This is a genomic window from Kribbella lupini, assembly GCF_039529595.1.
Classification (GTDB): domain Bacteria; phylum Actinomycetota; class Actinomycetes; order Propionibacteriales; family Kribbellaceae; genus Kribbella; species Kribbella lupini.
Genome location: NZ_BAAANC010000003.1, coordinates 246,343 through 302,400, shown reverse-complemented (window position 1 = coordinate 302,400; position 56,058 = coordinate 246,343). Strand labels below are relative to the sequence as shown.

Below are 56,058 nucleotides of genomic sequence, written 5' to 3'. Positions count from 1 at the left end.
GCTCGACGCCGCCGTCCGGGCCGGCAAGGACGTGTCGCAGCGGGACCAGCGCCGCCACGTTCTCCCCGTCATCCTGGGCGGATCCGTCCCGGTCGACCACCATCCCGAGGACCGCGCCGAGCTGGTCGGCGAGAGCGTGCCGGACGGGACCCGGGTGGTCCGGGACCAGAAGTTCGAGAAGACCTGGGAGATCCGCAACAGCGGCGAACGCCCGTGGCGGGACCGCTGGCTGACCCGGCAGGGCGCCGCCGCGACGCCGGGCTGGATGCGTTCACCTCGCTCGGCGCGGCTGCCGGACGCCGTACCGGGGCAGATCGTGACGGTCCGGATGTTGCTTCAGGCGCCGTCCCAGGCCGGCGCCTCCACGGCGTACTTCAAGATCACCGACGAGGCCGGCCGGCTCTACTACCCAGGCCTGGAATCGCCTCCGATCTACTGCACGATCCACACCGTCTACGAGTTGTAGACGCGGGTTTGCCCTTGAGCCTCGCCCCACACCTGGTAACTGTCCGGTCAGGCGGTTTAGGTTGCCCTATTCCTGTCCGCCTGGAACAACGGGAGCCCGAGCGTGTTCACACCCCGGAAGATCGCGGTGGCACTGGCCACGGCGCTGGTCCTTCCGCTGCTGACGGCCACCACGGCCACAGCCGCGCCGAAGCCGACCGACCCGCCGACGCCGTCCATCCCGCAGAAGTACCTCGACCAGCCGATCCAGTGGTCGGTCTGCTCGTTCGACGCACAGATCAAGGCGCTCTACCCGCAGGCACCGACCACCAACTGCGCCAAGGTGAAGGTGCCGATGGACTGGGCCCACCCGGACGCGCACCCTGACGTCCAGGTCGCCATCGCGTACAGCAAGGCGACCGGTACGTCGAAGGGCCTGATGGCCTCCAACCCCGGCGGCCCGGGCGGCGCCGGCCTCACCCTGAGCGCCGCGCTGGCCACCGACAAGCCGCAGCTGTTCAGCGACTTCGACCTGGTCGGCTTCGACCCGCGCGGGTTCGGCCAGAGCACGCCGCTGCAGTGCATCACCACCGCCGAGGAGCTGAACGCCCTTCCGGTCACGCCGGACTACAAGGAGCGCACCAAGCTCACCCACACCGTCGAGATGGCCGAGGCGAAGCTGCAGGCCGACGCCTGCGCGGCGACCGAGTTCGGCCAGTTCGTCAGCAGCCAGCAGACCGTGTACGACATGGAGTTCATCCGGGCGCTGCTCAAGTCCCGCCAGCTGAACTTCATCGGCTACAGCTACGGGACCTGGCTCGGCGGCTGGTACGCCGACACCTACCCGAACAAGGTCGGCCGGTTCGTGCTCGACTCGAACATGGACTGGACCCACACCCAGTGGGACAACGTGAACTTCGACCCGTTCTCCGGCCAGCGCCGCCGCGACACGCAGCTGTTCCCGTGGATCGCCCGGCACGCCGACCAGATCTCCGGGCTCGGCAAGACACCGGCGCAGGTGCTCGCGAAGTACAACGGGATCCGCGCCTCGCTCGTCACGCTGGTCAAGGCCGGTGAGAGCGACGTCCGCGGCGACGGCCTGGACGGCAACATCTACAGCGCGATCTACGGCAACGTCCGGTTCATCCGGGCCACCATGGACATCCTGGTCCACGACGAGTTCGTGAAGGACCCGGACGCCGGCACGGTCACCGTGCAGCACGTCGACCGCGCGTGGGCCCGGCTCGCGCCGGAGCTGCAGGCGTTCGACACGCTCGCCGCGATCAGGGCCCGGTACGGCGTGAGCGCCGCGGCGCTGACCTCGGCCGGAGTGGCGGCCGCGCAGGCCGACTCGGTCAAGTCGGTGCTCGCCGACGCCCGGGAGACCGCCGCGAAGGCGACGTCGGGCGACCAGCCGGTCAACCTCGGGGCGATCGGGACCACCGTGCGCTGCAACGACACCGCGTGGAACACGGACCCGAAGTTCTACCTCAAGGAAGCCGACCGGATGGCCAAGAAGTACAGCTTCTTCGGCTACATGAACGGCGTCCCGATGTGCGCGTACTGGAAGTACGCCCCGCAGGACCGCAAGCTGGACCTGAAGGGGTCGCCGCGGATGCTGATCGTCCAGGGCGAGCTCGACCCGGCGACGGCGTACGAGGGTTCGCTGCGCACGCACAACGACACCAAGCAGGTCACCCGCTTCGTCGCGATCGACGACGAGGGGCAGCACGGCCAGTACATCGGCTCGGCGTCGGCCTGTGCCGAGGCGATCGGTGACCGGTTCGTGTTCGGTGGCGAGCTGCCGGGCAAGGACCAGGTCTGCGGCACCAGTCCGCTGCCGGCCGAGCTGTCGGTCTACCCGGTCGACGGCCCGGTCGACGGCAACGCGGTCCCGCTGCCGAAGTCGAAGGCCGGCTCGGTCAAGGTGAGCCCGCTGCTGCAGCAGACGCTCGACCTGGTGGCGGCCAGCACGCTGCGCTAGTCACCGCGTCGTACGAGGCCCCCGGTGGATTCCGCCGGGGGCCTTCGTCATCAGTGGGACGCGTCGTAGTTCGCGTCCATCTCCGCCTTGTACTTCACCCAGCGCTCGCTCAGACCCTCGACCTCTTCCTGGATGAACGCCAGGAAGCCGAGCGTCGAGCTGACCCGCCGGTGCGAGTCGCTGCCGGGCTCGAGCACGTTGATCAGCTGGCCGAGAACGTCCTCCCAGCGCGGCAGGAACCGGTCCTGCCGCATCATCGACTCGTACCAGAAGTTGTCCTGCACCACGTACACGTCGCGCCGGCTGCCCGGCTCGCGCTCGCGGGTGGCCAGACTCATCTGCAGCAGGTACCGGACCGCGCCGGAGACCGCCGCCGGACTCGCCTGCAGCTGCTCGCACAACTCGGCGGACGTCATCCGTCCGTTCTCGCTGGCCAGGATGGCGGCGAAGGCCCGGGCCGACATCCGCGGCCAGCCGGTGTCGGCCAGCAGGTTGCCGAAGCCCTCGGCGTACCGCTGGACCGCCTCGTCGTCTCGTTGTGCGCTCACCGCCCCATCATCTCCTCCCGGTGACCCGAATCCCTGACGTGTGAGAGACGCGTTAGAAAGATTCACAAAATACTGAATGAAGTGTAGCTTCTGAAACATGACCTCAGCCATCATGGTCTCCGGACTGCACAAGTCGTACGGCGCGACCCACGCCCTCGACGGTCTCGACCTCGACGTCGCGACCGGTGAGGTGCACGGTTTCCTCGGCCCCAACGGAGCGGGGAAGTCCACCACCATCCGGGTTCTTCTCGGCCTGCTCCGCGGCGACTCCGGCGACGTCTCGCTGCTCGGCGGCGACCCGTGGCACGACGCCGCGGCCCTGCACCGCCGGCTCGCCTACGTCCCGGGCGACGTGAACCTGTGGCCGAACCTGACCGGCGGCGAGGTGATCGACCTGCTCGGCCGGCTGCGCGGAGGACTGGACCCGAAGAAGCGCGACGACCTGCTGCGGCGCTTCGACCTCGACCCGACCAAGAAGGGCCGGACCTACTCCAAGGGCAACCGGCAGAAGGTCGCGCTGGTTGCGGCGCTCGCCTCCGACGTCGAGCTGCTGATCCTCGACGAGCCGACCTCCGGCCTGGACCCGCTGATGGAGGAGGTGTTCCGTCAGTGCATCGAGGAGGAACGCCACCGCGACCGGACCGTGCTGCTGTCCAGCCACATCCTGTCCGAGGTCGAGGCGCTCTGCGACCGGATCAGCATCATCCGCAAGGGCAAGGTGGTCGAGACCGGCACGCTGGCCGACCTCCGGCACCTCACCCGGACGTCGATCCAGGCCGAGCTGGCCGCCTCGCCGAACGGGATCGCTTCGTTGCCGGGGGTCCACAGTCTCGATGTCGAGGGCAAGCGGGTGCGCTGCGAGGTGGACACCGCCCAGCTCGACGGCCTGATGAAGCAGCTCGCCGCGAGCGGGATCAAGAGCCTGGTCGCGCAGCCGCCGACGCTGGAGGAGCTGTTCCTGCGGCACTACGAGGACGACTCCGCCGCGGCCGAGATGGCGGACGCGCGATGAACGACTTCGTCGGTACGTCGACGCTGGTGCGGCTCGCGTTACGCCGTGACCGGGTACTGATCCCCTTGTGGGTCGTGGTGTTCGTGCTGATGGCGGCCGGCTCGGCGCAGGCGTCGATCGATCTCTACCCGGACTTGACGTCGCGGATCGAGGCGGCGACGACCACGAACTCCTCGCCTGCTCTGGTGTCCTTGTACGGCCGGATCTTCGACCCCTCGTCGCTCGGGGAGCTGTCACTGTTCAAGCTGACCGCCTTCGGTGCGTTGCTGGTCGCGCTGCTGGCGGCGATGCTCGTCGTCCGTCACACCCGCGCCGAGGAGGAGTCCGGCCGGCTCGAGCTGCTCAGCGCCGGCGTACTCGGCCGGTACGCCGCCCTGACGGCGGGACTGGTCGTCTCGGGCCTGACCGTCGTACTGATCGGCCTGCTGACCGCGGTCAGTTTGATCGGCGTCGGGCTGCCGGCGTCCGGTTCGTTCGCGTTCGGGCTGGTCTGGACGTCGGCCGGCCTCGCCTTCGCCGGCGTCGGCGGGCTGACCGCCCAGCTGACCGAAGGTGCCCGGGCCGCGAACGGCCTGACCGCGATCGTGCTCGGTGTCTCCTACGTGCTGCGTGCCGTCGGCGACTCGTCGGACGGTACGAGCTGGGTGTCGTGGCTGTCGCCGATCGGCTGGTCCCAGCAGATCCGTGCGTACGCCGGCGACCGGTTCGTGGTGGCCCTCGCGCCGTTGGCGCTGCTCGTCGTCCTGGTCGCGGCGGCGTACGCGTTGCTGCGGCGCCGCGACATCGGCGCCGGGCTGGTCCGCCCTCGACCGGGTCCGGCGACGGCCGCGGCCTCGCTGCGGTCTCCGCTCGCCCTGGCCTGGCGGCTGCACCGCGGTTCCTTGTACGGCTGGGGTTTCGCCTTCCTGCTGCTCGGTCTGGTGGTCGGCAACATCGCCAGCAACGTGGACGGCTTCGCCGGGTCCGAAAGCGCCAAGGAGCTGATCCAGAAGCTCGGCGGCGTCGAAGGCATCACGGACGCGTTCCTGTCCACCGAGATGGGCATGCTCGGGCTGCTCGCCTCCGCCTTCGGCATCCAGGCCGCGCTCCGGCTGCGTTCCGAGGAGACTGCTCTCCGCGCCGAGCCGCTGCTCGCCACCGCCGTCACCCGCAGCCGCTGGCTGTCCAGCCACGTCCTGGTGGCCCTGCTCGGCACCACCTTCCTGGTCGTCGTCGGCGGTCTCGGCGCCGGCATCTCCAGCGGGGCGGAACTCGGCAATACAGGCCGGCAGATCCCGCGTCTCCTGGCCGCCGCGGCCGTCCAGCTGCCGGCCATCTGGCTGGTCACCGCTCTCGTCGTCCTGCTCTTCGGAGTGGCTCCCAAACTGGTCGCCGCCGGCTGGTTCCTCTTCGGCGCCTTCCTGCTGATCGGTCAGTTCGGCGCGATCTTCGACCTGCCGCAGTCGGTGATGAACCTCAGCCCGTACGGGCACACACCGCGCCTGCCCGGCGGCGACTTCTCGGCCACCCCGGTCCTCTGGCTGACCGCGATCGCCGCCGCGCTGACCGTCGCCGGCTACGCCACCTTCCGCCGCCGCGACATCGGCTGACGGACGTCCACCACTGATCAACCTCACCTGAGGGCCTCGCTGAGCGGCAGTTCGAGCGGGCCCGCGGCGAGTCACCGCCCGTTGATCAGTGGTGGACGTCGCCTGTCTACGATCAGGGGGTGCCGGAGCCGTTGAGGGATCAGTCGTCTGCGTTTGCCGAGTTCTGGACCGAGCGGCACCTGTGCGTGCTGAGCACGGTGCGGAAGGACGGCACGGTCCACTCGGTGCCGGTCGGGGTGACGGTCGACTTCGCGGCGGGAGTCGCGCGGGTGATCTGCAGCGGTACGTCGTACAAGGCGCGCGTGATCCGGGCTGCCGGGGCCGAGGGGGCGGCGGTGTCCGTGGCTCAGGTCGACGGGCGGCACTGGTCGACGCTGGAGGGCCGGGCGGTGGTGCGCGACGACGCGGCCTCGGTGGCCGACGCTGAGCAGCGGTACGCCGCGCGGTACAAGCAGCCGCGGGTGAATCCGCAGCGGGTGGTGCTGGAGATCGCCGTGACCAAGGTGCTGGGGAATGTCTGAGCTGACGGTCGTCGGCGTCGGCGCGGACGGCTGGGACGGACTGTCGCCGGCCGCGCGCCAGGCGGTGGAGGCGGCCGAGGTGCTGATGGGGAGCGCTCGGCAGCTGGCCCTGGTGCCGGACGTGGCCGAGAAGATCGCCTGGCCGTCGCCGTTGTCGGAGTCGCTGCCGGGGTTGCTGGAGACCTACCAAGAGCAGCGGATCTGCGTGCTCGCCAGCGGTGACCCCACCTTCCACGGCATCGGTACGACGCTCACCCGCCTCCTCGGCCCCGAAGCGGTGCGGGTGATCCCGCACCCGTCCAGCGTTTCGCTCGCCTGCGCGCGGCTCGGCTGGCCGCAGGACCAGGTCGAGGTGATCAGTCTGGTCGGGCACCCGCTCGAGCTGGTCCACCCGCACGTCCAGCCGGGCCGGCGCCTCGTCGTACTGAGCTGGGGATCGCACACGCCCGCCGAGGTCGCGCAGTTGCTGACCGAGCGCGGGTACGGCGGCTCGGCGTTCACCGTGCTGGAGCAGCTCGGCTCACCCGCCGAGACCGTGCGGACCACCGCGGCACGCGATTGGGACCACCCGGTCGACGCCCTCAACGTCATCGGCATCGAGTGCCGACCCGATCCCGAGGCCAAGCTGCTGTCGACCAGTCCGGGCCTGCCCGACGACGCGTACGAGAGCGACGGCCAGCTGACCAAGCGCGAGGTCCGAGCGGTCACCCTGTCCCGGCTGGCTCCCGTACCGGGCCAGCTGCTCTGGGACGTCGGGGGCGGCGCGGGCAGCATCGCGATCGAGTGGACCCGCCACCACCCGAGCTGCCGCGCGGTGGCGATCGAGCGCGACCCGGATCGCGCCAAGCGCCTCGATCGCAACGCCGCCGGCCTCGGAGTGGTCGTCAGAACCACAGTCGGCGCGGCGCCGGAAGCGCTCAAGGACCTGGAGAGCCCCGACGCGATCTTCATCGGGGGCGGTGGCACCAAGCCCGGCGTGGTCGAGACCTGCTGGGAAGCACTCAACCCGGGCGGCCGCCTGGTGATGAACGGCGTCACCCTGGAGACCGAGACCCTGATCGCCCACTGGTACGCCGAGCTGGGCGGCGACCTCGTCCGCCTGTCCGTGCAGCGCGCCTCGCCGGTCGGCGGCATGACCGGCTGGCGTCCCGCGATGCCCGTGACGATCTGGAGCGTGACCAAGTGACCGTCCACTTCATCGGCGCCGGTCCCGGCGCGGCCGACCTGATCACCGTCCGCGGCCGCGACCTGATCGCGAGCTCACCGGTCTGCCTGTACGCCGGCGCGCTGGTCCCGGTCGAGCTGCTCGACCACTGCCCGGACGGCGCCCGCAAGGTCGACACGGCCAACCTCGACCTCGACCAGATCCTCGCCGAGCTGTCCACCGCGCACGAGCAGGGCCACGACGTCGCCCGACTGCACTCCGGCGACCCGTCGGTCTTCTCCGCGGTGGCCGAGCAGATGCGCCGGCTCGACGCGCTCGGCATCCCGTACGACGTGACGCCCGGCGTCCCGGCGTACGCCGCCGCGGCCGCGACCCTCGGCCGCGAGCTCACGGTCCCGGAGGTCGGCCAGACCGTGATCCTGACCCGGATCAGTGGTCGGGCGAGCGCGATGCCGCCGGGGGAGAACCTGGCCACGCTCGGCCAGAGCCGCGCCACGATGGTGCTGCACCTGGCCGTTCAGCAGATCGAGCGGCTGGTCGAGGAACTCGTCCCGAACTACGGCCAGGACTGCCCGGTCGCCGTCGTCGCCCGCGCGAGCCGGCCCGACGAGCTGATCCTGCGCGGCACGCTGGCCGACATCGCCGACCAGGTGCAGCAGGCCGGCGTACGGCGTACTGCCGTCGTCGTCGTCGGCGAAACCCTTGCCGCGGACAACTTCCGCGACAGCCACCTGTACTCGACGACGCGGGACCGTTAGTTGATCCAGACAACGATGCCGGTCAGCCCGTGTAGAACGCTGGCCACGCCGGCGCGGATCGCGGAGCCGGCCCGCTCGGGAGTGAACGTCGCCGGATCGTAGTTCGACGACATCCCGAGTCCCTCGCCGCGGAACGACGCGCCGGTCCAGTCGGCGGCTGTCACGTTGTGGGTCGGTTCGGCCACCTCGGCGCCGACCACCAGGAACTGCTGGTCGAGGTGGTTCGCCGTGAACAGCGCGAGCGGGTCGATCAAGCTGTTGCCGGCCACCACGATCAGGTCGGCTTTCAGGGCCAGGGCCCGGTCCATCGCGTCGATGTGCTTGGCCGGATCGTTGTCGCGAACCGTCTTCAGGCTGACCTTCTCGGCCTGGGCCCACGCGTCGACGGCATCGGTCAGCGTCTTCGTCTGCGGGTCGTCGCCGGCGGTCAGCAGGACGACCCGGTAGCCCTCCGGCGGGTGCACGCCGTCCCACGAACCGGGCTTCGGCGAGATCGTTGCCTCCGGCGTCGGTGTCGCCTGCGGGTCGACGAAGCCGTTGCCCAGGGCCCCGATCGGGGTAGGTGCCACCCGCGGCGCGGCCCAGTCGTCGTCGTTCGCGCCGCACCCGGTCAGGACGACGGCGAGCGCGAGCACGACCGTCGCGGCAAGTCGCGAACGCAAGAGAGCCTCCGGGCAGAACGGCCAACGAAACAACGCCCTTTCTACACCGGTCCTCGGTGATATCGGGCCTCGGACGGGAGATGTTCGCCGGTCGTTCACCTTTCCAGTGCACGGTGCGGACGACCCGAAAGAAGGCCCGATGCCCACCCGCAACCGTCCGTACGCCGTCGCTCGCGCAGCGTTCACCGTCCTCCTGCTCGCCGTCCTCGGACTGGCACTCGGTGCCCCGTTCGCCGCGGCGCACGGCTTCAGCTCCGTCGTGTACGTCGACGTCACCGCGCCCGAGCGCGGGCACGTCCGGGCCGAGCTCGGCCTCGAGTACGACCTGCTGGTGGTCTCCGCCGCCGACGCCGAGAACGACGACGCGCTGTTCCGCGCCGGGACCGCCGCGTTCGACGCGCAGGACCCGGTCGCCCAGGCCGCCGCGCTGACCGCGCACGCGAAGTCCGTGAATGCCTACGTGGGCCAGCGATTCACGGTCGCGGCCGACGGCCGGGCGTGCACGCCGACGCAGGACGGTGGCTACACGATGACCGAGCGCGACGGTACGCCGTACGCGCTGCTCGTCCTCGACTACGCGTGTCCGGAGCCGGCCGACGAGCACGAGCTCCGCAGCGAGTTGTTCCCGGACAGTGAGACGTACGTCAAGGACACCAAGACGATCCTCACCTACGACCTCGACCTGAAGTCCGGCAGCGCCGCGCTCGACAAGGAGCACCGGTCGTTCTCGACCCACCAGTCGACGGGCGAGCGGTTCTGGGAGTTCTTCCGGCTCGGCGCCGAGCACCTGCTGACCGGGATCGACCACATCCTGTTTCTGCTCGCGCTGATCGCCGGATCCCGCCGGCTGCGCGAGGTCGTGCTCGCGGCGACCTCGTTCACGCTGGCGCACTCGGTCACGTTCGTGCTCGCCGCGCTCGGCATCGTGCACGTGCCGGCGTCGTTCGTCGAGCCGGTGATCGCGCTGTCGATCGCGGTGGTCGCGGGCTGGCACCTTTGGCGCCTCAGGCAACGAGGTCTGCACGCGGGCGAGCTGGAGACGATTCGTAACCGCCATCTCAGCCTCGACCGCGCGGGTTGGGTCCGGCTCGGGGTGGTGTTCTGCTTCGGGCTCGTGCACGGTCTCGGGTTCGCCAGCGCGCTGGGCATCGACGCGGCGTGGTCGTGGCAGTTGCTGTGGTCGTTGCTGGTGTTCAACCTCGGCCTGGAGTCCGTGCAGCTGACGATCATCGCGCTGGTCTTCCCGATCCTCGCGTTGCTGCGCCGCCGTACGCCGATCACGGCACTGTGGGTGACCGGTGTGCTCTCGGGCGGAGTCGCCGTGACCGGGCTGGTCTGGTTCGTCCAGCGGGTCGCATTTTGATTAACCTTAAATATTTTGATGTTAAGGAAACAGTTGTTCACCATCGGTCCACCCGGCGAGAGGAAGTTGGCGAAGCAACTACTTCTCGGACCTGAAACGGACGGAACATCGATGAAGTTCAACCAGTGGAAGCAGGTCCGCCCCCGCGGAGCTGCTGGACGCCGCCTGGCCCTGGCCGCGGTGGCGATGGTGGGGGTTTCCACAGTGTTCGCCGGCGGTCTCGCGACCGCCACGGCGGCCAAGAAGCCGGTCGACGGCGAGCCTGTCGTCGTCTCCCGCATCGTGCTCGGTGTCGGCGCCAAGGAGAACCAGCGGGTGCTGAGCTGGTACGCCTCGACCAACGCGGGCACGCTCGTGCAGGTCGTGCCGGCCAGCCAGCTGAAGAAGGGCGAGTTCCCGAAGAACGCGACCTCCTTCCCGGCGACCGTGTCGCCGAACACCGTCAACGGCGGCTACAACGCGCACTCGACGATCGACGGACTCAAGCAGCGGGAGAAGTACGCGTACCGGGTCGGCAACGCCGGGCACTGGTCGCCGACGTACACCTTCCAGACGCAGGACTTCAAGGGCGACTTCAGCTTCCTGTTCTTCGGCGACCCGCAGATCGGCTCGTCCGGCGACACGGCCAAGGACGGCGCCGGCTGGGCCGACACCCTGAAGGTCGCGACCGCCGCCAACCCGAAGGCCGAGCTCCTGGTCTCCGGCGGCGACCAGGTCGAGTCCGCGAACGTCGAGACGCAGTGGGACGCGTTCCTGGGCTCCGACGTCCTGCGCAAGTACCCGTGGGCCGCGACGATCGGCAACCACGACGTCGGCGGCAAGGCGTACGAGCAGCACTTCTGGACGCCGAACACCGACCGCTCGACGCCGTACTACAACGGCGACGCCGCGACCCGCTCTGGCGGTGATTACTGGTACATCTACAAGGGCGTGCTGTTCATCGACCTGAACAGCAACGCCGTGGCCAACGCCTCGGACGCCGCGCACATCGGCTACGTGACCAGCGTGGTCAACAAGTACGGCTCCAAGGCCAAGTACACCGTGCTGGTCTACCACCACGCGATCTACTCGCCGGCGTCGCACGCCAACGACGCCGACAACCAGGTGCGTCGTCAGGACTTCCCGACCGCGTTCTCCAACCTGGGCGTCGACCTGGTGCTGTCGGGTCACGACCACAGCTACTCGCGCAGCTACCAGATCAAGAACGGCAAGAAGGCCAACAAGGCCGAGCAGCCGGGCGCGACCCAGGTCACCCAGGGCCCGGGCGGCGTCGTCTACGTGACGGCGAACTCCGCCTCCGGCTCGAAGTACTACGACCTGACCAAGCCCGACGTCACCAAGGACCCGAACTACGGTCCGGACCCGCTGAACCCGAACAGCCACTGGGCCAACTCGGTCGAGAACCAGGAGCACGTCCGGACCTACATCCGGGTGCAGGTCAAGGACGACAAGCTGGTCGTCGAGAACCTGCGCAGCGGCACCTGCGCGGCGCCGAACGCGGCCGTCGAGCTGGGCCAGGAGTCCTGGTGCGGCCCGAACAGCGGCGCGTCGCCGGCCCAGCCGGTCGGCTCGATCGTCGACAAGGTTGCCATCAGCACCTACAAGGGCGGCAAGGGCAACAACAAGGTTGCCGCCGACAGCAACTGGCTCCGCTGAGCACTTGAGTCACCGGGTGGGGCGGGCGGGGGCCCGCTCCACCTTTCCTACTGCTGCAAGGACTTCGTCAATGCGATCCGCTCGTCTCCTGGCCGCCGTCGTGGTGGCCTTCGCCGGCCTGTACGCCGTACCGGCCTTCGCCGCCGACGCTCCGTGGAGCGTGCAGCCGGCCGACAACGCCTTCGGTCCGGACCGGCAGAACTACACCTACACGGTCGCGCCGGGGGAGAAGGTGGACGACGGGTTGTCGGTCGTCAATCGGGGGTCTGCGGCGCTGGAGCTGGCTGTGTACGCGGCGGACGGGTTCACGAGTGAGTCGGGGCAGCTGGATCTGCGTCGTCGCGGGTTCGCGTCGACAGGTGTTGGTGCTTGGGTGCGGCCGGCTGTTGATCATGTGGTCATCCAGCCGGGTAAGGCTGCTTCGGTGCCGTTCACGTTGGCTGTGCCGGCTGATGCGGCGCCTGGTGATCACATCGGGGGGATCGTGACGTCGATCAAGTCGTCCTCGTCCTCGTCGCCGGAAGAGCGGATGGGGGTGCGGATCCAGTTGCGCGTCGGTGGTGAGCTGAAGCCGCAGCTGACGGTGAGCGACGTCAAGGTCCATCCGCCGTTGGTCGGTGGGGATGCGACGGTCACCTACACCGTGCACAACACCGGCAACGCGACGGTGTCCGCACGACAGAAGGCTTCGCTCGCCGGGCCGTTCGGTCAGCTGCGCGCCACGTCGGCCGACGTCGCCGACTCACCGGCGCTGCTACCGGGCGACCAGTGGAAGGCCACGGTCCCGGTGCCTGGTGTCGCCGCGATGGTCCCGCTCAGCGCCGACGTCACCGTCGTACCGCTGCTCACTGACGCTGCGGGGTCCACCTCGCAGCTCGCCCCGGTCGACGCCGGCGCGCACGCCCGGATCCTGCCGCTGGTGGTCGTCCTCGCTTTGCTTCTCTTGATCGTCGCCGCCCTGATCGTCCGCCGTCGTACGGTGCAGCGGGTCCCTGCGGGATAGTTGGCCCCGTGAAGGTCCTCCTCCTCGGCGGCACCGGCGAAGCCCGCCGCCTCGCTGATTTGTTGGTGGCCGACGGCATCGAGGTCGTGTCGTCGCTGGCAGGCCGTACGACGAACGCGCTGCTTCCGGCCGGCGCGGTCCGTCAAGGCGGCTTTGGGGGAGTCGAGGGCTTGATCGCGTGGCTCCGCGCCGAGCTTGTCGACGTCTTGATCGACGCAACCCATCCCTTCGCCGCCACCATGACCCAAAACGCCGCCGAAGCAGCCGACCGCACCGGGACGCCCCTCCTCGTGCTCCGCCGTCCGGGCTGGTCCGAGCCAGCACGCGACGCCGCCGCGCCTGGCGGCCTCGGCCTTGGCGCCAAGCATGCGCCCGGCGACGGCCCTGCCGACCAAGCGCGCGGCGTTGCTCCCGACCGGGCGTGCGGAGATGAAGTTGCCGGCCCCGGCCCCGGCCCCGGCCCTTGGCACTGGGTCGACTCGGCGGCTGATGCTGCTCGGCTTCTCCCACAAGTCGGCACGCGCGTCTTCCTGACCATCGGCAGACAGGGCGTCCCCGCCTTCGCGCACACCGGTCTGTGGACGCTAGCCCGCTGCGTCGACCCGCCTGAGACCCCGCCCGACTGGTGCACCCTCCTCCTCGCCCGCGGCCCGTTCGCCCTCGAGTCCGAGCTGGACCTCCTCCGCGAGCACCAGATCGACGTACTGGTCACCAAGGACAGCGGCGGCGACCTCACCTCGGCCAAGCTCACCGCCGCGAGGCAACTCGGCGTACCGGTGATCGTCATCCGGCGTCCGCCACTGCCGCTCGGCGTACAGGCTGTGGAGTCCGTCGACCAGGTCGTCGAGTGGCTGCGGGCCCGTCGGTAGAATCCGAACCCTTATGGGTATCCAGATCGCACCGAGCATCCTGTCCGCGGACTTCGCCAAGCTGGCCGACGAGGCCGCGGCGGTCTCGAACGCCGACTGGCTGCACGTCGACGTGATGGACAACCACTTCGTCCCGAACCTCACCCTCGGCATGCCGATCGTCGAGTCGCTGGCCAAGGCGGCCGCGCAGCCGCTCGACTGCCACCTGATGATCGAGGACCCCGACCGCTGGGCGCCCGGGTACGTCGAGGCCGGCGCGAGCAGCGTCACCTTCCACGCCGAGGCCTGCCGCGCCCCCATCCGCACCGCCCGCGAGATCCGCGCCAAGGGCGCCCGCGCGTCGATGGCCCTCAAGCCCGCGACCCCCATCGAGCCGTACGAGGACCTGCTCCCCGAGCTCGACATGATCCTCATCATGACCGTCGAACCAGGCTTCGGCGGCCAGAAGTTCCTCGACGTCTGCCTCCCCAAGATCCGCCGCACCCGAGCCCTCCTCGACAAACACGGCCTCGACCTCTGGATCCAGATCGACGGCGGCATCTCCACCGAAACCATCGAACGCTGCGCCGAAGCCGGCGCCGACGTCTTCGTAGCCGGCTCCGCCGTCTACAACGCCGACAACCCCAACAAGATGGTCGAAGACCTCCGCACCCTGGCCCAAAACGCCGGCTGATCACCACACCAACCCGCCGGACCAGGCCGACGGGTGACCCGCCGAGCCAAGCCGACAGCCGACGCGCCGGGCCAACCCGGCGGGCGACCCGCCGGACCAAGCCGATGGCCGACCGGCCGGACCAAGCCGACAGCCGACGCGCCGAGCCAGGCGGACGGGCGACCGGCCGGGCGACGCGTTCGCCGCTCACCAACTCCCGCCCCACCCGCGAGCCAACGGCCCGAGCCGCCCCCACCACCCCGTTTCGCACAGGTAGCAGCCACGCTCCTCTTCCAACGCTTTCCGGCCGGAGCGGCCTCAGCCATCCACGACCTCCTCGGCCGCATGCGCGCCGACGGTCAGCGGCACCGGTCGTGCGGCAATGGCCAAGGGATCTGCAACGCGAGCGTCACGGCCGACCGCCACCACTGACTAACTCGGTCAAGCACGCCAGCGCCGGTTGGCGTTGAGCGTGGGCGGGGCTGGGTGTGAGTGCTTGATCAGTGGTGGGCGTCGGCGCTGTCGGCGCCGGGCGGGGTATCGGCGCCTACCCGCGCCGAGCGGCGGAGCCTGCCTGCGCCGCGGGCGGTGTCTGCCTGCGCCGCGGGCGGTGTCTACCTGTGCCGAGGGCGGTGTCTACCTGTGCCGGGGACGGTGCCTACCCGCGCCGGGCTGGCCGTTGAAGCCTGTTCGTGTATGAACGGGTGGCGCGGAGGTGAGGGTGCGGCCGACGGCCACCACCCACTAACCCGGTGAGGCATGCCTCGGCTGGGCGGGGCCGAGCGTTGCCGCTGGCTGATGGGGGTGCTTGGTGGGTGGTGGGCGTCGGGGCCTGCCTGCGTTCACTCGCAGGCGGGGGTGTCGCCGGCTGCCGCGCCGGAGCGGTCGACGCTGGAGCCACCGGATCCGATGCAGTCGGTGCAGGGGCGGTCGAGCGGGGCGTGTGAGGTGGACGCCGCCCTGCCTACGGTTGCAGGCGACGGGTGAGGGTTGTCGGTGCCCGCCTGCGGTTTCGGTCGCGGGGCGGGGCTCTCGGCGCCTGCCTGTGGTTCCGGCTGGGGAGTGGGGCTGGGCCTGCCTGCGGGTCGGGGTGGGGGCGGGGGTCGGGGCCTGCCTGCGGGTCCGGCTGCCGGGCGGGAACTGTTGGCGCCAGGCTGTGGTTTCGGTTGGCGGATCTCCACCACTCACCAAGCCGGGTGAAATCGACCTCGTTGGGCGTCATCGAGCGTCAGAGCGTGTCGGCTGGGGTGCTTGGTGAGTGGTGGAGGTCCGCTGCGGGTTGTGGCGGCGCGTCCGGGGCGGCTGTGGGGGTGGGAAGAGGGCGGTCTGCGAAGATCGGGGGAGATCCGACGGCGAGGAGATCGTGGTGAGTGAGCACAAGCCGGTGGAGAGCTGGCTGACGGACATGGACGGCGTGCTGGTGCACGAGGAGCGGGCGATTCCGGGGGCTTCGGAGTTCATCGCCACGTTGCAGACGTCGGGGCGGAAGTTCCTGGTGCTGACGAACAACTCGATCTACACCCCGCGGGACCTTCGCGCCCGGTTGCTGGCCGGGGGGATCGACGTGCCGGAGCAGGCGATCTGGACCAGTGCGCTGGCGACGGCTCAGTTCCTGGACGATCAGCGGGCCGGCGGTACGGCGTACGTGATCGGGGAGGCGGGGCTTACCACCGCGTTGCACGAGGTCGGGTACGTGCTGACTGACCGCAGCCCGGACTACGTCGTCCTGGGGGAGACGCGGACGTACTCCTTTGAGGCGATCACCAAGGCGATTCGCCTGATCGCCGATGGGGCCCGCTTCCTTGCGACCAACCCGGACCCGACCGGGCCGTCCGCCGAAGGGCCGCTGCCCGCGACCGGGTCGGTGGCCGCGTTGATCACCCGTGCGACCGGCGTCGCGCCTTACTTCGTGGGCAAGCCGAATCCGCTGATGATGCGCTCGGCCCTCAACCGGATCGAGGCGCACTCCGAGACCTCGGTGATGATCGGTGATCGGATGGACACCGACATCATCAGCGGGCTCGAGGCCGGGCTGCGCAGCATTCTCGTGCTGACCGGTTCGACCGGGGAGCACGAGGTCGACCGATTCCCCTACCGGCCCACCCGCATCGTCGAGTCGATTGCCGACGTCGTACCCCTGGTCACTGCGCTGGCGTAGAGCACGCCGCCGTGCGGAAGCCGAAGCCGCTGTCCTTCAGCATTTTCAGGACTCCAGGTAGCGCGGCGATCGTCTGGGCGCGGTTGCCGCCGCCGTCGTGGAACAGGATCACCGAGCCGTCGCGAGCGTTCGCGGCGACCCGCTGCTCGATCGCCGCTGGGCCTGGGCGGGTCCAGTCGCGGGAGTCGACGTCCCACAGGACCAGGCGTTTGCCGAGTGCGGCCGCTCTCCGGTCGAGGAGTGGCGTGCGGGTGCCGTACGGCGGTCGCAGGCAGCCCGGCGGTTTGCCGCCGGCGGCGCGGATCTGGGCGTCCGTGTCTTTCACCTGACGCTGGAACGCGGTCCACGACAGCTTGGTGAGGTCGGCGTGCGACCAGGTGTGGTTCTGCACGCTGTGCCCGCGTTGAGTCAGGGTCCGGGTGAGTGTGGGATGGCGTTTCGCTTCGGCGCCGATCACGAAGAACGTCGCCTTGGCGTCGTACCGGTCGAGGATGTCGAGGATCTGTGGGGTGTACCGCGGATCGGGCCCGTCGTCGAAGGTGAGGACGACGTACTTCGAGGGAGTGGGAGCCGGTGCTGCTGGCGGCGGTGCGGCCGCGGCCTGGCCGGCCCGCACCTGCGACTTGCCGATGGCGACGGTGCCGAGCCCCACGACCACTGCGACGACGAGGAGCGCGAGCAGTACGGCGGCCGACAGGCGGCGGCGGTCGGGTGGATGGCGCAGGACCATGTGTCCCCCAGGGCGGTTGGCGGCCTCACTGGGTCCACCATCGGCCGGATTCGCGGAAACGGCGGCACCCACGCCGCTTCCGCGTCAACTACCCGGATAGCGGACGGCGGGAAGGCGCACGGGCGGGTGGCGAACGAGCGAACGTCCCAAGAGGGTCCCGCCGTAGCCCGCCGTTCGGCGAACCCTCAGAGCACCTGGGACAAGAACTGCCGCAACCTCGGTGACTCCGCCGCGCTGAACAGCTTCTCCGGCGCTCCGGCCTCCACCACCACGCCGCGGTCCATGAACGCGACCTGATCGGCCACCTGCCGGGCGAAGCCCATCTCGTGCGTGACGACCACCATCGTCATGCCCGCACCCGCGAGGTCGGCCATCAAACCGAGCACGCCCTTGACCAGCTCCGGGTCCAGTGCGGACGTCGCCTCGTCGAACAGCATCACCTCGGGCTTCATCGCCAGCGCCCGCGCGATCGCGACCCGTTGCTGCTGGCCACCGGAAAGGTTGCCCGGTCGCGCGGACGCCTTCTCCTTGAGCCCGACCAGCTCCAGCTGGACCAGCGCCGCCTCAGCGGCACCCTCCTTGGTCAGACCCTTGATCTTGCGCAGCGGCAGCGTGATGTTCTCCAGCACGGTCTTGTGCGGGAACAGATTGAAGTGCTGGAACACCATCCCGATCCGCCGTCGCAGCTCGTCCGGGTTGCTCTTCAGCACCGACGAACCACCGAGCTTGATGTCCCCGGCGGCCGGCTCGAGCAACCGGTTGGTCGCCCGCAGCAACGTCGACTTGCCGGACCCGGACGGCCCGATCACGCACGCGGTCGATCCGGCCGGTACGGCGAGGTCGACGCCGCGCAGCACCTTGTTGTTGCCGAAGGCAAGCTCGATGCCGGTCAGCTCCAGGCTGGCCGCGGACTCAACGATGGTCGGCATGGACGAGCTCCTCGACATCGGTGGGACGGCCCTCACGCAGCCTCTTGTCGAACCAGTTCACCAGGTGCGTCAGCGGCACGGTGATGACCAGGTAGAAGATGCCGGCCAGCAGCAGCGGCGACAGGTTCCCGTTGGTCGCCGCGGCGTCCTGGCCGATCCGGAACAGCTCCCGCTGGCTGGCGAGCAGCCCGAGGAAGTAGACCAGGCTGGACTCCTTGATCAGCGCGATGAACTGGTTGACCAGCGCCGGCAGCACCCGGCGTACGCCCTGAGGAATGACGACCAGCCGCATCCCGGTGCTGTAGCCGAAGCCGAGCGCGCGGGCCGCTTCGAGCTGGCCCTTCTCCACGCTCTGGATGCCGGAGCGGAAGATCTCGCCGATGTAGGCGGCGGCGATCAGCGACAGCGCGAGGATGCCGAGCGGGTACGGGTTCGGTCCCCACCAGTGCCGGGTGATCGGCGACAGGCCCTGGTCGATCAGCAGGATGGTGAGGATGGCGGGCAGGCCGCGGAAGATGTCGGTGTAGATCTTCGCCGGCCAGCGGAACCACCAGTGCCGCGACAGCGCCATCACCGCCACGACCATGCCGAGCACAGTGCCCAGCACGACCGAGGCGGCGGCGAAGATCAGCGTGTTGACCAGCCCGACCCGGAGCATCTCGGGCAGGACCGCCTTCATCGACTCCCAGTCGAGAAAGGTGTCGTTGAGGGTGGACCAGACGTCCATCAGCCGGCTGCGGGGGTGGCGCCGGCCTTCGGGGCGGTGAACTTGACCGAACCGCTACCCGGCTTGAAGGACTCCGGTACGGCGCGACCGGGGTAGTACTGCTCGACCAGCTTCGTCCAGGTGCCGTCGGCAATCACCTCGTCGAGCGCCTTGTTGACGGCTTCCCGCAGCTTGTCGTTGCTCTTGGCCACCGCGTACGCCGTGGGCGCGGAGCTGAGCTCCTTCGCGGCCAGGACCACCACGCCGCCGCCCTGCTCCTTGGCCATCTTCTCGCCGATCTCGGCGGGCGAGATCCAGGCGTCCGCCGTACCGGCCTTGAGCTGGCCGACCGCGGCGTTGTAGTTCGGCACCCGGACCGGGTTCAGCTGCTTCTCGGTGGCGTAGTCGTCCTGGACGGTGCCCTGGACCACGACCACGCGCTTGCCGGTGAGCTGGTCGAACTTCGTGATGCCGGAGGTCTTGGTGGTGTTCAGCCCCAGGTAGCCGAAGTCGTAGCCGTTGCTGAACGCAACGGTCTTCTTGCGCGCCTCGGTGATCGTGATGGACGAGCTGCCGAGGTCGAACTGACCGCCGTTGACCTGCGAGAGCAGGGCGGAGAAGTCGGTACCGACGAACTCCGGCTTCAGGTTCAGCTTCGCCGCGACCGCGGTGATCAGGTCGTTGTCGAAGCCGGTGAACTTGCCGTCCTTGACGTACACGTTCGGTGGCGCGTCGGTGAGCGTGCCGATCCGCAGCGTACCCGGCTGCAGCAGACCCAGATCGGGGCCTGAGGCATCGGTCTTGTCGTCACCGCCGCAGGCGGCCAGCGCGACGGCCAGGGTGACGGCCGTACCGAGGGCGGCGAAGCGGCGGAAGGCGCTGATGGCGCGCACAGGTGTCTCCTTCGGTGACAGATGATCTGGAACGGTGGGGATGACCCACCGCACGACGCTAACGCCGCCCGCGCGGGCGGCATTCCGTCGTGACACCGGATGAGACGGCTCCGGAATGTCTACTCCGGGCGTGGTATATCAGCCGGAACGGCGCTCGAAGTGTGCCACAGCGTCATCGGTCCGTCCCGTACCGTAGACGGTCAGCAGCTCGGCCAGTCGCGGCGACTCGGCGCCAATCAGCGCCGCGGCGCGCTGGATCTCTTCTGCTGAAGCGACTTCGCGGAGCAGTTCCTGGATCTGGCGGACGATCGCCCGGCTGGTCACCGGCGGCGCGGCCGGCTGCGCAACGGTTGCCCTGGGCGCCGAGTTGGTGAAGGCGCCGGTGGTGCCACGGACCTGCTCGAGGGCGAGCCTGACCTGGTCCGGTGTGAGTTGCCCGACATCCTCCCGGCGGGCGAACTCGTCGAGCGCCTGCAATCGGCTGACCACGGCGGGGTTGCCGATCTTCACCCGCTGGGCGCTCATCAACTGGGACAGCATCGGCGCGGACAATCCGATCGTCTCGGCCAGCCGGGCCTGGGTGAGGCCGAGCGTGCCGCTGATCCGGCGGACCATCTCACCGAGCGGCTCGCCGTACAGCTCGATCTGGAGCCGGCGGTTGTCTGCCGTCTGGTCCATCGGCGTCCTCTCGTGCTCAGGCTGTGCCCACCATCTTCGCAGTAGCGAACCAGAAAGCCAAGTCGGAAAGCGGTTTGACATTCGCGATAGCAAACTGCAAAGGTTGCGGTGGTCGCAGCACACCACCAGGAGGACTCATCATGATCACCAGATCGCCGTTCCGCCGCCCCGCGGCGCTGGCGCTGCTCGGCGCAGTGCTGCTGGGCAGCTGGACCACCGTGCCCGCGCAGGCCGATCCGGAGCCGGGCGCCGGCAAGCTGGTCCTGGTGCTCGACTCCTCCGGGTCGATGAAGGAGCCGGCCGGGGACGGTCAGACCAAGATCGTCGCCGCCCGGACGGCGCTGACCAGGGTGGTCGGCAAGCTGCCCGAGACCGCGCCGGTCGGCCTGCGGGTGTACGGCGCGACGGTGTTCAAGCGCAGCCAGCCGGGCGCGTGCACGGACACCCAGCTCACCGTGCCGATCGGGACCGGCAACCGCCCGGCCCTGCGGACCGCGATCGCGAAGTACACGCCGTACGGCGAGACCCCGATCGGGTACTCGCTGCAGGAGGCCGCCAAGGATCTGGGAACCGAGGGCAAGCGCACGATCGTGCTGGTCTCCGACGGCGAGGCGACCTGCGCGCCGGAGCCGTGCGCGGTGGCGCGGTCGCTCGCCAAGCAGGGCATCGACCTGAAGATCGACGTGGTCGGCTTCCGGGTCACCGGCAAGGCGCGCAGCGATCTGCAGTGCGTCGCCCGCGAGGGCCGCGGTGACTACTACGACGCCGACTCCACCGAGGACCTCGAGGCCGGGCTGGATCGGCTGTCCACACGAGCCTTCCGCCCGTTCCGCATCTCCGGTACGCCGGTCCAGGGCGCGCCGCAGCAGGAAGGCGCGCCGGTGCTGACCCCCGGCCTGTACTCCGACTCCTTCGGGACCGACCAGACCGCCAAGCACTACCTGATCAAGCGCACGATGGCCGGCTCGACGCTGCGGGCCGGCGTGAGCTTCCGGCGCCCGTCGGGCGGCAGCCTGGTGATCCAGACCGAGGTCAAGCTGCGCACGATCGAGGGCGACGACTGCGGCTGGAGCTATCCGCGGGCCTTCGAAGGCGACCAGGGGCTGGCCACCGGGACGGCGTCCAGCTGGCCGAAGTATGCCCACCAGAAGCCGTGCGCGAGCGCGGACCAGCTGGTCCTGACCGTTGCTCCCGGCAAAGACTTTCGCGAGCTGAAGGGCGTGCCGTACGAGCTGCGCGTCGACGAGGAGCCGCCGGTCGCCTCGACGACCGGTCTGCCGGCCGAGGCCGACGACCCGAGCTGGATCTCGATGCCCGGCAGCACCCCGCGCGAGATCGTCCCGGGGGCGAGCTTCCCGGACGCGCCGCTGCTGGAGCCGGGCAGCTACAAGACCACGCTGATGCCGGGTGAGCTGCAGATCTACAAGGTCAAGGTGGACTGGGGGCAGCGGATCCAGGCCCAGGCCACCGTGCCGCAACTGGCGGGCGCGACGGCCGAGGCGGTCGACGGCATCCGTTACCTGGACACCGCGCTGATCTCGCCGACCGGCGAGGACGTGTACGCCGTGTTCGCGAAGAACATGCCGGGTGGGTCCGGCAAGCGCGGGGTTCTCACCCAGCGCGGGGTGATCCAGGCCATCACCACCAAGGAGGTCCGCTACCTCAATCGCGACGGCGCCAACAACATGGACACCGGGACGTCGACGCCGGGCGAGTACTACCTGGCCGTCTCCCTGAGCCGCAAGGACAAGGACCAGGCCTTCACCGTCCCGCTGGTTCTGACTGTCGGTGCGATCGGCACCGCGGGGACCGGGAAGCCCGAGTACACGAACGGGGCGACTCCTGTCGCCGGTGACTCGGTGACTCCCAGCGTGACCCCGTCCGAGCCGTCATCGGGCGACACCACCGAGGCCGGCGGGCCCGTGAAGACGGACACCCCGAAGGATGACGACAGCACGCCGTACGGACTGATCGGTGGGCTGGGCGGTGGGGCGCTGTTGCTGGTCCTCGTGGGTGTCTGGGCCGTCCTTCGCCTGCGTAAGCCCACGCAGCCCGTCGCTCCTCAGCAGCAGTACCCGGGGCAGCAGTACCCGCCCAACCACGGCGGCCGCTGAGCACCTGGTCAGCCGAGCTGGTCGCGCCGCCGAGACAGGTACGCCGTCTCGGCGGTGTTGCCGGCCAGTTCGATGGCCTTGTCGTACGCCGTACGGGACTCCTTGCTGCGGCCCAGGCGGCGGAGCAGGTCGGCTCGGGTGGCGTGGAAGGCGTGGTACGTCGCCAGCTGGTCCTCCAAGTGGTCGACGATGCCCAGGGCAACATCTGGTCCGTCCAGCTCGGCGACGGCGATCGCGCGGTTCATGGCGACGATCGGCGACGGGTCGACGCGGACCAGTTGGTCGTACAGGGCAACGATCTGCGACCAGTCCGTGTCGCGGACGTCGCGGGCCGAGGTGTGGACGGCGTTGATCGCCGCGAGGATTTGGTAGCGCCCCGGCGCGATCCCGGTCGCCAGGCGTTTGCGGACCAGCTGGTGGCCCTCGGAGATCAGTTCGGCGTCCCACGCACCACGGTCCTGCTCGTCGAGCGTCACCAGTTCGCCGGTCGTGGAGACCCGCGCGGTCCGGCGAGCCTCGGTGAGCAGCATCAGCGCGAGCAGCCCAGCGACCTCGCCGTCGTCCGGCATCAGAGCGCGGATCAGGCGCGTGAGCCGGATCGCCTCGGAGGTCAGCTCGTGCCGGACGGGGTCGGTGTCCGCGGCGGTCGCGAGGTACCCCTCGTTGAAGACGAGGAACAGCACCGCGAGCACGCCCGAGACGCGGTCGGGCAGGTCCTCCGCGGACGGCACCCGGTACGGGATGCGGGCCGCCTTGATCTTGGCCTTCGCGCGGGTGATCCGCTGCCCGACCGCCGTCTCCTGCGCGAAGAACGCCCGCGCGATCTCCGGCACGGTCAGCCCGCCGACCATCCGCAGCGTCAGCGCGATCCGGGCCTCCATCGCGAGCGCGGGGTGGCAGCAGGTGAAGATCAGCCGCAGCCGCGGGTCGTCGATCGCGCCGAGAGGCTCGGGCGGTACGTCGTACGACATCTGAGCCTCCTTCTGCTTGTCGGACCGCTTGTTCTCGCGGCGCAGCCGGTCGATCGCCTTGCGGTTCGCGGTGGTGGTCAGCCAGGCGCCGGGGTTCGGCGGTACGCCGTCGCTCGGCCACTTCTCGACGGCGACCGCGAACGCCTCGGCAGCCGCCTCCTCGGCGACGTCGAGATCGCCGAAACGTCTGGTCAGCGCGGCGACGACCCGGGCCCACTCCTCGTGGTGCGCCTGGGTGATCGCCTGGGAAACGTCACTCACGGGAACGGGCGCACCTCGACTTTCCGGTTGTGCATGGTGAACCTCCACCTCCACCCCTCCAACGAACCTCGTCACCCCGATCCGACAGCACCCTGGAGATCGGTTCTCGAGACTTTCCTGTACGCCGATCCGACGCTATCCCGCCGAGCGTGTCAGCGGAGGAGGAGCCAGGTGGCTGCGCCGGCGAGGGCGAGGGCTCCGAGGAAGCTGGCGGCGGCCAGCCAGGCGAGCAGTCGTCGGTTGGAAGGCGGCCGGGGCACTGGCGAGCTGGGCGCCGTACTACGGGGAGCAGCGCCTGGCTCGCGATCGCGACCGTCCTGCCGAGGTGGCCCGGCGGCCGTCCACGGGGCGGGAAGCGGCGGGAGCTGGTTGAAGACCTCGGGTGGCTCGGGGGCGTCGGACCACGGGGTGGTGTTGGCGGCAGGGAGGGCGCCGGACTCGGCCAGGAGGCGGGCGGCCTCGAAGGTCGTGGCTGGGCGGGCTGCGGGGTCCTCGGCCGTCAGATGCTGGATCAGGCCGGCCAGCGGACCGGGCGGGGGAGTGATCGGGGTGCCGGGGGCGGGCCGGCTGCCGGTGAGGAGTTCGGTGGCTACGGCGCCGACGGTGTAGAGGTCCTGGCGCGGGTCGGGGTCGGCGCCGTGGAGTTGTTCGGGCGGGAAGTAACCGGGCGTGCCGAGGATCGTGCTGTGGCGGGTCATCCGGGGTTCGTCGACGAGGCCGGCGATGCCGAAGTCGGAGATGCGCAGGTGCGGGGTGGCCGTGCCGGTGACTTCGAGAAGCAGGTTTGCGGGTTTGAGGTCGCGGTGGACCACTCCGGCGGTGTGGATCGCGGACAGGCCGTGGAGCAGCTGGTCCAGCAGGACCGCGACGTACGCCGTGGGCAGGGGGCCGTGGTCGCCGAGCAGCGTGGCGACCGATCCGCCGCGGACGAGGTCCATGGCGAACACCACCTTGTCGTCCTCGGCGGCCCAGCCGTGCGGAGCGACGACGTGCGGGTGCTGGATGCGCAGCGACTGCTCGCGCACGAACCGCAGCAGCGTGCCGGCGTCGTGCTGCCCGAGGACCTTGGCGGCGACGTACGTGCGCTTGCGCAGGTCCCACGCACGCCAGACCGAGCCCATGCCGCCGGTGCCGATCAGATCGATCAGCTGGTACCGCCCCGCCAACGCGTTCACCGGGCAGAAACTACCCGGCCGGGCGTTCACCGACCTAGCTGAAGGGTGCGGCCGGTCCAGCGGGTGCGGAGGTGGCGGTCGTGGGTGGCGACGACGACTGTGCGGAGAGTGGTGGTGAGGGCGTCTTCCAGTTCGTCGGTGAGGGTGGGGGAGAGGTGGTTGGTCGGTTCGTCGAGCAGGAGGAGGTCGGGTGGGTCGGCGACGACCAGCGCCAGGGCGAGGCGGCGGCGCTGGCCGACGGAGAGGGTGTTGACGGGCTGGTCGAGCTGGTACGGCGGGAGCAGGCCGAGGGAGCTGAGGGGGACTTGCTCGGCCAGGTGGTTGCCTACGGCAAGGGCATAGGTGTCGCGGGCGGTGCGGGCGGGATCCGCCCAGGTCGTGTCCTGGGTCAGGAGGGCGACGGTCAGGTCGGGGTGGCGGTGGAGCGTGCCGCCGAACGGGAGGTGGCCGGCGAGGACGGACAGCAGCGTCGACTTGCCGGCGCCGTTGGGCCCGGTGATCAGGAGGTGGTCGCCGGGGTGCAGGTCGAGGTGTTCGAGGTGCAGGCGGTGAGGGACCCGCAGGTTGCGGAGGGAGAGGAGCGGCTCGCCGTCAGTGGCGGCAGCAGAAGAGCCGTCCAGGGAGCGGAACTGAAGCGGCTCAGGTGGCGCGGGGATCTGAGAACGGGTGAGCGCGTCCAGGCGCCGGGTCGCCGCGCGGGTGCGGCGGGCGATCTGGTTCTGGACTCGCCCGGTGGTGTGACCCTGGCCCATCTTCTCGTTGTCGCGAGGGAGGCGCCCGGGGGCCACCTGGTGGGCGGTGACCGTGGCGGCCTCGCGGAGGCTCGAGAGTTCGGCCTGCTCCTCGGCGTACTGGCGTCGCCAGCGGTCGAGGGCCGCGCGGCGCGCTGACTGGTACGCCGTGTAGTTGCCGCCGTGCCGGGTGGGCCCGTCGAGCGCCGGGTCGACGTCGATCAGGTCGGTGCAGACGGCGTCGAGCAGGGCTCGATCGTGGGTGGCCACGAGGACAACGCCGGGGAGTGCCTTCAACTGCTCCTCGAGGAAGGCGATCGCGGCGTCGTCGAGGTGGTTGGTCGGTTCGTCGAGGAGCAGGGCGGTCGGGCGGCGGATGAGGAGGGCGGCCAGCGCCAGGCGAGCGCGTTGGCCGCCGGACAGCGACGAGAGTCTCCGGGAGCGGGGGATGTCGGCCAGGCCGAGGCCGGTGAGGACGAGGTCGGCACGGCGGTCGGCGTCCCACGCTTCGTGGTCCTCGGCGTACGCCAGTTGGTCGGCGTACGCCGTCAGCAGCTCCGGGTTCTCGCCCAGCGCGTCGGCCAGGCGGGCGAGTTCGGCGAGGACTGCGTGGGCGTCGTGGAGGGCTTCGTCGAGTACGTCGGTGAGTGTGCTGGTGGAGTCGAAGGAAAGCTCCTGGGGGAGGTAGCCGAGGTCGGCTGGGCGGATGACGTGGCCGCGGTCGGGTGCGTCGGCGCCGGCGAGGATGCGCAGCAGGGTGGACTTCCCGGCGCCGTTCTCGCCGATCAGTCCGATGCGCCGGCCGGGGGATGCGGTGAGGGAGACGCCGTCCAGCACACGCCGGGATCCGAGGACCCGGACGATGCCGTCGGCCACCAGAGCGGAAAAGGGCATGGGGCAACCACCTGAGAGGAAAGAGAGGAAGGTCAGTTGGCCGCGGACTCGAGCAACTTGCCGTCCGTGAGTGTCAGCCAGCGGGTGATGCCGAGCTCCGCGAGGAAACGCTGGTCGTGGCTGACGACGACGAACGCCCCCTGGTACGCCGTGAGCGCCGACTCGAGCTGCTCGACGCTGACCAGGTCGAGGTTGTTGGTCGGCTCGTCCAGGAGCAGCAGCTGCGGCGCGGGCTCGGCGTACAGGACGCAGGCGAGGGTGGCGCGGAGGCGTTCGCCGCCGGACAGAACTCCAGCGGGCAGGTGGATCCGCTGGCCGCGGAACAGGAAGCGGGCCAGCAAGTTCATCCGCTGGGCCTCGGGCATGGTCGGGGCGAAGTGGGCGAGATTCTCGGCCACGGTCTTGTCCAGGTCCAAGAGATCCAGACGCTGCGAGAGATAGGCGATCCGTCCGTCGGCTCGTTTCACCTCACCGCCGGCCAGCGAGCCCTGGATCCACCGGAGCAGCGTCGACTTGCCGGTCCCGTTCGGAGCGGACAGTGCGATTCGCTCCGGCCCGCGGATGTTCAGCGAAGCACCCTCACCGGCGAAGAGGTCGCGCACCCGAAGGCCGCTGCCCTCGAAGACCGTACGACCGGCCGGAACCGCCGTCCCTGGAAGCTCCAGCGCGAGCCGGGGCTCGTCGCGACGTGCGCGCCCGGCCTCGTCGAGCTTGGCCTTCGCGTCGTTCAGCCGGTTGGCGTGGGTCTGGTTGGCCTTCGCGGCGGACACCTCGGCCGAGCGCTTCATGTTGCCGGCGTTGATCCGCGCCAGCCCTGCGTCCTTCAACCCCTTCTGCGCGTTGCTGGCCCGCCGCTGCGCCCGCTCACGCGCCTGCTGCATCTCGCGCTTTTCGCGCTTGAGGTCCTGCTCGGCCGACCGGATGTTCTTCTCCGCGACCTCCTGCTCCACCGCGACGGCCTCCTCGTACGCCGTGAAGTTGCCGCCGTACATCCGGACCTCGCCGCGCTCCAGCTCCGCGATTCGGTCCATCCGATCGAGCAGCGCGCGGTCGTGGCTGACCAGCAGGAGGCAGCCGTTCCAGTTCTCCAGTACGGCGTACAGGTTGCGCCGGGCCTCGAGATCCAGGTTGTTGGTCGGCTCGTCGAGCAGCAGGACGTCGGGCTGCTTCAGCAGCTGCGCGGCCAGGCCGAGCGAGATCACCTGGCCGCCGGAGAACGTGCTCAGCCGCCGCTCGAGGTCGGCGTCGAGCCCGAGCCGCTCGAGCTGCGCGCGGGTGCGCTCCTCGATGTCCCAGTCGTTGCCGACGGCATTGAAATGGCGCTCGTCGACGTCGCCGGACTCGATCGCGTTCAGCGCGTCGATGACCGGCTTGACGCCGAGCACCTCGGCGACGGTCAGGTCGCCGACCAGCGGCAGCGACTGCGGCAGGTACCCGAGTAGGCCGTCGACGGACACGCTGCCGCCGGTCGGCGAGAGCTCCCCGGCGATCAGTTTGAGCAGCGTGGACTTGCCGGCGCCGTTCGGCGCGACCAGGCCGGTCCGGCCGGAGCCGACGGCGAAGGACAGGCCGGTGAAGACGGGGGTGTCGTCGGGCCAGGCGAACGACAGGGAGGAACAGACGATGGACGCATCGGACATGCGGAAGACCTCGCGAAGCAGTGAGTACGCCGCGACAGCGGCGGAGTGGTCAGGAAACGCCGATCAGGCCACGGCAACGACGCTGAACGCGTCGGCTCGATGGCCTGTCACCTCGGGACTCACCCCGAGATGTCGTCGTCAACTCCTGCCACGGCAGTCTCCTTCGAAGATCACTCACAGCCACGGTAGCAGCCACCGCAGCCACGCCCCAGCCGTTATCCCCGGGCAGGGCGCCCGCAACGAATTCATCACCGATGAATGAGAAGTGATTGTGGGTTTGTTCAACAATGTATACGATCGCACCGCCCGAACCACCCCGGCGAAGCGGAGGCAGTGCTGTGCTGGTCCTGATCGGAGTCCTGCTGGTGGTGGTGGGGTTCGCCCTGCGCCTGAACCCCCTGGTGGTGGTCACGGTGGCCGGAATCGCCACCGGGCTGCTCGGGGGACTGAGTCCCGGGAAGATCCTCGACGAGTTCGGCAACGGCTTCGCCGGCAGCCGCTCGGTGACGCTGTTCATCGTGGTGCTGCCGGTGATCGGCCTGGTCGAGCGGTTCGGGCTGCAGGAGCAGTCGCGGCGGCTGATCGGCAAGCTCACCTTCCTGACCACCGGGCGCCTGCTGGCGTCGTACCAGGTGATCCGGCAGGTGACCGCCGCGGTCGGGCTGATGTCGATCGGCGGGCACGCGCAGACCGTCCGGCCGCTGATCTACCCGATGGCCGAGGGCGCCGCCGAGCGCCGGTACGGGCGGAAGCTGCCCGAGGCGGTGCAGGAGCGGATCAAGGGCCACTCGGCCGGGGTGGACAACGTCGGCGTGTTCTTCGGTGAGGACGTCTTCATCGCGGTCGGCTCGATCCTGCTGATCACCGGCTTCGTCGACTCGACGTACGGGCTGAAGCTGGACGCGCTGCACGTCGCGCTGTGGGCGATCCCGACGGCGGTCTGCGCGCTGCTGATCCACGGCGCCCGAATGCTCTACTTCGACCGCCAGCTCGACCGCCTGATGGCGGTCGACGGCCCGCCGCCGGCCGTGAAGCAGAAGGAGGCCGACCGGTGATCAAGGTCGAGTGGTTCTACTGGCTGTGCGGTCTGCTCTTCCTGTTCGGAGCGGTCCTGACCCTGCGCGACCGGAGCAACAGCAAGCGGTACGGCAGTGCCGCCTTCTGGGGCCTGCTCGGCGCGTCCTTCGGCTACAGCACCTTCGTGGTGAACAAGACCGCCCCGCCCTGGGTGCTCGGACTGGTCGTGATCGCGATGACCGTCCTGGTCGGCACCGGGCAGCTCGGGCGTGGCACCGAGGTGTCGACGAGCCTCGCCGAGAAGGCGGCCGCCGCTCAGCGTTTCGGCAACAAGCTGTTCGTGCCGCCGCTGGTGATCCCGCTCGGCGCGCTGATCTTCGCGGTCGGCCTGGCCAAGATCAAGGCCGGCGACCAGCCCCTGCTGGAGAAGGGCTCGGAGACGCTGATCGGCCTGGGTGTCTCGGCCGTCGCGGCGGCGATCGTCGGCGTGATCATGCTGCGTCCACCGTCCGTGCTGACTCCGCTCAAGGAGGGGCACCGGCTGCTCGAGGTGATCGGCTGGGCGGCCGTCCTGCCGCAGATGCTCGCCACCCTCGGCCGGCTCTTCACCGACGCCGGCGTCGGTTCGGCGGTCGGCAAGGTCACCACGCACGTCCTGCCGGAGGGATCGCTGTTCGGCTCGGTCGTCGTGTACTGCCTGGGGATGGCGCTGTTCACCGTGATCATGGGCAACGCGTTCGCCGCGTTCCCGATCATGACCGCCGCGATCGGCTACCCGGTGCTCGTGCAGACCTTCGACGGCAACCCGGCGACGGTCTTCGCGATCGGCATGCTGGCCGGCTTCTGCGGCACGCTGACCACGCCGATGGCCGCGAACTTCAACCTGGTCCCTGCCGCGCTGCTGGACATGAAGAGCCGGTACGGGCCGATCAAGGCGCAGCTGCCGACGGCGATCCCGCTGCTGGTCTGCAACATCTTCCTGATGTACTTCCTCGCGTTCGGAGTCCTGTCGTGAGCCAGCGGTACGTCGAGATCGCGCTGCAGAACCTGCGGACCGAGGCGCCGCACCAGCTCGACCACGTCGCGCGGGACACCAAGGCCTACACGGTCAAGGAGCTGCACCCGGCGTTCCACACGTCGTACGACTGGCACTCGTGCGTGCACATGCACTGGCTGCTCGTCCGGTTGTTGCCCGAGGCCACCGATCCGCAACCCATCAAGGAGGCGCTCGACCGGAACCTCACCGCGGAGGCGCTGGCGGCGGAGGCGGCGTACCTGCGCAGCTCGCCGTCGTTCGAGCGCCCGTACGGCTGGGCCTGGGCGCTCGTCCTGGCCGCGGCCGTCAGGACGAGCCCGGACGCGGCCAGGTGGTCCGAGGCGATGACCCCGCTGGTCGACGCGATCGTCGACCTCAGCCTCGAGTGGTTGCGGGGAGCGGCCCGCCCGGTCCGCTCGGGCGTCCACTCGAACTCGGCGTTCGCCCTGGCTCTCCTGTACGACGCCGCCGAGGCGCTCGGTCAGGACCAGCTCGCCCAGGCGGTCCGCGACAAGGCCCGCACCTGGTTCGCCGAGGACCGCGACTACCCGCTGCAGTGGGAGCCGAGCGGCGAGGACTTCCTGTCACCGGGGCTGTGCGAAGCCGACCTGATGCGCAGGGTCCTGACCCGTGACGAGTTCGCCGAATGGCTGCCCGCCTTCCTGCCGGATCTGACCGCTCTGCGACCGGTCGCGGTCCGCTATCCCATCGACGGTCGCCAAGGCCATCTCCAAGGGCTCAACCTCACGCGAGCCTGGCAGTTGGCTGCTCTCACCAATGACGAGCGGCAGGTGACGGCCCACCTCGACGCCGCCCTCCCCAGCGTCACCAGCGGCGACTTCAACCACGACCACTGGCTCGCCACGTTCGCCTACCTCGCCCAGGGCGGCACGCTGGTCGGCTAACGCTGCGCCACGTCGATCAGCAGGGCCGCCAGGAACAGTGTCAGTACGGCGAACAGCACGATCCCCGTCAACGTGAGCGTGAGCCGGCTACCGATCCGCGCCAGCAGCCCGCGGTCCCACAACGCCTCGGGGTCGTTCACCGGGTTGCCGTAGCCGCTCATGAAACGAGCCAGCGAGATCCCTCCACCGGCGGCCCGCGCGGCTTTCAGGGCTCGCTTCGCGGCCGGTACCAAGTCCGTCTCGGTGCCGATGACAACGTTCCGCGTTCTCGGCGTACCGTCGGCGTCGGTGAGCTGCGCGCCGTCCGCGCCGACCAGCGGAATCCCGAGCACGTGGACGCGCCGCTGGCGGTCGAAGTACGCGATGGCGACCAGGCACAGCACTCCGCAGACGATCGTGACGGCGAGAAACCAGGTCTGGTTGGACTTCTTCGCCGTCAGGTACGCCGTGGCCATCAGCGCGATCGCGAGCACCCGCGGCCCGGCGGTGACCAGGAACGACGGGGAGCTGTCGGTCAGCCAGGTCCACTTCTTGACCGAGCCGATGCTCTTCAGCAGCAGCATGCTGAACAGCGCGACCAGCGCCAGCGCGACGGCGGCGATGTTCGCGAACGGGCCGTACTTCTCCATGGCAGGCTCCTAGAAGTTCAGGTGAACGCTGGGTGTGCCCGGCAGCGTCACCTGGGCTCTGGTGTCCCAGGTGAGGGTGCGGTACGCGCCGCCGTCCACTCCGAACAGGTAGGTCCCGGACTGCAACGTGCTGCTGGCCGGACTGGTCGGCGCGCTGAAGTAGTTGCCGGTCAGGAAGTACGCCCCCGACCAGAAGACCCGCAGCCCGGGCGAGTTCGTCGTCACCACGAACGTGCACCCCGGTACGGCGACCGGCCGTGCGCCACGGCGGGGTGGTAGCCGCATCAGCCGGCCGGTCCGGTCGTCCTGCTCCGCCTCGACCCGGATCCCCAGGAACTCGGTCAGCCGCCGCCTGAAGTGCCGCACCGCCGTCTCCGGCGACACCATCTGGGCGTCCTCGACCGAACTCTCGAACTCGCCGAGCGTCCGCTGGAGCTGATTGGTCACCAGACGTGGGTTCTCGTAGAGCTGCTCCCGCCAGGAGTCACCGCGCAGCCGGTCGAGCAGCGCGAGCGACACCGGGACGAAGTCCTCGAACTGCCGCTCGCGCGACGGCTCGTACGAGATCGGCGCGAGGTCCTCGGGAACGGCGACCACCGGCACCCCCATCCCGACCTCCGACAGCAGCTGCAGCTCGTCGGTGAAGCGCTCGACGTCCGCCTCGACGTCGGCGATCGCGGTCGGGTCCGAGCCGGGTCCGCCGCCCTGCTGCCCCCGCTCGCCGATCAGTTCGTCGACCATCCGCTCGGCGCGTTCGCGTGATCTCGGCGACGGCTCGTAGTGGATCTGGCTCATCACATCCCCCACCCCGGATGCCGCGGTCCCGTGGCCCCCCACCGGATCGGCATCCCTGTAGTCGTGATGGTGACACTGGGTAGTGCCGCCGTCCAGAGCTCGGCGCCCGTCCAGGTGACGGAAGCAACAAGTCGGTGCTCCGGGGGCGGCGTACACTTCAAGTACGAGTGAACCCACTCGCGTGCTCCGGGGTCGGTGTAATTCCGAGCCGGCGGTGACAGTCCGCGACCCGGCCGATGCAGTTCGTCGGCCGGTTGACCTGGTGGAATTCCGGGACCGACGGTGAAAGTCCGGATGGGAGGCGCACGCGATCGGCGTGCGCTCCGACGTGCGGAAACAGCGCGGCCGTAGTGGGTCGTGTCCCTCGAGGTCGAGGGTCCGGGCGGCGGTCCGCGTGCTGGTTGTCATGGCCCCGGTGGTGCGTCCGTGACAACGAGGGACCGTCTGTGAACCACGCTTCACCGATCGACGTCGCCTGGATGCGGCGTGCGATCGAGCTGGCTGCCCGCGGGATCGGCAGCACGCACCCCAACCCGGTCGTCGGCTGTGTGATCACCGGCCGCGACGGGCATCCCGTCGGCGAGGGGTACCACGAGCAGGCCGGTGGCCCGCACGCCGAGGTGAACGCGCTGCGGATGGCCGGCCCGCGCGCCCGCGGCGGTACGGCGTACGTGACGCTGGAGCCGTGCAACCACACCGGCCGGACCGGGCCGTGCGCCGACGCGCTGATCGAGGCCGGCATCAGCCGGGTCGTGTACGCCGTACCGGACCCGAACGCGCAGGCCGCCGGTGGCGGCGAGAAGCTGCGCACCAAGGACATCGAGGTCGAGCAGGGCGTCCTCCGGGCCGAGGCCGAGGAGGTCAACCACGTCTGGCTGCACAGCGTCCGGACCGGCCGCCCGTTCGTGACCTGGAAGTTCGCCACCACCCTCGACGGCCGCAGCGCCGCCCCCGACCGGTCCAGCAAGTGGATCACCGGTGAGGCCGCCCGCGCCGACGTCCACCGCAAGCGCGCCGAGTGCGACGCGATCGCCGTCGGCACGCAGACCGTCCTGGTCGACGACCCCGAGCTGACCGTCCGCGACGGGAACGACCGGCCGGTCGGCCGGCAGCCGCTGCGGGTCGTGGTCGGCGACCGGGAGATCCCGGAGACCGCGCGGGTCCGCAACGACCGCGCCGAGACGCTGCTGCTGCCGACCCACGACCCCGCCGAGGTGCTCCGGCAGCTCGACGACCACCACATCCGCCACCTGTGGCTCGAGGGCGGGCCGACGCTGGCCGCCGCCTTCCTGCGCGCCGGGCTGGTCGACCAGATCGTCGCGTACGTCGCCCCGGCGCTGCTCGGCTCGGGCTTCTCCGCCGTCGGCGACCTGGGCGCGGAATCTATCGACCACCTGCGGCGGTTCACCCTTGCGGACGTCAGTCGCCTCGGCGACGACGTCCGGCTCACCCTGACTCCCCTGGGAGGGAAGTAGATGTTCACCGGAATCGTCGAAGAGCTGGGCACCGTCGAGTCGCTCGACCTGCTGGAGGGCGACGCGGCCCGGCTCACCATCCGTGGCCCGAAGGTGACCGAGGACGCCGGCCACGGCGACTCGATCGCGGTCAACGGCTGCTGCCTGACCGTCGTCGAGACCGGTGAGGACACCTTCACCGCCGACGTGATGCGCGAGACGCTGCGGAGGACCAGCCTGGGCGCGGTCGAGAAGGGCTCGACCGTCAACCTGGAGCGGGCCGTCACCGCGCACGAGCGGCTGGGCGGCCACATCGTCCAGGGCCACGTCGACGGCGTCGGCACGATCGCGAGCCGGGAGCCCGCCGAGCACTGGGAGGTCGTCCGGGTGACGGCCGGGCCGGAGATCCTCAAGTACGTCGCGGAGAAGGGCTCGATCGCGGTCGACGGCGTCTCGCTGACCGTCACCGACGTCGACGACGCGACGTCCACCTTCGGGATCAGCCTGATCCCGACCACGCTGGAGCTGACCGTGCTCGGGCGCAACCAGGTCGGCGACACCGTCAACCTCGAGGTCGACGTGATCGCCAAGTACGTAGAGCGGTTGCTGACCGCCCCGAAGAGTGTTGCTGGAGGCAACGAATGATCGACTGGCTGCTGCACGAGCAGGTCACCGTCGCCGGTTCGCCGGTGCTCGTGCGTGAGATCGTGGGCAACGTGTTCGGCCTGGCCAGCGCCCTGTTCGGGATGCGCCGGCTGGTCTCGGCGTGGCCGATCGGCATCGTCGGGAACGTGCTGCTGTTCACCGTTTTCGTCGGCGGGCTGTTCGACACCCCGCAGGACAAGGATCTGTGGGGCCAGGCCGGCCGCCAGGTCTTCTTCGCCCTGGTCAGCCTGTACGGGTGGTACCGCTGGTACCAGACCCGTCACGGCGGCGCCGCGACCGGAGTCCAGCCCCGCTGGGCCACGGCCCGGCAGCGGCTGGAGATGCTCGGCGCCGGTGTCGTGCTCTACGCGATCTCGTACTTCGTCCTGCGTGAGCTGGGCTCGTGGGGTCCGCAGTGGGACGCCTGGATCCTGACCGGGTCGATCCTGGCGACGTACGGGATGGCGCGCGGGTTCGTCGAGTTCTGGCTGGTCTGGATCGCGGTGGACGTGGTCGGCGTCCCCCTGCTGGTACAGGCCAAGTTCTACCCGTCGGCGGCGATGTACGTCGTCTACGGACTGTTCTGCGTGATCGGGTTCGCGGCGTGGTGGCGGATCAACAAGCGGGAGACCGTAGCGGTCACCCCCGAACCAGTGGTGGTGGGCTAGACGATGGGCGAGGTACTGAAGCTCGACACGATCGAGCACGCGATCGACGAGATCCGCGCGGGCCGCGCGGTGATCGTCGTCGACGACGAGGACCGGGAGAACGAGGGCGACCTGATCTTCGCCGCGTCCAAGGCGACGCCGGAGCTGCTGGCGTTCCTGATCCGGCACAGCTCGGGCGTCGTCTGCGTTCCGATGGAGGGCGCCGAGCTGGACCGGCTCGGCATCCCGCTGATGACCCCGCACAACCGGGAGAAGCTGCGCACGGCGTACACGGTCTCGGTCGACGCCCGCGACAACATCGCGACCGGCATCTCCGCGGCCGACCGGGCCAAGACGATCCGGGTGCTGGCGGACTCGGCCTCGGAGCCGTTCGACCTGGTCCAGCCGGGCCACGTGTTCCCGCTGCGAGCGCGCGAGGGCGGCGTCCTGGTGCGCCCGGGGCACACCGAGGCGTCGATCGACCTGGCCCGGCTGGCCGGGCTGCGGCCGTCCGCGGTGATCTCGGAGCTGGTGAACGACGACGGCTCGATGAAGCGCGGCGCGGAGCTGCGGGCCTTCGCCGACGAGCACGGCCTGGTGCTGGTCTCGATCGCGGACCTGATCGCGTACCGGCGGCGGACCGAGAGCCAGATCGAGCGGGTCGCGACGACCACGCTGCCCACCCGGTACGGCGACTTCGTGGCCCACGGCTACCGGAACACCGTCGACGGGTCGGAGCAGCTGGCGCTGGTCCGCGGCGAGATCGGCGACGGGCCGACGCTGGTCCGGCTGCACTCGGAGTGCCTGACCGGCGACGTGTTCGGCTCGCTGCGCTGCGACTGCGGTCCGCAGCTGGACGAGGCGATGCGTCAGGTCGCGGCCGAAGGCGGCGTCGTGGTCTACCTGCGTGGCCACGAGGGCCGGGGGATCGGCCTGCTGCACAAGCTGCAGGCCTACGAGCTGCAGGACGCGGGCCGGGACACGGTCGACGCGAACCTGGACCTCGGGCTGCCCGCCGACGCGCGGGACTACGGCACCGGCGCGCAGATCCTGGCCGACCTCGGCGTCACGTCGGTCACGATGCTGACGAACAACCCGGACAAGCTGGCCGGGGTCCAGGGCTACGGGATCGACGTGGTCGAGCGCCGCGGGATCTCGATCGACCCGACCGAGCACAACCTGCGCTACCTGCGCACCAAGCGCGACCGGATGGGCCACCACCTGCCCACCGGTACGGACGAAAAGGGAGTCAACTAGATGTCGGGCAGTGGAGCACCCACGATCGAGACGCCGCGGGTCGAAGGCGCGCGGGTCGCGGTCGTCGCCGCGCAGTGGCACCCGAAGGTGACCGACGCGCTGGTCGCCGGCGCCGTCCGGGCGCTGGACGAGTCCGGCGTCACCGACTACTCGATCATTCGCGTGCCGGGCTCGTTCGAGCTGCCGGTCGCCGCGCTGCACGCGGCGAAGGCCGGGTACGACGCGGTGGTGGCGCTGGGCGTCGTCATCCGCGGTGACACGCCGCACTTCGAGTACGTCTGCCAGGCCGCGACGAACGGGCTGATGGAGGTCGGCATGAGTACCGGCGTACCGGTCGGGTTCGGGCTGCTGACCTGCGACAACGACCCGCAGGCGCTGGACCGCGCCGGGCTGCCGGACTCGCGGGAGGACAAGGGCTACGAGTCGACGCAGGCGGCGCTGGTGACGTTGGCCGCGATCAAGAACCTCTGATCGCTTCGAGCCAGGCAGCGTCGGTGCTGCCTGGCTCTTTTCACGCCTTGGCGCCGAGCAGGGCCGCGGTGTGCGGCCACAGCTGGTCGAGCTCGCCGGGATCGTTCCGGAGCTTGGCGAACAGGACCGAGCCTTCGAGCTGCGCGACCAGCGAACGAGCCGCCTCGCGAGCGTCCGGTACGTCGATCGTGCCGTCGCGCTGGGCCTGGTCCACGACCTCGGCGACCAGGGTGATCTGCTCGTCGAAGATCTCCTGCAGCCGGCGCTGGATCTCGTCGTCGCGCGCGCTCAGCTCGAGCGCCAGGTTGCCGAACAGGCAGCCGGTCACGGCGCCGGTGTCCTTCTGCGCCCTGCGCTGGACCTCGGTCGTCGCGTCGTACAGGTCGCGCAGCCGCTCCAGCGGCGCCTTGTCGCTGCCCAGCAGCGCGGCCCACTGGGCCCGCTGCTCGACCCAGTGGTCCTCGATGACCGCCTCGGCGAGCGCCTGCTTGGAGTCGAAGAAGTAGTAGAAGCTGCCCTTCGGTACGCCGGCGGCCGCGCAGATCTCCGCGACGCCCAGCGCCGAGTACCCGCGCCGGGCGAGCAGGTCCCGGCCCGCCGCCAGGATCTTCGGTCGTGCGTCGCTGTTCCGTCCCATGTTGAAAAGTATACGACCGGTCGTCTAGTGTGTGGAAGTAGTAGACCGTTCGTCTAGTAAATCGGAGCAGCGATCATGACCAACACCCTCATCGTCCTCACCGGCACCCGGATCTGGACGCTGAACGACGGCACCGAGCACCCGACCGGCTTCTGGGCCGAGGAGTTCGTCGCCCCGCACCGGGTCTTCACGCAGGCCGGGCACACGATCACCATCGCCACCCCGGGTGGCGTGACGCCGGTGGCCGACGAGCTCAGCCTCGCGCCGGCGATGAACAACAACGACGAGGCCGCGATCGCCGAGCTGCGGGCGTACCTCGACAAGTCGCAGGAGGCGCTGGCCGCGGCCGTGCCGCTGGCCGACATCGACCCCGCGGCGTACGACGTGGTGTTCATCCCCGGCGGTCACGGGCCGATGGAGGACCTGGCTGTCGACCCGGACGTCGCCCGGATCCTCGAGGCGACGCTGGACGCGACCGGCAAGATCCTCGCGTCGGTGTGCCACGGGCCGGCCAGCTTCGTGAGCGCGACCCGCGACGGCAAGTGGCTGTTCGAGGGCCGCACCATCACCGCGTTCCTCGACGACGAGGAGAGCCAGGCCGGGTTCGCCGAGCGTGCGCCGTGGCTCCTGGAGTCCCGCCTGACCCAGCAGGGCGCCAAGTTCGTGGCCGGGCCGGCCTGGGCGCCGCACGTGATCGTCGACGGCAACCTGGTCACCGGCCAGAACCCGGCCTCAGCCGAGCCCGCCGCCGAGGCCGTCCTCGAGCAGCTCGGCCGCTGAGCGCCTGGTAGAACACAGCTGACAAGCGCCGACGCCGGACAAGGAGACAGATGATGACGAGTTCGACTGGGTCCTGGACGGCGTCGGAGCTGCCGGTGATCGGCGCGCCGATGGCCGGTGGGGCGACCAGGCCCGCGCTGGTCGCGGCGGTTGCTTCGGCGGGTGGGTTCGGGTTCCTTGCCGGGGGCTACAAGACGCCCGAGGCGCTGGAGGCGGAGATGGCCGCGCTGACCGTGCCGTTCGGGGTGAACCTGTTCGTGCCGGGGCCGTCGACGCTGACCGAGGCGGAGTTCCGGCGGTACGCCGAGGAGCTGGCGGACGAAGGGACGCCGTACGGGCTGGAGCTGGCGGGGGCGCCGATGGTCGCGGACGACGACGATCGCTGGCAGGGGAAGCTCGATCTGCTGCTGGATCGGCCGGTGCCGTTCGTGAGCTTCACGTTCGGGCTGCCGGGTTCTGACGTGGTGCGTGCTCTGGCTGACGTTGGGACGCAGGTGCTGGCGACTGTGACGACTCTCGGCGAAGCGCAAGCTGCTGTCGAGCTGGGGGTGCACGGGCTGATCGCTCAGGGGACGGAGGCCGGCGGGCACAGCGGGACACATGCGCCAGAGCGGCCAGGGGCCGTGCCGGTGGTGGAGCTGGTGCGGCAAGTGGCTGCGGGGACGTCGTTGCCGGTGATCGCCGCTGGTGGAGTGAGCGAGGCCTCGCAGGTGCGGGAGCTGCTGGGATTCGGGGCCTCGGCCGTTGCTGTCGGCACCGTGTTGCTGCGGACCGACGAGAGCGGGGCCAGCGCCGTCCACAAGGATGCCCTTGCGGCGGCCGGTCCGGATCAGACCGTGATCACGCGGGCGTTCACCGGTCGGCCGGCGCGGGGGCTGCGGAACGGGTTCATCGAGCGGCACGAAGCGAGTGCGCCGATCGGGTATCCCGCGATTCATCACCTGACCCGGCCGTTGCGCGCGGCCGCGGCTGCGGCTGGTCAGCCTGATCAGGTTCATCTGTGGGCGGGGACGGGCTACTCGCGCGCCCGGACCGGGCCCGCCGCTGCTGTGATCACCGAACTCGCTTCCGAGCTCTAGGAGAAACATGAAGGTGTCACTCGGGTCCTGGCCGACCCCGCTGGAACCGGCGCCACGCCTGGCGGCGGCGCTCGGACTGGCCGACCTGTGGTTCAAACGCGACGACCTCGGCGGTTTGGGGGCCGGAGGCAACAAGATCCGCAAGCTGGAGTGGACGCTGGGTGCGGCGCTCGCGGACGGCGCCGAGACGGTGGTCACGACAGGGGCGCCGCAGAGCAATCACGCGCGGCTGACCGCCGCGGCCGCGGCGCGGCTCGGGCTGAACGCCGTACTGGTGTTTCCTGGTGAGGCGGGGGAGTCGCGGTCGGGGAACCTTGCGCTGGACGGGTTGTTCGGGGCGCGGGTGGTGTGGGCGGGGGACCGGGACCGTGCTCAGGTGGCCGAGGAGATCGTGGCCGAGGCGGGCAAGGCCGCGCTGATTCCGTTCGGCGGTTCCAACGCCGTCGGTGCGCGGGGCTACGTCGAGGCTGCTCGTGAACTGAAGCAGCAGCTTCCCGGCCTCACCACCGTGGTCGTTGCCCTGGGCTCCGGTGGAACCATGGCCGGTCTGGTCGCCGAGCTCGGGCCCGAGCACGTCCTCGGCGTCGACACCGGCGCCCTCGCCGACCCGCTGCCGGTCGTCGCGCAACTCGCCGGCGAGGTCGCCGGTGTGACGATCGCCGCCGACCACTTGCGGGTACGCCGGGACCAGGTAGGCCCCGGCTACCCCCACTTCACCGAGGCCTCCGCGGCCGCTTTGACCTTGACCGCCCGCACCGAGGGCGTCGTACTCGACCCGATCTACACCGGTCGAGCCATGGCCGGCCTGATCGCGGCCGCCAAGGACGGATCCCTTGGTGACCGGCCGATCTTCCTGCACACCGGCGGCCTTCCCGGCTTCTTCGGCAACCCCGACGCCGTCGCCTACGCGGAGTCGTCGCTCAGCTAGTCCGCGTGTGGGTCATCTTCCAGTTGGAGACCCACGTCCGGCCGCCGTCGGTGGAGAAGAACTGTTCCCAACGGGCCTGCTGGTCGCCAGGAGTCCACTGGAAGCGGACGTCGATCGGCTGACCTTCCCACGTGTCGGGGCCCTCGAAGATGCCGACGCCGTCGGTGAAGGCGCCGATCACCGGGGTCTCCAGCCGGCCGCGCTGGCTGTTGATCCAGTGGATGGACCAGGTGCCGGTCTTCGGGTTGTAGACGCGGAAGGTCGCACCCTGGAAGCCCAGGGTCGGGAACCAGCCCTCGTCGAAGCTGATCGCGCCGTCGAAGTACGTCCAGACCTGCATCGTCGACTCGACGTCGTACCACTCGGCCGGTTCGCCGAGCGCGGGACGGCGGCGTTCGTTGTGCATGTCCCAGCTGCCGACCAGGAAGTCGAAGTCGCCGGTCACCTTCGGGATGTCCAGCGGCGGCGGCGCGGTCTCGCGGCGGGTGAAGTCCATCGTCCAGTTGACCTCCCAGGTCTCGCCGCCGTCGGCCGAGAACGACTGCTCCCAGTGCGCGGTCGTGTCGGTGACGTCCGACCAGCTGTAGCTGGCGAGGATCGGGCGGCCGTCGTGCGTGTCCTCACCGACCAGCCAGCACGACCCGTCCTTCCACTTCCCACGCACCGGCGGGAACACCTCGTACGACGTGCTGTTCACCCAGTAGATCGACCACTCCTCGGCCTCGGGGTCGAACAGCCGCAGCGACAGCCCGTACGAGCCCTTGGTCGGGAACTGCATCTCGTCGAGGCTGATCGCCCCGTCGAAGTGCGTCCGCGCGCTGCAGGTGCCGGCGTACTCGTCCCACTCGTCGCTGCCGGTCAGCGGCTTGAGCAGCTGCCGGTGCGCCACGTCGAAGTGCCCGTTGAGAAAGTCGAAATCACTGGTCGCTTTGGTCATGGTCCGAGCCTGACAGCAAAACCTGACAGGTCATGGCAGTGTTTGTTGCGCGGTGAGGAGCTCCCGCCGTCGGCGAAGCCGGCGCGGCGTGGCCCACTGCTCGATCAGAGCGGCGATCCAGATCACGGCGAGTGGGACGTACCACCAGTCGCCGAGGGCGATGTTGACAACGGCGACAACGAGGTTGATGCCGAAAATGACGGTCAGCAGGATGCGGACGCGGCGCTGTTGGCGGAGGCGGACGTCGATGAGTGCCACAGCTGCGGTGCGGACGGCCGGCTCGGTGGGGGCGGGGCCTCGGCGGGCGGCGGTGCGGGCCAGGTTCCAGTCCGACGGTGGGAGCTGGTCGAAGATCGGGCGGAGGTCGCGGCGTTGGCGGACGGCGCCTCCGGCCATGGCGGTGCCGAACAAGGCGCCTACGATCCCGCCGAGGACGAGCGCGAAGGTGACGGTGTCGCCGGAGATGGCGACGAGGGTCGCCGTGACGACGGCGACGGGGACACCGGTGATCAGGCCGAGGGCCCAGGCCGGGGTCGTCAGGAACGTGCGCACCGGGCAAGGCTCGCACAGGAGGGGGTGCCCGGGGAGCGGGTTGCTGGTTGCGGCAAAGCTGACAGGGAGTGGCAGTGTTTCGGCGTACGCTCGGCGCATGCGTTCGAGTCGGTTGCTGTCGATTCTTCTGTTGCTGCAGACGCGGCGGCAGTTGACGGCTCGGGAGTTGGCGGACGAGCTCGAGGTCTCCTTGCGGACGATCTATCGGGACGTCGAGGCGCTGGCGGCTGCTGGGGTTCCCGTGTACGCCGATCAGGGGCGGGCGGGTGGGTATCGGCTGGTCGACGGCTACCGGACTCGGCTGACCGGGCTGACCGAGCAAGAGGCCGCGGCGCTGTTTCTGGTCGGGATGCCGGGGCCGGCGGCGGCGTTGGGGTTGACGGCGGAGACGTCGGCGGCGGAGCTGAAGTTGCTGGCAGCGCTGGCGCCGGATCAGCGGGATCGCGCGGGGCGGCTGAAGAACCGGTTCTACCTCGACATGCCGGCCTGGTACTCCGACGCCGAGGAGTCGCCGCAGCTCGCGCCGGTCGCCGAGGCGGTGCTGCACGACCGGCGGATCAAGGTGCTGTACCGCCGGTGGGAGGCGCCGCGCGAGGTCGAGCGGGTGCTCGATCCGTACGGGCTGGTGCTGAAGAACGGGAGTTGGTACGTCGTCGCGGCCGCGTCCAGCGCCGTGCGGACGTACCGGGTCTCCAACATCCTCGAGCTGACGATCACCGACGAGGAGTTCAGCCGGCCGCCAGGGTTCGACCTGGCGGCGGTGTGGCGGGAGCACCTGGAGGAGTTCGACCAGCGGCGGTTCACCGCGACGGCGGTCGTGCGGGTGTCGGCGACGATGGTCGCACGGGTGAAGGACGTGTCGTTTCCCGTGCTGGTGAAGGCGATGGAGGGCGTCGCGCCGGACGTCGACGGCACGGTGACGGTGACCGTGCCGATCGAGTCCGTGGGGAACGCGGCGTCGCAGTTCATCCGGTACGGCGACGAGCTGGAGGTGCTCGCGCCGGAGGAGGTGCGGGCGGAGATCAGGCGGTTGGCGACGACGGTCGCTGCGCTCTATCCCGCGCCGCGGTGATCAGGTCGTGCGGTACGGCGTACCGGGTGCGCCCTTGGAAGCCAGTCGTCGTACGGGCCGCGGTGAGGGAGTTGAGCAGGGCCTCCTCGACGGCTTCGAGCGTGGCCTGGAAGACCGGGCGGAGATCGTCGTCGCGCATCGGCGGCTGGTACGACGTGGCGAACGCGATCGCGTAGTCGCCGCTGCCGGGCGCGTAGTCCGAGCCGATCCGGCCGAGCGCGAAGATCGCGCGCCGGGCGATCCGGCCGAGCTGGCGGGCGTCGAGCGGGAGGTCGGTGGCGAGCACGATCATGCAGGAGTTGCCGTCGGGCTCGGTCTGCCGCGGTGGGGCGGGGATCGGCGTGCCGAGGACCTGGAGGGTGCCGGAGAAGTTGGACTGGACGAGGGCGCCGATCGTGCCTGCTGGGAGTTGGCGCGACGACGTACCAATTCCTGCTTTGAAACCGAGAGCTGACGTTCCGGTGCCTGCTCCTACGCAGCCTTCTTCGGGCTGGTCGGTGGAGGCTGTGGTCAGTGCGTCGAGGACGTGTTGCTCGGTGATCGGGCGGCGGCGGATGTCGGACAGGTAGCCGTCGTTGGTCTCGCCGACGACCGGGTTGAGGCTGGTTGCTCGTGGGTCGCGGTCGAGCAGGTAGGTGAGCAGGGCGTCGGCGGCGCGGAAGACCGAGAGCGTGCCGGTGAGCAGGATCGGGGTCTCCAGCCGGCCGAGCTCGTCGACCTGGGTGGTGCCGACCAGCTTGCCGTATCCGTTGCCCACAGCAACAGCTGCGGGGAGGCCGGTGGTGACGTCGGCGGGTACGACCGCGGTGACGCCCGTCTGCAGGTCGCCGTCGGAGACGGTCGTCTGGCCGACGCGCACGCCTGGTACGTCGGTGATCGCGTTCAGCGCACCGGTCGGCAAGCTCCCGATGACGACACCCAGGTCACGCGCTCTCGTCTGCATGCCCACTATCGTCGGTCAGATGGGTGAGGAGGCGGTGGGCAGGTCGGCGGCGATGCGGCCGGAGAGGCCGGCGACGGCTGAGGCCGCTGCGGCCGGAAAAGAGCTGGAGGCGATGGAGGATGCGGGGCGGTTGCAGCACGTGGCGGGTCGAGTGTGGGTCTATCCGCACGACCCGGACCCTGATGCGATTGGCGCCTCGGTGGGGGTGGTTGCTGATGAGCGCGGGTCTGTGGTGATCGACGCGGGGAACGGTCCGGCGCATGCTCGGGAGGTGCAGCGGGCGGTAGCGGCCGCAGGGCTGCCGGAGGTGCGGTGGCTGGTTTACACGCATCATCACTGGGATCACACGTGGGGCGCTTCGGCTTGGGGTGAGGTCGAGGTGGTGGCGCATGCCTCCGCGGTCGAGATCCTCCAGGTGGAGGCCGCGCGGCCTTGGAGTCATCGGTATCTGCGGGAGCAGGTGAGACACAACCCGAAGCTCGGGCCCAGTTTCCGGGCTCGGGCGTTGGCGGTGCCGGACTTCTCCGAGTTGCGGATCATGTTGCCGGAGACAACTTTTGCGGAGACGTTGACGTTGCCGACCGGCGTGGAGCTTCGGCATGTCGGTGGCCGGCACGCGCCGGACTCGATCGTTGCCGTTGATCCCGAGTCGGACGTGATGCTGGTGGGGGACTGCTACTACCCACCGCCGTTTCACCTGCGGACCGACGAGGACACGACGGACTTCGGGATGGCCCGCCGGTTGCTGCGTGAGGGGCATGCGTACTACGTGGACTCGCATTCGGAGCCGCGGAAGATGCGCTGAGGCCCACGCTCAGCCGGCCGCGACGCCCAGCGGCTGACCCGACACCTCGGCGAGTGCCGTCGCGACCGTGCGCGCGTTGGCCCGGAACTCCTCGTCCGGAACGTGCGGCAGGATGTCGCCCCACACCGAGAGGAGCGGGCCGCGGAGCTGCATCATGCCGACCGGGCGCGCGAAGAACCACACGTGGAAGTGCTCGCTCCCGTCGCCGAAGCGGCTGAAGTGGGTCCGGCCGACGCCGTCGATCCGCCGGATCGCGCCGGCCACGCGCTGGATCATCGGGCCGAGGCCGGCGAGCAGCTCGGGGGAGAGGTTGTCGAGCCGGTAGTGCTCGCGGGGTTCCAGCAGGGCGACGATCGGCAGGCCGCTCGGCTCGATCCCCGCCTTGAGCTGCCAGTGGTCGTCGCGCCAGATCACCGCCGAGCCCGGCCCGGTGCATGCGATGCAGGGCGCGCCGCCCTCCTCGCCCGCCCGCGGCGGTTCCGGGAGCACCGGCTCGGCCAGTGGGACGACCTGGACGTCGCCGTCGAAGGCGAAGAACGGACCGCCGAGCAGCGGTGCGGGCGACACGCGTTCGCCGTACGGAAGTCGCTGGTGGTAGGCGGTCGGGCGCTCGGCTGAGGTCATGGCCGAACTCTGCCTGCTCGCGGGCCCGGCCGTCACGGGTATTACCGTTTCCGGCATGGCGACCCAGGAACGGCCCGAGCTGGCCGAGGCGTTGGACCTGACCCAGCACCCCGAGGGCGGCTGGTTCCGCGAGACGTGGCGCTCGGAGGTGACGTTCGAGCCGGCCGGGTACGACGGGGAGCGGGCGAGCGCGACGGCGATCTACTTCCTGCTCGCGCCGGGCGAGGAGTCGCGCTGGCACCAGGTCCGCTCGGCCGAGATCTGGCTGTGGCACTCCGGCGGTCCGCTGACGCTCGACCTCGGCGGCACCGGCGACGACCCCGAACTGGCCGAGTCGATCACCCTCGGCCCGGACGTGAAGGCGGGTCAGCAGCCGCAGGCCGTCGTACCGGCCGGGGCCTGGCAGGCCGCGCGACCGGTCGACGACGAAGCGGTGCTGGTCTCGTGCATCGTGTCGCCCGGCTTCGACTTCGCGGACTTCACGCTGCGCTGAACAACAGAGCACAGCACGCCGCGATTGCTAGAACAGAACAGTCGCCAAAGCTTCGTAGCCGGGCAGCAGGTCCGGGCCCTCCTTGCCGAGCTGCTGGATGACGACCTGGTCGGCGCCGGCCTCGAGGTGGGCCTTGAGCCCCTCGGCGATCTCGACCGCCGTACCGTGCAGGACGAGCGCGTCGACCAGGTGGTCGCTGCCGCCGTTCTCGAAGTCGTGGTCGTCGTACCCGAGACGCTTGAGGTTGCTCGTGTAGTTGGTGAGCTGCAGGTAGCCGGCCAGGTAGTCCCGCGCGACCGAGCGCGCGATCTCCGGGTCGGTCTCCAGCACGACCTTGTGCTCGGGAGCGAGCAGGACGCCGGCCCCGAGCGTCTCGCGCGCCTGCCGGGTGTGCTCGGGTGTGGTCAGGTACGGCAACGCGCCCGCGGTGCGTGCCGCGGACAGCTTCAGCACCCGCGGGCCGAGCGCGGCGAGCGCCCGCCGGTCGACCGGGACCTTGGCGTCGTCGAGCGCGTCCAGGTAGTCGACGATCGTCTCGTACGGCGTCTTGTACTCGCCCGTGCGCTCGGGGTGCCCGATGCCGACGCCGAGGAGGAAGCGGCCCGGGTGCTCGTCCTCCAGCCGGTGGTACGACGCGGCAACCGCCGCTGCGTCGTCCTTCCACATGTTGACGATGCTGGTGCCGACCGTCACGTGATCGGTCGAGGCCAGCAGCACCTCGGCGTCGCGCAGATCGGCGTCCGGGGAGGCGCCGAGCCAGACCGCGCCGTACCCGAGCTGCTCGAGGCCGGTGGCGAGCTCAGGCCCCCATTTCTCCGCCTGGTGCCAGACCCCGAACCGTCCCAGATCGACCGCCACGTCGTACTCCTCTCGTCCAAACGATTCCCTTGGGGCAACTCCGGGCGGAGAGCGGCCATTCCGGCGACGCCCACAAGTCTTCCGGTTACTCCTGCGTCACTCAACGATGGTTGCGCGAGCAACGACCTCGGTGAGCCCAACCGCTGGCAGGGTGAGGGGGTGCGCACACTGACCTATTACGTCGGAACCTCGCTCGACGGCTTCATCGCCGACCCGGACGGCGGCCTCGCGGCGTTCCCGATCACGCCGGAAGTCGTCGATCACATCGCGGGGGAGTACCCGGAGACCTTGCCCGGCCAGGCCCGCGAGCAGCTCGGCCTCAGCGGCCCGGGCAAGCACTTCGACACCGTCGTCCAGGGCCGCGGCAGCTACGCGCTCGCACTCGACGCGGGCATCAGCAGTCCGTATCCGCATCTCAAGCAGTACGTCGTGTCGTCGACGTTGCAGATCGAGGACCCGGACGTGACGGTCATCTCGTCCGACCCGGTCGGCGCGATCCGCGCGCTGAAGCAGGAAGAAGGCGCCGGCATCTACCTCGCCGGCGGCGGCAACCTGGCCGGCCAGCTGCTCGGCGAGATCGACCACCTGATCGTCAAGCTCTACCCCGTCGTCCTCGGCGGCGGCATCCCTCTCTTCGGCACCGGCTTCGCACCCACCGGGCTGACGCCCAACACTCACCAACTCCTCGGCGACGGCACCGCCGTACTGAGCTATCAGCTGTCGAGGTAGCGTTCGCGATTTCTTGCGGGCCGGAACCTTTCACCCCGTGTCACCGCGTGGCACCGGAAACGTCTGCCACGAAAGGGAAACGGCGAGGAAAAGATTGCGTCAAGAATGGGCCCGCAGGACCGGATTCGGGCTGTTACGGGACAACTTCGCGGGGCACTGTGACGTCCTAGGAGCGAGTGTGATCAACCCGCAGAACTCCCCGTCAGCGCGTCGTCACCGGACAAGACCAACCGCTGCAGTGGTATGGACCCTGCGGGCTTACACTCGCAGCGACTCGGCAAGCACGACCCCTCGACCGCCGGGCCGCGGACACAGCGTTGTGGGCCGCATTCCCTGGAGACGGAAGAAGGGCGAGCAGTGAAGGTCGGAGTTCCGAAGGAAGTCAAGAACCACGAGTACCGGGTGGCGATCACCCCGGCCGGGGTGCACGAGTTCGTGCGCAACGGGCACGAGGTTCTGATCGAGCAGGGGGCCGGTACCGGCTCGTTGCTGCCGGACGAGGAGTTCGTCGCGGCCGGGGCACGGATCGTGCCGACCGCCGACGACGTGTGGGGCGAGGCCGAGCTGGTGCTCAAGGTCAAGGAGCCGGTGGCCGAGGAGTACCACCGGATGCGCCGGGACCAGGTGCTGTTCACGTACCTGCACCTGGCCGCCAGCCCCGAGACCACCAAGGCGCTGACCGACTCCGGCATCACCGGCATCGCGTACGAGACCGTCCAGCTCCCGGACGGGTCGCTGCCACTGCTCGCCCCGATGAGCGAGGTCGCGGGCCGGCTCGCGCCGCAGGCCGGGTCCTACCACCTGATGGCCAACGGCGGCGGCCGCGGCGTCCTGATGGGCGGCGTCTCCGGCGTGCACTCGGCCCGGGTCGTCATCATCGGCGCCGGCGTGGCCGGGATGAACGCGGCGGCGATCGCGCTCGGCATGCAGGCCGAGGTGCAGCTGTTCGACCGCAACATCGCCCGCCTGCGCGACGCCGACCGGACCTACCAGGGCCACCTGCACACGGTCGCGTCGAACGCGTACGAGATCGAGCGCGCGGTGCTCCAGGCCGACCTGGTCATCGGCGCGGTCCTGGTCACCGGCGCGAAGGCGCCGAAACTGGTCAGCAACGAGCTGGTCTCGCGGATGAAGCCGGGCAGCGTGCTCGTCGACATCGCGATCGACCAGGGCGGCTGCTTCGAGGACTCGCACCCGACCACGCACGCCGACCCGGTCTACAAGGTGCACAACTCGCTGTTCTACTGCGTGGCCAACATGCCGGGCGCGGTGCCGAACACCTCGACGTACGCGCTCACCAACGTGACGCTGCCGTACGCCGTGGAGCTGGCGAACCTCGGCTGGCGGGAGGCGCTGAAGAACGACCACAGCCTCGCGCTCGGCCTGAACACCTTCGACGGCCACGTCACCTACGGCCCGGTCGCCGAGGCGCACGACCTCGACCAGCTGAAGCTCGACGAGGTCCTGGTCTGATCCACCGGGCAGACTGCTCCGCATGACGGACATCGGGAGGGCGGTCAGCGCGTACCTCGACCATCTGACGGTCGAGCGCGGACTGGCCGCCAACACCCTGGCGTCGTACCGGCGGGACCTGCGCCGGTACGACGAGTACCTGGCCGGCGCGGACATCACGTCGCTCGGCCGGATCTCCGAGGCGGTGGTCGGCGACTTCCTGATGCGGTTACGGGAAGGCGACGCCGACCACCCGCCGCTGACCGCGTCCAGCGCCGGCCGCACGGTCGTCGCGGTCCGCGGGTTCCACAAGTTCTGCCTGCGCGAAGGGCTGACGTCGACCGATCCGGCCGCCGCGGTGAAGCCGCCGGTCCCGCCGCAACGGTTGCCGAAGGCGCTGTCCGTCGACGAGGTGACCCGGATCCTGACCGCGGCCGCCGGCGTCGAGGGGGAGTCGGGGCTGCTGGAGACCCGGGACGCCGCGTTGCTGGAGTTCCTGTACGGGACCGGCGCGCGGATCTCCGAGGCGGTCGGGCTCGACGTCGACGAGGTCGACCTCGAGTCCGGGCAGGTGCTGCTGCGCGGCAAGGGCAGCAAGGAGCGCGTCGTCCCGGTCGGGTCGTACGCGCGGGACGCGCTGGCGGCGTACCAGGTCCGCGGGCGGCCGGATCTCGTGGCGCGAGGCCGAGGCACGCACGCGCTGTTCCTCAACGCGCGCGGCGGACGACTGTCGCGGCAGAGCGCCTGGACGGTCCTGCGCAGAGCGACGGAGCGGGCCGGGATCAGCAAGGAGATCTCGCCGCACACGCTGCGGCACTCGTTCGCCACCCACCTGCTCGACGGCGGCGCCGACGTCCGGGTCGTGCAGGAGTTGCTCGGGCACGCGTCGGTGACGACGACGCAGGTCTACACGCTCGTCACGGTCGACAAACTCCGCGAGGTGTACGCGACGTCGCACCCGCGCGCTCTAGGTTGAGCGGGTGACCGACAAGAGCACCGAGGAACGGCACGCGAGCTGGCTGGAGCTGTTCTTCGACCTGACCGTGGTCGCGGCCGCGGCGCAGATCGCGCACCGGCTGCACGGCGCCGAGAGCATCGGGCAGGTCGCCGCCTGCGCGGCGATGTTCTACGCGATCTGGAGCGTCTGGACGACGACCAGCGTGTACGCGAACGTGGCCGGCGAACGCACGCGGCAGCGCGCCGTACTGCGGACGATGCTCGGGATCGCGGTGATGGCTGCCGCGGTGCCCGGGGTGTTTCCGGAGCTGCTGCCCGGCGAGCACCACGACGCACCCGAGGGCCGGACGGCGGTGTTCGTCGTCGCGTTCCTGCTCTGCCGGACGATCGCCGCCCGCTCGGCCGCGCGGGACGGGCAGGTGGTCGCGTTCTGGCCGGCCACGCAGTCGATCATGGCGACGCCGTGGGTGGTGTCGCTGTTCGTGCCGGAGACGATCGCGTACTGGCTGTGGGGCGTCTCGATCGTGGTCGACCTCGCGTTCTCGATGGTCGGCGCCGGCAACCCGCACGCGGTCGAGGAGATGACCGAGCGGGCCCGGCAGCGCCAGCAGCAGAACGCGCAGCGCGAGCAGCGCCGGCTGGCCCGGCTGATCCAGCGCGGCATCTCGCCGGACCGGCTGCCGTCGCCGCGAGCCAACCTGCTCTCGGTCGCCCAGGTCGAACGCGGTCACCTCGACGAACGGCTCGGCCTGTTCGTCATCATCGTGCTCGGCGAGGCGCTGGCCCAGGTCGTTGCCGCGAACACCGAGCTCGCCTGGACGCCGGCGGTGATCGCGTCCTCACTGGCCGGGTTCCTGATCCTCGTGCAGCTGTGGCAGCTGACCAGCCTGTACGGGTTCACGCCGGCTCCTCGGCGTACGGCGTCGCTCGAGCCGTGGCAGGCGCTGCCCGCGCACCTCGGCGTGACCGCGTCCGTCGTCGCGATCGCGGCCGGCTTCGGCGGGCTGATCCCGGCCGCCGCCGAGCATCTGCACACCAAGGACCGCTGGTTCGTGTTCGGCGGCCTCGCGCTGTACGTGGTGACCAGCGTCGTCGCGGCGCTGTTCGGCCGGGCGCCGCTCAAGTGGTACCTCGGCTGGGCGCTCCCGAGCCTGCTCGTCCTCGCCGCGGTCGCGGTCTTCGGACACCCGCTGCCGGCCTGGTCGCTGGCGCTGATCGCGTACGGCGTACTGGTGTGGTTCTCGGCGTACAACAAACTGGTCGACTCGCGCGCCGAGGGTCGGTGACCGACCTGGATCGACGGTGTGCGATCATCCATGCACGGTCGGTCACCTTTCTCCGGTGATCGGCCTGCTGTGGAATGCCGACCGGAAACAGCCCGACCCGGCTGCGGAGTGGCCGCTTGAGAGTGCTTGAATGCACGCTTACAGTCGCTGGGATCGCCCGCATCGGTTGAAAGGTTTGACGAGTCATGAACGAGTCGACATTCCCGGGCACCCAGCACCACGACCAGCACCAGTACGTGACGCCGTCGACGGAACCGATGTCGCCGGCGCCGGAACCGCGCTACGCACCGAGCACGGAACCGGACCGCACCGCGCACCACGACCCGGAACCGAGCACGACGCCGCAGGAGCCGCCGGCCACCGCCGACCCGAGCCAGCAGCGTCCGATCATCCCGAACAACTATGCGGAGATGCCCCGGCCGACGGCCAAGCTCACCGCGGAGGACATGGCACCTGTGAATGACCCGCACGGCCCGAGGCACAAGATCGGGCCGACCGGACGGCCGCTTCCCGATCTGCCGGAGGTGCTGCCGCCGACCCGTCGCGGGCCGGCCCAGGTGATCGCCATGTGCAACCAGAAGGGTGGCGTCGGCAAGACCACGACGACCATCAACCTGGGGGCCGCGATCGCCGAGACCGGGCGCAAGGTGCTGCTGATCGACTTCGACCCGCAGGGCTCGGCCTCGATCGGGCTCGGCGTGCAGCCGCACGACCTGGAGCTGTCGGTCTACAACCTGCTGATGCAGCGCGACATCCGGCCCGACGAGGTGATCCGGCCGACCAAGGTCGAGAACCTCGACCTGCTGCCGGCCAACATCGACCTGTCCGCGGCCGAGGTGCAGCTGGTCCAGGAGGTCGCCCGGGAGTACACGCTGCAGCGCGTGCTCGAGCCGCTGATCCCGCACTACGACGTGATCCTGATCGACTGTGCCCCCTCGCTCGGCCTGCTCACCGTGAACGCGCTGACCGCGTCGCACGGCATCGTCGTCCCGCTGGAGTGCGAGTTCTTCGCGCTACGCGGCCTGGCGATGCTGACCGACACGATCGCCAAGGTGCAGGACCGGCTCAACCCGAAGCTGGAGATCGTCGGCATTCTCGGCACCATGTTCGACGGGCGCACCACGCACGCCCGGGAAGTGCTCGACCGGGTCGTCCAGGCCTTCGACGAGCGCGTCTTCCACACTGTCATCCGGCGTACGGTGAAGTTCCCCGAGACCACGGTCGTCGGCGAACCGATCACCACCTACGCCCCTTCGTCCCAAGCGGCTACCCAGTACCGCGACCTTGCCAAGGAGGTGCTGGCGCGTTGTCCCGCCGGGTGAGCCTGCCAGGTGCCAGCGAGCTGTTCGGGGGTGCGGCACCGAAACAGACCCGACCCGAGAAGCGCACCGCCACCGACGGACCCGCGCTGTCCGACCGACCGGGATCCACCGGCCGGGCCCGGACCGCCGTCGTCGAGGACCGCAAGTCCAGTGGCCGGATCCGGCACGACACGAAGATCACCGTGTACGTGACGGAGGAAGAGCTGCTCGGACTCGAACAGACCAGACTCGCGCTCCGCGCCGAGCACGGCCTGACCGCCGACCGCGGGCGGATCGTCCGCGAGGCGATCGACGTACTGCTGGCCGACTTCGTCGACCACGGTCCCGACTCGGTGCTGGTGCAGCGGCTCCGGGCTGCCGCGGAGTAGGTCCGTCATGGCCGACACCTCGACGGACCTGCCGATCGACCTGCCGACCGAGCTGCCCGACGGCGACTCGTCGTCGGGCAAGGGTTTCAGCGTCCACCTGGTCAACTTCGAGGGGCCGTTCGACCTGCTGCTGCAGCTGATCAGCAAGCACAAGCTCGACATCACCGAGATCTCGCTGTCGAAGGTCACCGACGAGTTCATCGCCTACATCAAGGCGCTGGGCGCGGAGTGGGACCTGGACCAGACCTCGGAGTTCCTGCTGATCGCGTCGACGCTGCTCGACCTGAAGGCGGCGCGGCTGCTGCCGCAGGGCGACGTCGAGGACGCCGAGGACCTGGCGCTGCTGGAGGCGCGCGACCTGCTGTTCGCGCGACTGCTGCAGTACCGGGCGTTCAAGCAGATCGCCGCGTTGATCCAGCACCGGGTGGCCGAGGAAGGGCTGCGCTTCCCGCGGGCTGTCGGCATGGAGCCCCGGTACGCCGAACTGCTGCCGGAGGTGCTGCTCGGGGTCACTCCTGAGCAGTTCGCCGCGCTGGCCGCGGCGGCGATGGCGCCCCGGACGATCGTTCCCGAAGGGGTGTCGCTGGCGCACCTGCACGCGCCGGCGGTCACGGTTCGCGAGCAGGCCGCGGTGATCGTGGAGCGGCTGCGGCTGCAGCGGACGACGACCTTCCGGACGCTGGTGTCGGACTCGCCGGACACGGTGACGACGGTGTGCCGGTTCCTCGCGCTGCTCGAGCTCTTCCGGGAAGCGGCGGTGACGTTCGAGCAGGTGACGCCGCTGGGTGAGCTGACGATTCGCTGGACCGGGACCGACGAGGGCGAGATCGCCGTCGGTGACGAGTTCGACGAGGTCAAGCCGCCCGAGGACGGTGAGGGCGAAGCGCCGGAGGTCACCGACGACCACATCACCGCGTTCATCGCCGAGGGCGAGTCGCTCACCGAGGACGAGCCCGAGCCCGACGCTCCCCAAGAAGCCCCGACCGAGACGGTAGACGAGTGACCGATTCCCAGAACCCCACCACCGATGCCTTGGACTCGGTCAGCAGCACGGAGACGCCGGTGGACCAGCACGACGAGGTGGACACCGCGTCGACCGAGTCCGCCGCTGTCGAGGGTTCCGTCCCTGTCGAGGGTGAAGGCGCGGAGCCGAGCGAGGCCGAGGCGACTGCCGGCGCGGATGACGAGTCCGGGGCGGATGCTGCTGAGGAGCTGCTGCTGCAGCTGGAGGAGGAGCCGGCCGCGGGCGAGGTGGTGATCGACGACGTCACCATGCGGCGGGCGCTGGAAGCGATCCTGATGGTGACCGACGAGCCCTTGCCTGCTTTGGTTCTGGCGCGGGCCGTGGGTCGGCCGGTCGCGGACGTGACCGGGGCGTTGAAGGAGCTGGCCGGCGAGTACACCGAGCAGGGTCGCGGGTTCGACCTGCGCGAGGTGGGCGGCGGGTGGCGGTACTACACGCGGCCGGCGGAAGCGCAGTACGTGGAGAAGTTCGTGCTCGACGGGCAGCAGGCGCGGCTGACGCAGGCGGCGCTGGAGACGCTCGCGGTGGTCGCGTACAAGCAGCCGGTCAGCCGGCAACGCGTGTCGGCGATCCGCGGCGTCAACGTCGACGGCGTGATGCGGACGCTGATCAGCCGCGGTCTGGTCGAGGACGCCGGCGCGGACACCGAGTCCCAGGCGACGCTGTACCGGACCAGCACGTACTTTCTGGAGCGAATGGGTATGCAGAGTCTGGACGACCTGCCGGAACTCGCCCCCTACCTCCCGGAGATGGACGACGTGGAAGAAGAGCTCGCCGCCCAGAACACCCCGACCGCCGAGGACCTCGGCACCGAAGCCGGTACGCCGGATGCCCCGACCTTGCCGGACGGTAACGCGAGCGCGTCCGACGGCACGGCACCGGACGGCACGGCACCGGACGGCGTGACACCGGAGGCGGTCGGGACGCCCGAGCCTGCGGAGGCGGTCACCTCCGACGTCGGCGCCGCCGGGATCGACGGGGACCTGAGCGCCGGTGCGGATCCCCAGCTCGATCTCGAGCACGACGAGCGGGAGCTGGAGCCGGCCGAGGAGCTGGAGGCTGGTGGGGACACCGAGCTGGACCAGGAGGAGGCCGACCCGGCCGAGATCCCTGAGACCGGCGGGGACCCCGAGGACGACACCGAGGACGACTCGGACGACGACTCCGACGACGACTCCGACGACGACGAGGATGGCGGCGACGTCGTCGTCCCCGACGAGGACGACGAGGACGAGGACGACCTGGTCGAGGACGACGGCGACGACGAGGACGACGACCACCTGCAGTCGGCCGAGGAGCTGACCGGGGAGACCGACGACGTCCGGATGGACGCCGCGGAGGACCTCGTCGACGACGACAGCGCGACCGACGGCGTACCGGTGGACGACGGGCGAACGGCAGGCGACGTCAGCGAGCCTGGCAGCGCGCAGTACCGTGTCCGTAGTGATGACTGAAGACAACGGGATCCGGCTGCAGAAGGCACTCGCACAGGCGGGCGTCGCGAGCCGGCGGAGTGCGGAGCTGCTGATCGAGCAGGGCCGGGTCGAGGTGGACGGCGCGGTCGTCACCGAGTTCGGCACGCGGGTCGACCCCGCGGTGTCGGTGATCCGGGTCGACGGCGAGCGGATCCCGCCGACCAGCGCGCACGCGTACCTGGTGCTGAACAAGCCCCGCGGCGTCGTCACCACGATGGCCGACCCGCAGGGCCGGCCGTGCATCGCCGACTACGTGCAGGACCGCGAGGAGCGGCTGTTCCACATCGGGCGGCTCGACACCGACACCGAGGGCCTGCTGCTGCTCACCAACCACGGTGAGTTCGCGCACCGGCTCGCGCACCCGTCGTACGAGGTCAGCAAGACGTACGTCGCCGAGGTCGACGGCAACGTCAAGCCCGTCGTCCTGCGGCGGCTGCTCGACGGCGTCCACCTCGAGGACGGCGAGGCCCGGGCCGACACCGTCAAGGTGACCGCCGAGATCAAGGGCCGCACGCTGATCCAGATCACCCTGCACGAAGGCCGCAACCGGATCGTCCGCCGCATGTTCGACGCGGTCGGCCACCCGGTCAAGCGCCTGACCCGTACGGCGATCGGCCCGGTCCGCCGCGGCAACCTGCACACCGGCGAGCTCCGCGAGCTCGACCCCAAGGAGCTCGGCCAGCTCCTCGACCTCGTCGACCTCTGAGTCTCAGCCCGTCTTCGGAGTCACTGCAGGGCCCGGTCGAAGAAGTCGCGGAGCAGGGCTCGTACTACG

57 protein-coding genes and 1 riboswitch (2 of these 58 cut by a window edge) are annotated in these 56,058 nt (G+C 70.1%); of the genes, 37 read left to right on the top strand and 20 right to left on the bottom strand.

Translation table 11 applies throughout. The features are described 5' to 3' along the window. Both ABD235_RS27605 and ABD235_RS27600 read left to right on the top strand, forming a co-directional pair. A protein-coding gene (locus ABD235_RS27605; RefSeq protein WP_344179362.1) for an NBR1-Ig-like domain-containing protein crosses the window boundary here: on the top strand, positions 1–466 show its 3' portion. 218 nt of this gene lie to the left of the window's left edge; 466 of the gene's 684 nt are visible here — the last part of the coding sequence; its start codon lies off the left edge, out of view; it ends in the stop codon at positions 464–466. A 102-nt stretch (positions 467–568) separates the two neighbouring features. Continuing rightward, positions 569–2,428, top strand: a complete 1,860-nt coding sequence (locus ABD235_RS27600) for an alpha/beta fold hydrolase (RefSeq protein WP_344179359.1) — start codon at positions 569–571, stop codon at positions 2,426–2,428. A gap of 50 nt (positions 2,429–2,478) precedes the next feature. On the opposite strand, the gene ABD235_RS27595 is transcribed toward ABD235_RS27600, so the two are convergent. After that, on the bottom strand, positions 2,479–2,976 hold the full coding sequence (locus ABD235_RS27595; RefSeq protein WP_344179357.1) for a GbsR/MarR family transcriptional regulator: 498 nt from the start codon (positions 2,974–2,976) through the stop codon (positions 2,479–2,481). 97 nt (positions 2,977–3,073) lie between these two features. Here ABD235_RS27595 and ABD235_RS27590 point away from each other — a divergent pair, with 97 nt between their 5' ends. From ABD235_RS27590 to cobM, 5 genes are all read left to right on the top strand, one after another. Then, on the top strand, positions 3,074–3,988 hold the full coding sequence (locus ABD235_RS27590; RefSeq protein ID WP_344179355.1) for an ABC transporter ATP-binding protein: 915 nt from the start codon (positions 3,074–3,076) through the stop codon (positions 3,986–3,988). After that, a complete protein-coding gene (locus ABD235_RS27585; RefSeq protein WP_344179353.1) occupies positions 3,985–5,577 on the top strand; it encodes an ABC transporter permease in 1,593 nt (530 codons plus the stop codon). Before ABD235_RS27590 ends, ABD235_RS27585 begins: the two co-directional genes overlap by 4 nt. A gap of 119 nt (positions 5,578–5,696) precedes the next feature. Beyond that, positions 5,697–6,098, top strand: coding sequence for a pyridoxamine 5'-phosphate oxidase family protein (locus ABD235_RS27580; RefSeq protein ID WP_344179351.1), 402 nt, complete (start codon positions 5,697–5,699; stop codon positions 6,096–6,098). Then, entirely contained in the window at positions 6,091–7,284 is a 1,194-nt protein-coding gene (cbiE, locus tag ABD235_RS27575) for a precorrin-6y C5,15-methyltransferase (decarboxylating) subunit CbiE (protein ID WP_344179349.1), read from the top strand. The genes ABD235_RS27580 and cbiE overlap by 8 nt, the downstream gene beginning before the upstream one ends. Further along, entirely contained in the window at positions 7,281–8,021 is a 741-nt protein-coding gene (cobM, locus tag ABD235_RS27570) for a precorrin-4 C(11)-methyltransferase (protein ID WP_344179347.1), read from the top strand. The genes cbiE and cobM overlap by 4 nt, the downstream gene beginning before the upstream one ends. Here cobM and ABD235_RS27565 read toward each other — a convergent pair. Beyond that, complete coding sequence (locus ABD235_RS27565; protein WP_344179345.1) at positions 8,018–8,683, bottom strand: type 1 periplasmic-binding domain-containing protein; 666 nt, start codon at positions 8,681–8,683, stop codon at positions 8,018–8,020. The genes cobM and ABD235_RS27565 overlap by 4 nt on opposite strands. A 139-nt stretch (positions 8,684–8,822) precedes the next feature. Here ABD235_RS27565 and ABD235_RS27560 point away from each other — a divergent pair, with 139 nt between their 5' ends. From ABD235_RS27560 to ABD235_RS27535, 6 genes are all read left to right on the top strand, one after another. After that, a complete protein-coding gene (locus tag ABD235_RS27560) occupies positions 8,823–10,046 on the top strand; it encodes a HupE/UreJ family protein (protein WP_344179342.1) in 1,224 nt (407 codons plus the stop codon). 111 nt (positions 10,047–10,157) lie between these two features. Further along, positions 10,158–11,702 carry a purple acid phosphatase family protein gene (locus ABD235_RS27555; RefSeq protein ID WP_344179340.1) on the top strand — a complete coding sequence of 515 codons (1,545 nt, stop codon included), beginning with the start codon at positions 10,158–10,160 and terminating at the stop codon, positions 11,700–11,702. A gap of 70 nt (positions 11,703–11,772) precedes the next feature. Further along, complete coding sequence (locus tag ABD235_RS27550; protein WP_344179338.1) at positions 11,773–12,705, top strand: COG1361 family protein; 933 nt, start codon at positions 11,773–11,775, stop codon at positions 12,703–12,705. Positions 12,706–12,713: 8 nt separating this feature from the next. After that, positions 12,714–13,574 (top strand): precorrin-6A/cobalt-precorrin-6A reductase, encoded by an 861-nt coding sequence (locus tag ABD235_RS27545; protein WP_344179336.1) that lies wholly within the window; start codon positions 12,714–12,716, stop codon positions 13,572–13,574. Positions 13,575–13,587: 13 nt separating this feature from the next. Continuing rightward, complete coding sequence (gene rpe, locus ABD235_RS27540) at positions 13,588–14,247, top strand: ribulose-phosphate 3-epimerase (RefSeq protein ID WP_344179334.1); 660 nt, start codon at positions 13,588–13,590, stop codon at positions 14,245–14,247. 1,345 nt (positions 14,248–15,592) lie between these two features. Further along, positions 15,593–16,384, top strand: coding sequence for an HAD-IIA family hydrolase (locus tag ABD235_RS27535; protein ID WP_425553187.1), 792 nt, complete (start codon positions 15,593–15,595; stop codon positions 16,382–16,384). Here the strand turns inward: ABD235_RS27535 and ABD235_RS27530 are convergent. The 5 genes from ABD235_RS27530 to ABD235_RS27510 all read right to left on the bottom strand — a co-directional run bounded on the left by ABD235_RS27530 (position 16,368) and on the right by ABD235_RS27510 (position 20,320). Beyond that, entirely contained in the window at positions 16,368–17,114 is a 747-nt protein-coding gene (locus ABD235_RS27530) for a polysaccharide deacetylase family protein (protein WP_344179331.1), read from the bottom strand. The genes ABD235_RS27535 and ABD235_RS27530 overlap by 17 nt on opposite strands. Before the next feature lie 185 nt (positions 17,115–17,299). Beyond that, positions 17,300–18,043 (bottom strand): amino acid ABC transporter ATP-binding protein, encoded by a 744-nt coding sequence (locus tag ABD235_RS27525; RefSeq protein WP_344179329.1) that lies wholly within the window; start codon positions 18,041–18,043, stop codon positions 17,300–17,302. After that, positions 18,027–18,770, bottom strand: a complete 744-nt coding sequence (locus ABD235_RS27520; protein ID WP_344179327.1) for an amino acid ABC transporter permease — start codon at positions 18,768–18,770, stop codon at positions 18,027–18,029. The genes ABD235_RS27525 and ABD235_RS27520 overlap by 17 nt, the downstream gene beginning before the upstream one ends. After that, positions 18,770–19,642 carry an ABC transporter substrate-binding protein gene (locus ABD235_RS27515; protein WP_344179325.1) on the bottom strand — a complete coding sequence of 291 codons (873 nt, stop codon included), beginning with the start codon at positions 19,640–19,642 and terminating at the stop codon, positions 18,770–18,772. The genes ABD235_RS27520 and ABD235_RS27515 overlap by 1 nt, the downstream gene beginning before the upstream one ends. A 138-nt stretch (positions 19,643–19,780) precedes the next feature. Then, complete coding sequence (locus tag ABD235_RS27510; protein WP_344179323.1) at positions 19,781–20,320, bottom strand: DNA-binding protein; 540 nt, start codon at positions 20,318–20,320, stop codon at positions 19,781–19,783. 140 nt (positions 20,321–20,460) lie between these two features. On the opposite strand from ABD235_RS27510, the gene ABD235_RS27505 reads away from it, so the two are divergent. Continuing rightward, positions 20,461–22,434 (top strand): vWA domain-containing protein, encoded by a 1,974-nt coding sequence (locus ABD235_RS27505; protein ID WP_344179321.1) that lies wholly within the window; start codon positions 20,461–20,463, stop codon positions 22,432–22,434. Positions 22,435–22,442: 8 nt separating this feature from the next. On the opposite strand, the gene ABD235_RS27500 is transcribed toward ABD235_RS27505, so the two are convergent. From ABD235_RS27500 to ABD235_RS27485, 4 genes are all read right to left on the bottom strand, one after another. Beyond that, entirely contained in the window at positions 22,443–23,666 is a 1,224-nt protein-coding gene (locus ABD235_RS27500; RefSeq protein ID WP_344179319.1) for an RNA polymerase sigma factor, read from the bottom strand. A 152-nt stretch (positions 23,667–23,818) separates the two neighbouring features. Beyond that, the gene (locus tag ABD235_RS27495) at positions 23,819–24,841 is read right to left on the bottom strand and encodes a serine/threonine-protein kinase (RefSeq protein WP_344179317.1); all 1,023 of its coding nucleotides are present in this window, start codon (positions 24,839–24,841) and stop codon (positions 23,819–23,821) included. Positions 24,842–24,867: 26 nt separating this feature from the next. Then, positions 24,868–26,466 carry an ABC-F family ATP-binding cassette domain-containing protein gene (locus ABD235_RS27490; RefSeq protein WP_344179315.1) on the bottom strand — a complete coding sequence of 533 codons (1,599 nt, stop codon included), beginning with the start codon at positions 26,464–26,466 and terminating at the stop codon, positions 24,868–24,870. 32 nt (positions 26,467–26,498) lie between these two features. Next, positions 26,499–28,106 carry an ABC-F family ATP-binding cassette domain-containing protein gene (locus ABD235_RS27485; RefSeq protein ID WP_344179313.1) on the bottom strand — a complete coding sequence of 536 codons (1,608 nt, stop codon included), beginning with the start codon at positions 28,104–28,106 and terminating at the stop codon, positions 26,499–26,501. Positions 28,107–28,444: 338 nt separating this feature from the next. On the opposite strand from ABD235_RS27485, the gene ABD235_RS27480 reads away from it, so the two are divergent. From ABD235_RS27480 to ABD235_RS27470, 3 genes are read left to right on the top strand one after another with little or no spacing between them, the layout of a single operon-like run. Further along, positions 28,445–29,161, top strand: coding sequence for a DUF969 domain-containing protein (locus ABD235_RS27480; RefSeq protein WP_344179311.1), 717 nt, complete (start codon positions 28,445–28,447; stop codon positions 29,159–29,161). Next, positions 29,158–30,138, top strand: a complete 981-nt coding sequence (locus tag ABD235_RS27475) for a DUF979 domain-containing protein (RefSeq protein ID WP_344179309.1) — start codon at positions 29,158–29,160, stop codon at positions 30,136–30,138. The genes ABD235_RS27480 and ABD235_RS27475 overlap by 4 nt, the downstream gene beginning before the upstream one ends. Continuing rightward, positions 30,135–31,064: a DUF2891 family protein gene (locus ABD235_RS27470; RefSeq protein ID WP_344179307.1), complete on the top strand. Its 930-nt coding sequence runs from the start codon at positions 30,135–30,137 to the stop codon at positions 31,062–31,064. Before ABD235_RS27475 ends, ABD235_RS27470 begins: the two co-directional genes overlap by 4 nt. Here ABD235_RS27470 and ABD235_RS27465 read toward each other — a convergent pair. Continuing rightward, positions 31,061–31,693 (bottom strand): hypothetical protein, encoded by a 633-nt coding sequence (locus ABD235_RS27465; protein WP_344179305.1) that lies wholly within the window; start codon positions 31,691–31,693, stop codon positions 31,061–31,063. The genes ABD235_RS27470 and ABD235_RS27465 overlap by 4 nt on opposite strands. A 9-nt stretch (positions 31,694–31,702) precedes the next feature. Next, a complete protein-coding gene (locus ABD235_RS27460) occupies positions 31,703–32,488 on the bottom strand; it encodes a hypothetical protein (RefSeq protein WP_344179302.1) in 786 nt (261 codons plus the stop codon). Positions 32,489–32,665: 177 nt separating this feature from the next. Beyond that, a riboswitch (FMN riboswitch) is annotated at positions 32,666–32,799 on the top strand. Between the two features lie 135 nt (positions 32,800–32,934). On the opposite strand from ABD235_RS27460, the gene ribD reads away from it, so the two are divergent. Genes ribD through ribH form a run of 5 tightly spaced genes read left to right on the top strand, consistent with a single transcriptional unit; the run spans position 32,935 to position 36,962 of the window. Continuing rightward, a complete protein-coding gene (ribD, locus tag ABD235_RS27455; protein WP_344179300.1) occupies positions 32,935–33,963 on the top strand; it encodes a bifunctional diaminohydroxyphosphoribosylaminopyrimidine deaminase/5-amino-6-(5-phosphoribosylamino)uracil reductase RibD in 1,029 nt (342 codons plus the stop codon). Next, positions 33,964–34,587 carry a riboflavin synthase gene (locus ABD235_RS27450; protein WP_344179298.1) on the top strand — a complete coding sequence of 208 codons (624 nt, stop codon included), beginning with the start codon at positions 33,964–33,966 and terminating at the stop codon, positions 34,585–34,587. It abuts the gene before it with no gap. Next, entirely contained in the window at positions 34,584–35,255 is a 672-nt protein-coding gene (gene pnuC, locus ABD235_RS27445) for a nicotinamide riboside transporter PnuC (RefSeq protein WP_344179296.1), read from the top strand. Before ABD235_RS27450 ends, pnuC begins: the two co-directional genes overlap by 4 nt. Positions 35,256–35,258: 3 nt before the next feature. Beyond that, positions 35,259–36,491 (top strand): bifunctional 3,4-dihydroxy-2-butanone-4-phosphate synthase/GTP cyclohydrolase II, encoded by a 1,233-nt coding sequence (locus ABD235_RS27440; protein WP_344179293.1) that lies wholly within the window; start codon positions 35,259–35,261, stop codon positions 36,489–36,491. Beyond that, positions 36,492–36,962: a 6,7-dimethyl-8-ribityllumazine synthase gene (gene ribH, locus ABD235_RS27435; protein WP_344179290.1), complete on the top strand. Its 471-nt coding sequence runs from the start codon at positions 36,492–36,494 to the stop codon at positions 36,960–36,962. A gap of 40 nt (positions 36,963–37,002) precedes the next feature. On the opposite strand, the gene ABD235_RS27430 is transcribed toward ribH, so the two are convergent. Then, positions 37,003–37,599 carry a TetR/AcrR family transcriptional regulator gene (locus tag ABD235_RS27430; protein WP_344179287.1) on the bottom strand — a complete coding sequence of 199 codons (597 nt, stop codon included), beginning with the start codon at positions 37,597–37,599 and terminating at the stop codon, positions 37,003–37,005. 75 nt (positions 37,600–37,674) lie between these two features. On the opposite strand from ABD235_RS27430, the gene ABD235_RS27425 reads away from it, so the two are divergent. From ABD235_RS27425 to ABD235_RS27415, 3 genes are read left to right on the top strand one after another with little or no spacing between them, the layout of a single operon-like run. Then, positions 37,675–38,379 carry a type 1 glutamine amidotransferase domain-containing protein gene (locus ABD235_RS27425; protein WP_344179284.1) on the top strand — a complete coding sequence of 235 codons (705 nt, stop codon included), beginning with the start codon at positions 37,675–37,677 and terminating at the stop codon, positions 38,377–38,379. Positions 38,380–38,432: 53 nt separating this feature from the next. Continuing rightward, on the top strand, positions 38,433–39,458 hold the full coding sequence (locus tag ABD235_RS27420) for a nitronate monooxygenase (protein ID WP_344179281.1): 1,026 nt from the start codon (positions 38,433–38,435) through the stop codon (positions 39,456–39,458). 7 nt (positions 39,459–39,465) lie between these two features. After that, the gene (locus ABD235_RS27415; RefSeq protein ID WP_344179279.1) at positions 39,466–40,386 is read left to right on the top strand and encodes a pyridoxal-phosphate dependent enzyme; all 921 of its coding nucleotides are present in this window, start codon (positions 39,466–39,468) and stop codon (positions 40,384–40,386) included. Here ABD235_RS27415 and ABD235_RS27410 read toward each other — a convergent pair. Then, positions 40,379–41,323, bottom strand: coding sequence for a hypothetical protein (locus ABD235_RS27410; protein WP_344179277.1), 945 nt, complete (start codon positions 41,321–41,323; stop codon positions 40,379–40,381). The two genes, ABD235_RS27415 and ABD235_RS27410, sit on opposite strands and share 8 nt — an antisense overlap. A gap of 30 nt (positions 41,324–41,353) precedes the next feature. Next, positions 41,354–41,875, bottom strand: coding sequence for a hypothetical protein (locus ABD235_RS27405; RefSeq protein WP_344179275.1), 522 nt, complete (start codon positions 41,873–41,875; stop codon positions 41,354–41,356). A 97-nt stretch (positions 41,876–41,972) separates the two neighbouring features. Between ABD235_RS27405 and ABD235_RS27400 the strand changes: the two genes are divergently transcribed. Next, positions 41,973–42,947, top strand: coding sequence for a helix-turn-helix transcriptional regulator (locus ABD235_RS27400; RefSeq protein WP_344179273.1), 975 nt, complete (start codon positions 41,973–41,975; stop codon positions 42,945–42,947). Here the strand turns inward: ABD235_RS27400 and ABD235_RS27395 are convergent. Beyond that, positions 42,898–43,890, bottom strand: a complete 993-nt coding sequence (locus ABD235_RS27395; protein WP_344179271.1) for a P1 family peptidase — start codon at positions 43,888–43,890, stop codon at positions 42,898–42,900. The two genes, ABD235_RS27400 and ABD235_RS27395, sit on opposite strands and share 50 nt — an antisense overlap. A gap of 19 nt (positions 43,891–43,909) precedes the next feature. On the opposite strand from ABD235_RS27395, the gene ABD235_RS27390 reads away from it, so the two are divergent. Then, positions 43,910–44,695: an MBL fold metallo-hydrolase gene (locus tag ABD235_RS27390; RefSeq protein WP_344179269.1), complete on the top strand. Its 786-nt coding sequence runs from the start codon at positions 43,910–43,912 to the stop codon at positions 44,693–44,695. Positions 44,696–44,704: 9 nt separating this feature from the next. Here ABD235_RS27390 and ABD235_RS27385 read toward each other — a convergent pair whose 3' ends face one another. After that, positions 44,705–45,319, bottom strand: a complete 615-nt coding sequence (locus ABD235_RS27385; RefSeq protein WP_344179266.1) for an HIT family protein — start codon at positions 45,317–45,319, stop codon at positions 44,705–44,707. A 55-nt stretch (positions 45,320–45,374) separates the two neighbouring features. Here ABD235_RS27385 and ABD235_RS27380 point away from each other — a divergent pair, with 55 nt between their 5' ends. After that, positions 45,375–45,812: a cupin domain-containing protein gene (locus ABD235_RS27380; RefSeq protein WP_344179264.1), complete on the top strand. Its 438-nt coding sequence runs from the start codon at positions 45,375–45,377 to the stop codon at positions 45,810–45,812. Positions 45,813–45,839: 27 nt separating this feature from the next. Here ABD235_RS27380 and ABD235_RS27375 read toward each other — a convergent pair whose 3' ends face one another. Next, the gene (locus tag ABD235_RS27375) at positions 45,840–46,670 is read right to left on the bottom strand and encodes an LLM class F420-dependent oxidoreductase (protein ID WP_344179262.1); all 831 of its coding nucleotides are present in this window, start codon (positions 46,668–46,670) and stop codon (positions 45,840–45,842) included. Positions 46,671–46,829: 159 nt separating this feature from the next. Between ABD235_RS27375 and ABD235_RS27370 the strand changes: the two genes are divergently transcribed. The 9 genes from ABD235_RS27370 to ABD235_RS27330 all read left to right on the top strand — a co-directional run bounded on the left by ABD235_RS27370 (position 46,830) and on the right by ABD235_RS27330 (position 55,989). After that, the gene (locus tag ABD235_RS27370; RefSeq protein WP_344179259.1) at positions 46,830–47,399 is read left to right on the top strand and encodes a dihydrofolate reductase family protein; all 570 of its coding nucleotides are present in this window, start codon (positions 46,830–46,832) and stop codon (positions 47,397–47,399) included. 357 nt (positions 47,400–47,756) lie between these two features. Then, positions 47,757–48,872 carry an alanine dehydrogenase gene (gene ald / locus ABD235_RS27365; protein WP_344179257.1) on the top strand — a complete coding sequence of 372 codons (1,116 nt, stop codon included), beginning with the start codon at positions 47,757–47,759 and terminating at the stop codon, positions 48,870–48,872. A 22-nt stretch (positions 48,873–48,894) separates the two neighbouring features. After that, on the top strand, positions 48,895–49,827 hold the full coding sequence (gene xerD / locus ABD235_RS27360) for a site-specific tyrosine recombinase XerD (RefSeq protein WP_344179255.1): 933 nt from the start codon (positions 48,895–48,897) through the stop codon (positions 49,825–49,827). A 4-nt stretch (positions 49,828–49,831) separates the two neighbouring features. Further along, positions 49,832–51,094 carry a low temperature requirement protein A gene (locus tag ABD235_RS27355; RefSeq protein ID WP_344179253.1) on the top strand — a complete coding sequence of 421 codons (1,263 nt, stop codon included), beginning with the start codon at positions 49,832–49,834 and terminating at the stop codon, positions 51,092–51,094. 446 nt (positions 51,095–51,540) lie between these two features. After that, entirely contained in the window at positions 51,541–52,416 is an 876-nt protein-coding gene (locus ABD235_RS27350; protein ID WP_344181324.1) for a ParA family protein, read from the top strand. Next, the gene (locus tag ABD235_RS27345) at positions 52,413–52,784 is read left to right on the top strand and encodes a hypothetical protein (RefSeq protein WP_425553185.1); all 372 of its coding nucleotides are present in this window, start codon (positions 52,413–52,415) and stop codon (positions 52,782–52,784) included. The genes ABD235_RS27350 and ABD235_RS27345 overlap by 4 nt, the downstream gene beginning before the upstream one ends. Before the next feature lie 7 nt (positions 52,785–52,791). Then, a complete protein-coding gene (locus ABD235_RS27340) occupies positions 52,792–53,787 on the top strand; it encodes a segregation and condensation protein A (RefSeq protein ID WP_344179247.1) in 996 nt (331 codons plus the stop codon). Continuing rightward, positions 53,784–55,262 carry an SMC-Scp complex subunit ScpB gene (gene scpB, locus ABD235_RS27335; protein WP_344179245.1) on the top strand — a complete coding sequence of 493 codons (1,479 nt, stop codon included), beginning with the start codon at positions 53,784–53,786 and terminating at the stop codon, positions 55,260–55,262. The genes ABD235_RS27340 and scpB overlap by 4 nt, the downstream gene beginning before the upstream one ends. Next, positions 55,255–55,989: a pseudouridine synthase gene (locus tag ABD235_RS27330; RefSeq protein ID WP_344181322.1), complete on the top strand. Its 735-nt coding sequence runs from the start codon at positions 55,255–55,257 to the stop codon at positions 55,987–55,989. Before scpB ends, ABD235_RS27330 begins: the two co-directional genes overlap by 8 nt. A gap of 20 nt (positions 55,990–56,009) precedes the next feature. On the opposite strand, the gene ABD235_RS27325 is transcribed toward ABD235_RS27330, so the two are convergent. Continuing rightward, positions 56,010–56,058, bottom strand: the end of a protein-coding gene (locus ABD235_RS27325) for an alpha/beta hydrolase (protein WP_344179242.1). Its footprint extends 1,097 nt past the window's final position; the window shows 49 of its 1,146 coding nt (coding positions 1,098–1,146); the start codon falls outside the window, past its right edge — the gene reads right to left on this strand; its stop codon occupies positions 56,010–56,012.

Coding starts and splice junctions, on each gene's coding strand:
- ABD235_RS27590 (WP_344179355.1), top strand. CDS start 3,074: ATGACCTCAGCCATCATGGTCTCCGGACTGCACAAGTCGTACGGCGCG.
- ABD235_RS27585 (WP_344179353.1), top strand. CDS start 3,985: ATGAACGACTTCGTCGGTACGTCGACGCTGGTGCGGCTCGCGTTACGC.
- cbiE (WP_344179349.1), top strand. CDS start 6,091: ATGTCTGAGCTGACGGTCGTCGGCGTCGGCGCGGACGGCTGGGACGGA.
- ABD235_RS27560 (WP_344179342.1), top strand. CDS start 8,823: ATGCCCACCCGCAACCGTCCGTACGCCGTCGCTCGCGCAGCGTTCACC.
- ABD235_RS27555 (WP_344179340.1), top strand. CDS start 10,158: ATGAAGTTCAACCAGTGGAAGCAGGTCCGCCCCCGCGGAGCTGCTGGA.
- ABD235_RS27550 (WP_344179338.1), top strand. CDS start 11,773: ATGCGATCCGCTCGTCTCCTGGCCGCCGTCGTGGTGGCCTTCGCCGGC.
- rpe (WP_344179334.1), top strand. CDS start 13,588: ATGGGTATCCAGATCGCACCGAGCATCCTGTCCGCGGACTTCGCCAAG.
- ABD235_RS27530 (WP_344179331.1), bottom strand. CDS start 17,114: ATGGTCCTGCGCCATCCACCCGACCGCCGCCGCCTGTCGGCCGCCGTA.
- ABD235_RS27525 (WP_344179329.1), bottom strand. CDS start 18,043: ATGCCGACCATCGTTGAGTCCGCGGCCAGCCTGGAGCTGACCGGCATC.
- ABD235_RS27520 (WP_344179327.1), bottom strand. CDS start 18,770: ATGGACGTCTGGTCCACCCTCAACGACACCTTTCTCGACTGGGAGTCG.
- ABD235_RS27510 (WP_344179323.1), bottom strand. CDS start 20,320: ATGGACCAGACGGCAGACAACCGCCGGCTCCAGATCGAGCTGTACGGC.
- ABD235_RS27505 (WP_344179321.1), top strand. CDS start 20,461: ATGATCACCAGATCGCCGTTCCGCCGCCCCGCGGCGCTGGCGCTGCTC.
- ABD235_RS27490 (WP_344179315.1), bottom strand. CDS start 26,466: ATGCCCTTTTCCGCTCTGGTGGCCGACGGCATCGTCCGGGTCCTCGGA.
- ABD235_RS27485 (WP_344179313.1), bottom strand. CDS start 28,106: ATGTCCGATGCGTCCATCGTCTGTTCCTCCCTGTCGTTCGCCTGGCCC.
- ABD235_RS27465 (WP_344179305.1), bottom strand. CDS start 31,693: ATGGAGAAGTACGGCCCGTTCGCGAACATCGCCGCCGTCGCGCTGGCG.
- ABD235_RS27460 (WP_344179302.1), bottom strand. CDS start 32,488: ATGAGCCAGATCCACTACGAGCCGTCGCCGAGATCACGCGAACGCGCC.
- ABD235_RS27450 (WP_344179298.1), top strand. CDS start 33,964: ATGTTCACCGGAATCGTCGAAGAGCTGGGCACCGTCGAGTCGCTCGAC.
- pnuC (WP_344179296.1), top strand. CDS start 34,584: ATGATCGACTGGCTGCTGCACGAGCAGGTCACCGTCGCCGGTTCGCCG.
- ABD235_RS27440 (WP_344179293.1), top strand. CDS start 35,259: ATGGGCGAGGTACTGAAGCTCGACACGATCGAGCACGCGATCGACGAG.
- ribH (WP_344179290.1), top strand. CDS start 36,492: ATGTCGGGCAGTGGAGCACCCACGATCGAGACGCCGCGGGTCGAAGGC.
- ABD235_RS27430 (WP_344179287.1), bottom strand. CDS start 37,599: ATGGGACGGAACAGCGACGCACGACCGAAGATCCTGGCGGCGGGCCGG.
- ABD235_RS27425 (WP_344179284.1), top strand. CDS start 37,675: ATGACCAACACCCTCATCGTCCTCACCGGCACCCGGATCTGGACGCTG.
- ABD235_RS27420 (WP_344179281.1), top strand. CDS start 38,433: ATGACGAGTTCGACTGGGTCCTGGACGGCGTCGGAGCTGCCGGTGATC.
- ABD235_RS27415 (WP_344179279.1), top strand. CDS start 39,466: ATGAAGGTGTCACTCGGGTCCTGGCCGACCCCGCTGGAACCGGCGCCA.
- ABD235_RS27410 (WP_344179277.1), bottom strand. CDS start 41,323: ATGACCAAAGCGACCAGTGATTTCGACTTTCTCAACGGGCACTTCGAC.
- ABD235_RS27400 (WP_344179273.1), top strand. CDS start 41,973: ATGCGTTCGAGTCGGTTGCTGTCGATTCTTCTGTTGCTGCAGACGCGG.
- ABD235_RS27395 (WP_344179271.1), bottom strand. CDS start 43,890: ATGCAGACGAGAGCGCGTGACCTGGGTGTCGTCATCGGGAGCTTGCCG.
- ABD235_RS27390 (WP_344179269.1), top strand. CDS start 43,910: ATGGGTGAGGAGGCGGTGGGCAGGTCGGCGGCGATGCGGCCGGAGAGG.
- ABD235_RS27385 (WP_344179266.1), bottom strand. CDS start 45,319: ATGACCTCAGCCGAGCGCCCGACCGCCTACCACCAGCGACTTCCGTAC.
- ABD235_RS27380 (WP_344179264.1), top strand. CDS start 45,375: ATGGCGACCCAGGAACGGCCCGAGCTGGCCGAGGCGTTGGACCTGACC.
- xerD (WP_344179255.1), top strand. CDS start 48,895: ATGACGGACATCGGGAGGGCGGTCAGCGCGTACCTCGACCATCTGACG.
- ABD235_RS27350 (WP_344181324.1), top strand. CDS start 51,541: ATGGCACCTGTGAATGACCCGCACGGCCCGAGGCACAAGATCGGGCCG.
- ABD235_RS27340 (WP_344179247.1), top strand. CDS start 52,792: ATGGCCGACACCTCGACGGACCTGCCGATCGACCTGCCGACCGAGCTG.
- ABD235_RS27330 (WP_344181322.1), top strand. CDS start 55,255: ATGACTGAAGACAACGGGATCCGGCTGCAGAAGGCACTCGCACAGGCG.